This is a genomic window from Streptomyces diacarni (assembly GCF_003323715.1).
GTDB lineage: Bacteria > Actinomycetota > Actinomycetes > Streptomycetales > Streptomycetaceae > Streptomyces > Streptomyces diacarni.
Genome location: NZ_QOIN01000051.1, coordinates 1 through 55,497 on the forward strand (window position 1 = coordinate 1; position 55,497 = coordinate 55,497).

Consider the following 55,497-nt stretch of genomic DNA (forward strand, 5'->3'; position numbering starts at 1 on the left):
AAGCCCTCCTCTGCCTCGCCCGACGACGCGCCGACGTGCTCTTCGCCATGCTCCGCGACGGCACCCTCTACCAACCGCCAACACCTTCAACGGCTTGACCAAACCCATAGAGGCACCCCCCCGGGCCGTCGGCCGCTGAAGAACTCCCCCGGCGCGGGGGAACTTTGCCCGCGCGGGGAACTTTGCCGGCGCTTTACGCGTCTGACTGGGTGCGGGCCGCACGTGTCGAACCGTGCGGCCCGACCAGTCTTCGGGGGAGGGACGTAGCAGGTGCTCCGTTGGAAGGTCGTGGCCGCGGCAGCGGTCCTCGCGCTCGCCGTGCCGGCCGCCGCCGGCTGCTCCGCCGTGGACCGCGCGCTGGACTGCGCCACCACCGCGTCCACCATCGCCCAGTCCGTCGACGACCTCCAGCAGGCGATCTCCGACGCCGGCGAGGACCCCGCCCAGGCCCGGGAGTCCCTCGATTCCATAGACAAGAACCTCACCAAGATCGAGGACGAGACGGACGACGGCGACGTCGGCAAGGCCGTCTCCCAGCTGCGCGGTGCCGTCGACAGCGTGCGCTCGGACGTCGAGGCGGGCCGCGCCCCCGAGGCGAAGCCCGTCACCGACGCGGCCGACGAACTGACGAAGGTCTGCACCCCCGGCTGAGCCAGCCGCCCGGCCCCGGCCGGCACCCGCCCCCACGTCACCGCCCCGCGCGGGCCTTCGCCTACCACGCTCCCCGCCGCCCGTCCGGGCACCGGGCGGCGCGATACTGGAGTCATGAGCACCCAGCGCCTGATCCTGGCCACCCGCAACGCCCACAAGGTCACCGAACTCCAGGCGATCCTCGCCGACGCGGGACTCGACCTGGAGCTGGTGGGCGCCGACGCCTACCCCGAGATCCCGGACGTCAAGGAGACCGGGGTGACGTTCGCCGAGAACGCCCTCCTCAAGGCGCACGCGCTCGCCCAGGCCACCGAACTCCCGGCCGTCGCCGACGACTCGGGCCTGTGCGTGGACGTGCTCGGCGGGGCGCCCGGCATCTTCTCCGCACGCTGGGCGGGCCGCCACGGCGACGACGCCGCCAACCTGGACCTGCTGCTCGCCCAGCTCTCCGACATCGCAGCGCCGCACCGCGCGGCCCACTTCGAGTGCGCCGCCGCGCTCGCCCTGCCAGACGGCACCGAGAAGGTCGTGGCCGGCCGGCTGCGGGGCACCCTGCGGCACACCCCCGCGGGCAACGGCGGCTTCGGATACGACCCGATTCTGGAGCCGGACGGTCAGAGCAGGACGTGCGCGGAGCTCAGCGCCGAGGAGAAGAACGCGATCAGCCACCGCGGCAAGGCGTTCCGGGCACTCGCCCCCCTCGTACGGGAGGCGCTGGCGCTGGGCTGAGCCACCCTTTGCTGAGCCGCCGGGGCCCGATTCGGCCTGAGCTGAGCCGCCAGGGGCGGTGCGGCCCGTGGTGGTGGGGTGCGCGAGGGGGGACTCGAACCCCCACGTCCGAAGACACCGGCACCTAAAGCCGTCCCGTCTACCAATTCCGGCACTCGCGCGCGCACGTATCGTACTGCGCGCGCGGGCGCGGGTACCGGCCGGGTGACGGCGAGGGCCCGTGCCGTCGCCGGCACGGGCCCTCGCGTGTTCGTGTCGTCGTCCTCGATCCCGGGTCGTCGCCCGGGTTGGTCAGAAGGTGGGCTCGTTGGTCTCGGCCCTGGCCAGGGCGCGGGCCTCCTCGTGGGTGCTGACGGAGGGCGGCGAGCCCTCCAGCGGCTTGCGGGCCGTCTCCTTCATGCACAGGACGGCGATGATGCCGATGACGGCCGCACCCGAGGCGTAGTAGGCCGGGGCGAGGTTGTTGCCCGTGCTGTTGACCAGGTACGTCATGACGCCGGGCGCCGTACCGCCGAAGACCGCTGTGGCCACGTTGTAGCCGATGGACAGCGACCCGTAGCGCACGTCGGTGGGGAAGAGCGCGGGCAGTGTCGCCGACATGGTGCCCAGCAGGCAGACCAGGCAGGCGCCCAGTACCAGCAGCCCGATGAGCACGGCTACGAAGCTGCCCTGCTGGAAGAGGGCGAAGGCGGGGATCGTCAGCAGCACGAAACCGACCATGCCCGCCATCAGTACGGGCTTGCGGCCGAACCGGTCGTTGAGGCGCCCGACCCGCTGGATCACCAGCGCCATCGCCACCATCGCGATGATGGCCGCGACCAGTTCCATCGAGTTCTCGTACCCGAGGGCGTCGGTCAGGTAGGCGGGCATGTACGACAGGAGCATGTAGTCGGTGACGTTGTAGGCGGCGACCAGGCCGATGCACAGCAGCAGCGTGCGCCACTGCTGCGCGAAGATCGTCTTGAGCTCCTTCTGCGGCACGTTCTCCGACAGCCTCGGCTCGCTCGTCTCCGTCGTGGAGGCCTCGGGGGAGTGCGACATCTGCGCTGCCTGCTTCTGGAAGGCCGGGGTCTCGTCCAGCTTCATCCGCAGGTACAGACCGACCACGCCGATCGGCCCGCCCACCAGGAACGGGATACGCCAGCCCCACTGGAGCATCGCGTCGTCGCCGAGCGTGGTGTTCAGGATGAGGACCAGGCCGGCCGCGCCGGTGTAGCCGGTGAGCGTGCCCAGTTCCAGGAAGCTGCCGAAGAAGCCGCGCCGCTTGTCGGGCGCGTACTCGGCGATGAAGGTGGCCGCGCCGCCGTACTCGCCGCCCGTGGAGAAGCCCTGCACCAGGCGGCAGATGAGCAGCAGGACGGGCGAGGCGAAGCCGATGGACTCGTAGGACGGGATCAGGCCGATGAAGAAGGTGCCCGCCGCCATCATGACCATCGTCAGGCCGAGCACCTTTTTGCGCCCGATGCGGTCGCCGAGCGGCCCGAAGAACAGGCCGCCCAGTGGCCGCACCAGGAAGGAGGCGGCGAAGGCCGTGAACGAGGCCAGGAGCTGGGTGCTGCCGCCGGGGAAGAAGACCTTGCCGATGGTGACCGCGAGATAGGCGTAGATCCCGAAGTCGAACCACTCCATGGCATTACCGACGGCCGCGGCCTTCGTGGCGCGTTTGACCGTGGCTTCGTCCGTGACCGTGATGTCGCTACGGCGGACTTTCGGCTTCCGGCTGCGTCTGACAGCGCGGAAGAGGTGCCGGTGCCGCCTGAGGGCAGCCGGGTCGGCGGGCTGATCCTCTTCGTGGTTCATCCCTCATGAGTACCGCACCTGGCGTACTCGAACGCAACACGGCCCCCTCGCGCCGGGGGCAATTACTCCGAAACCAGCCCGAGGTCCTTGATCAGCTTCGCCACGTGGCCGGTCGCCTTCACGTTGTAGAGCGCGCGTTCGACCTTGCCCTCCTCGTCCACGACCACCGTGGAGCGGATGACGCCGGTGACGGTCTTGCCGTACAGCTTTTTCTCACCGAAGGCGCCGTACGCCTCCATCGTCTCCTTGCCCGGGTCGCCGACCAGCGTGACCTGCAACGACTCCTTCTCCCTGAACTTCGCCAGCTTCTCCGGCTTGTCCGGGGAGACGCCGATGACGTCGTACCCCTGACCCGCCAGCAGCTCCAGGTTGTCGGTGAAGTCGCAGGCCTGCTTCGTGCAGCCGGGAGTCATGGCCGCCGGGTAGAAGTAGACGATCACCTTGCGGCCCCTGCGGTCGGCCAGCGAGACGTCCTTGCCGTCGGCGTCGGGCAGCGTGAAGTCGGGGGCGATGTCGCCGGGCTCGAGTCGCTGACTCATCGAAAGCTCCTTCACTGCGGTACGTGCACTCGTGGTTTCCCCTGCCTCCCGCGGCGGTACTCACCAGTAGTGCGGTACCTCTCAGCGGGTCGGCGGCGGCCTCGGCCTGCCTCAGCGGGCCTGCCCGAGCGTAGCCCGAAGCCGACGTTCGGGGGTGCCGTGGGGCATCGGCCCCGCTGAGCTGACAGGATGGCCGCTGACACGGTAGGACGCAGGACTGACAGCGACGGAGGCAACTCGGTGCCGGAAGCCAGGACCCCCGCGGACATCGAGGCGGACATCGTCCGCAGGCGGCAGGACCTCGCCGCAGCGCTCGACGAGATCGCCGTGCGCGTTCACCCCAAGACGATCATGGGCGACGTCAAGGCGAAGGCCGCGGCCGCGGTGGACCGCACGGCGGGACGCGCCTACGTCGTCGCCAACCGCACGGTCACCGACGTGCGCTCCCAGTTCGTCACCGAGGAGGGCAACCTCCGCATCGAACGGGTCGTGCCCGTCGCCGTGCTGGCCGTCGCCGCGATCGGCGGCACCTACGCGCTCACCTCCCGCCGCAAGCCCGCAGGCCGGGGGAAGGCTCGCCGCCGACACCGCTGAGACGCTGAGATACGGTCTCCCGGTGAGCCCAAAGACCCCTGCCCCCGCCCACGATGACAAGCTGCCGATCCGCATGCTGCACGACCGCGTGCTGGTGCGGACCGACACCAGCGAGGGCGAACGCCGCTCCTCCGGCGGCATCGTGATCCCCGCGACGGCGGCCGTCGGACGCAAGCTCGACTGGGCCGAGGTCGTCGCCGTCGGCCAGAACGTGCGCACGGTCGAGCCCGGGGACCGGGTGCTGTACGACCCCGAAGACCGGGCCGAGGTCGAGGTGCGCGGGGTCGCGTACGTCCTGATGCGCGAACGCGACCTGCACGCCGTGGCCGCCGAACGCCTCCAGGACAGCGACGGCTCGACGGGCCTCTACCTCTGAGCCCCCCGGTCCCCGGCTCGCCCGAGCACCCCATGGCCCCCGGCCCGAGGGGACACCGGTCAGTGGCCTGAGGTCAGTTTCAGCCCCACCACCGCCACCAGCAGCAAAGCGATGCTGTGTCTTCCGGGGGGCGACCCCCGTGCCCCCGGCCGGTCAGTGGCCTGAGGTCAGTTTCAGTCCCACCACCGCCACCAGCAGCAAAGCGATGCTGTGTCTTCCGGGGGGCGACCCCCGTGCCCCCGGCCGGTCAGTGGCCTGAGGTCAGTTTCAGTCCCACCACCGCCACCAGCAGCAAAGCGATGCTGTGTCTTCCGGGGGGCGACCCCCGTGCCCCCGGCCGGTCAGTGGCCTGAGGTCAGTTTCAGTCCCACCACCGCCACCAGCAGCAAAGCGATGCTGTGTCTTCCGGGGGGCGACCCCCGTGCCCCCGGCCGGTCAGTGGCCTGAGGTCAGTTTCAGTCCCACCACCGCCACCAGCAGCAAAGCGATGAAGAAGATGCGGCCCGCGGTCACGGGTTCGCCCAGCATCAGCATGCCGACCACCGCGGCTCCGGCCGCGCCGATGCCGACCCACACGCCGTAGGCGGTTCCGATGGGCAGGCTCTTGGCGGCCAGCGCCAGCAGGATCATGCTGGTGGCGAAGCCCGCGACGGTGAAGACGCTGGGCCACAGTTTGGTGAAGCCCTCGGTGAACTTGAGGCCGATCGCCCAGGTGACCTCGACGAGACCGGCGACGACAAGCATGATCCAGGCCATGACGGCACCTCCGTAAAAACGCTTGCGGGGGTGCGTCGTCTTGTCGGGCCCGGTACGGCGCGTCTCGTCGGGACCGGCCCCACCTATGCGGGGGCCGGTCCCTGGACCGTAGCAAAGAGCACGGTCGGGCGGGGTGGCTCAGGTCACCAGGCCCCGGTCACCACTCGCGGACCCCCGGGGCGCCGCCCCCGGGATCGCCGTCGCCGCCGACGGCGCCGTCACCGCCGGGGCCGCCGCCGGGATCGCCGTTGCCCCCGTCGCCCCCCGGGCCGCCGCCCGGATCACCGCCGTCGACCCCGCCGATCTCCGGGATGCTCGGGCCAGGGCTCGTCGGCGGCCCGGTCGTCGGCGGCTCGGGCGTGGAGGGATCGTCCGACGGCTCCTGCGGCTGCGAGGGCTGATCGGAAGGTCCCTGCGAGGTGGGTGGCCCGGACGGCGGCGGAGACGAGCCGGGCGACCGGGTGCTCGGCACGTCCCCGCTGCCCGCGGTGTCCAGGTCGAACTTCTTGGCCGGGCGGCCCTCCAGCGCCTCCTTCGTGTAGGCGCCCCAGATCTCCGCCGGGAAGCCGCCACCGTTGACGCGCGGCTGCCCCCCGGCCCCGTACAACGGTTTCTGCGCGCCGTTGGCCGGGTCCTTGCCCATCACGCCGATGACGGTCGACAGATCGGGGGTGTAGCCCGCGAACCAGGCGGCCTTGTCCTCCTCGGCGGTACCGGTCTTGCCCGCCGCGGGGCGCCCCGCGGCCTGTGCCGCCGTACCGGTGCCGCCCTCGACGACGCTGCGCAGCGAGGCCGTCGTGGTGTCGGCGGCGGCCCGGGAGACGGCCCGCTCGGAGTCGTGATCGGGCAGGTCGACGACCTCCCCGCCACGGGTGATCTTGCTGACCATGCTGTAGTGACCGTGCTTGCCGTGGTTGGCGAGCGTGGCGTACGCCTCGGCCATGTCCAGCGGCGACGCCGTGGCGACACCGAGGGCGATGGACCCGTCCTCGGTGAGGTTCGGCGTGGTCTTGGGCAGCCCCAGATCGATGGCGGTCTGCTTGACCTTCTTGGGGCCGACGTCGATGCCCATCTGCGCGAAGACGCTGTTCACCGACTTGTCCATGGCCGTGGTGACCGGGATCTGCCCGTAGGAGCGGTCGTCCTCGTTGGCGGGCGCGTAGTCGGTGCCCTGCCCGTCGCTGACCACCTCGCGCTTGTTCGTGCCGTCGTAGACCGTGCTCAGCTTGATCGGCCGGCCGTCCTGCGTCGTGGACTTGTTCTGCACCGCAGAGGTGAACACGAACGGCTTGAAGGTCGAACCGACCTGGTACTCACGCGAGGTCGCGGCGTTGGTGTACTGCTCGGTGAACCCGATGCCGCCGTACATGGCGACGACCTTGCCGGTCTTGGGGTCCACGGACGCGCCACCCGCACGGACGTACTTGTCGATCTTCCGGTTCTTCTTGTCGAGCTTCGACATCAGCTTGTCGTCGACGGCGTCCCGCATGGCCTTCTGCTTCTTGGGCTGGAACGTCGTGGTGATCCGGAAGCCCCCGGCCCGCAACCGCTGCTCGTCGATGATGTTGTTGCTGGTGAGGTAGTTCTTGACCGCCTCCACCAGGTAGCCGCGCTCACCGGACATGTTCCGCGGCGGCTTGGGCTCGTCAGGCTCGGGGAACTCCATCCCCTTCCGGTCGCTCTTCTTGAGCCACCCCTCCTCGACCATGCCGTCCAGCACGTACTTCCAGCGCGCCACTGCCCGCTTCTTGTTCTCCGGATGGGCGCGGGTGTCGTACGCGTTGGGCGAGTTGACCAGCGCCGCCAGATAGGCGCTCTCCTCCGTGGTGAGCTCCTTGACCTCCTTGCCGTAGTAGGCGTGCGCCGCAGACTGGATGCCGTAGGCGTTGCGGCCGAAGTAGCTCGTGTTGAGGTAGCCCTGGAGGACCTCGTTCTTGCTGACCTCGTTGTCCAGCTTCAGCGCGATGAAGAACTCCTTGGCCTTGCGTGTGACCGTCTGGTCCTGGCTGAGGTAGTAGTTCTTCACGTACTGCTGGGTGATCGTCGAACCGGACTGGCGACCGCCCCCGGTGAGCATGTTCCAGCCCGCGCGGGCCATGGCCTGCGGGTCCACCGCGGACTCGTGGTAGAAGTCGCGGTCCTCGGCGGCCAGCACCGCGTGCTGCGTCTCCTTGGGGACCTTGCTGAGCGGAACGCTCTCGCGGTTTATGTCGCCGTCGCGGGCGATCTGGCTGCCGTCGGCGTACAGGTAGACGTTGGTCTGTGCCGCGGCCGCCTCGTTCGGGGCCGGAATGCTCACCAGCAGGTAGCCGGCGACCAGCGCGCCGGAGATGAGCAGGACGATCAGCAGGAGACCGCCCAGGACCATCCGCCAGGTCGGCAGAAGCCGCCGCCAGCCCGTGCGGCGACGCTTCTCCCTGCCTTTCTTGCCCTTCTCCTTCTTGCCCTTCTTCTCCATCATTCCCGCCTCGTCGCTCGCGGCGGGCGGCGTCTGCGCGGCGCCCGGGCCGTCCGGACCACCGAAACCGCCCGGGGCACCGGGGCCGCCGGATCCTGCGGCGGCCTGACCCATGATGGCGGTCTCGGCGGGCGAGGCCGGGCCCACGGCGGCCGTCCCGGCGGCCGTGTCGCCACCGGTGGCCGAGTCCCCACCGCCGGCCGGGCCGCCGGTGGCGGCCGATCCGCCCCCGGTGCCCGTCCCGCTGCCGGTCCCCGTGCCGCCTGACCCGGCCGGCGACGGGGTCGCGTGGGTGGCCGCTTCCGCGGCGGCCGCGGCGGCCCCCCAACTGGTCGTCCGTATGGCGCGCGTCGCACCGCTCTCCGCCGCGGCGTTCTCCGCCGCGCCGTCTTCCGGCGTGCTGCCTTCCGGGGCATCGCTTTCCGCCGCGCTGCTCTCCGCCGCGTTGCTTTCCGTGCCGGGCCGCGGTTGTGCTGCCGCGGTGCCCTTCGGGGAACCCGAATGGCCGCTGGGGCCGGGGCCGTCCGTGCCGGTTCCGGGGGTGGTGCCGGGGTCGGCGGAGTGCGCGTCGTCGTCCTCGGTGGCGCCGTCCGAGGGGTCGTCCTCGGCGGGACCGCTCGTGGCGGGGGTGCTGCTGGTGGTGGGGACGCGGCTCTTGCCGGGGGTGCTGCTCGTCATCGGGATGCGGCTCTTACCGGGCGCTTCGTCCGCGCCGGGCCCCTCGCCTTCGGGTACTCCGCTGTCGGACGCCGCGCCGTCAGGGCGTGCGCCGCCGACGGCTCCGCCCTCGCCCGAGGCCGGCTCGTCGCCGGACGTGTCACCACTGCGGGAAGCGCGCGAGCCGGCCGCGCGCGAGCTGGAGGTACCTGAGCCGGAGGTACCCGAGCCGGAGGTACCCGAGCTGGGCGTGCCCTCGTCGGAGGCTTCCCCGTCAGAGGTGCCCTCCGCGGACGCGTCCTCCGCGGAGGCGCCCTCGTCAGGGGTGGGTCTGTCACCGGGGGTGCCGCTGCCGTCGGAGTCCCCCGCGTTCGGGCGGCCGCCCGGCGCGGGCGTGGGCGCGGGGGTCCGGGGGCCGGGCTTCGCGCCGCGGGCGGTCCGCTTCGGGGCGGGGTCCGCCGCGGGGCCGGCCGGCTTGCCAGGATGCTCCCTCTTGGCCGGAGCGTCCCCCTGGGCCGGGCTCTTCTCGGGCGGGCCGTCCGACTCCGGCTCTCGGCCTTCGGCGTCGCTGTTCGGCTCGTCACTCATGTTCGCAGGGACTCCTCGTCCAATGGCGGGCGCTGCGTCGTACGCCCCGTAGAGCACTTTCGCAGCCTCCGTACCGCAGACCGAGCCGAGGGCGTGGTCGGGCCCTGTGGATATTCGATGGCCGTCCACGGGTCCGCCGGGCTAGGCTCCGTCGCTTCGCCCACGCTCGGTTCTCGTACGGAAGTGCTACTGGAAAGACGGTGGAGGAGCTCGAAAGGATGCATCTGCTCCGTCTCAATCTCGCCGTGGCCGCGAGCGGCTTCCGGCGGTACGCCACCTACCGCGTCGCCACGGCGGCCGGCGTCTTCACCAACACCGTCTTCGGCTTCATTCTCGCTTATACGTTCATCGCTCTGTGGTACGAGCGTCCGCAGCTGGGCGGATACGACCAGTCGCAGGCGCTGACCTTCGTGTGGATCGGGCAGGCGATGCTGGCCACCGCCGCGCTGATGGGCGGCGGCTTCCAGGACGAGTTCCACGCACGCGTCAGGAACGGCGACGTCGCCATCGACCTCTACCGGCCCGTCGACCTCCAGCTGTGGTGGTTCGCCTCCGATCTGGGGCGGGCCGCGTTCCAGCTGCTGGGCCGCGGCCTGGTGCCCCTGGCCGTCGGGGCTTTCGCCTTCGAGCTGACGCTGCCGTCCTCTCCCACAGTCTGGCTGCTGTTCCTGTGCGCCGTGTTCCTGGCGGTGGTGGTCAGCTTCGCGCTGCGCTATCTGTTCGCGCTGTGCGGCTTCTGGCTGCTGGACGCGACGGGGCTCAGCGCCCTGTCCACCCTGCTGAGCGTGTTCTTCTCGGGGATGCTGCTGCCGCTGACGGTCTTCCCCGGCGCGTTCGGCGAGGTGGTGCGCCGGCTGCCGTGGGCGGCCACGCTCCAGGTGCCCGCCGACGTCCTGCTGGGGGAGAGCGGGGGCGGCGGTCTGGCGGGTCTCGGTTTCCAGTTGGCGTGGGCGGTGGTGCTGCTGGCCGCGGGGCGGCTGCTCCAGGCGGCCGCGACCCGCAAGGTGGTGGTCCAGGGTGGCTGAACCGGGCGCCGTGGAACGCCGGGCGCCGGGGCGCGGGCTGTCGGCGCGCCGGGCGCTGGGCGGGGTGGCCTGGGGGTTGCGTGCGTACGGCTTCATCGCGGCGATGTGGGTCCGCTCGACGATGGCGTACCGCGCGTCGTTCGCGATGATGCTGGTGGCGAACTTCACGACGACGTTCCTCGACTTCGCCGCAATCATGATCATGTTCTCGCAGGTGGACGCGCTGGGCGGTTTCGCGCTGCCCGAGGTGGCCTTTCTCTACGGCACCTCCTGCGTCGCCTTCGGCCTGGCCGACCTGCTGCTGGGGGAGGCGGAGCGGATCGGCCGCCGGGTGCGCGACGGCACCATGGACATCCTGCTGACCCGGCCCGTGCCCGTCCTCAGCCAGATCGCGGCGGACAGGTTCGCGCTGCGCAGGCTGGGGCGGATCACCCAGGGCGCGCTCGTCCTGGGCTGGTCGCTGACGCGGCTGGAACTGGAGTGGACGGCGGGCAGTGTGCTGCTGACCGTGTCGATGGTGCTGTGCGGAGGCCTCATCTTCGGCTGCCTGTTCGTACTCGGCGGCGCCTTCCAGTTCTGGGCGCAGGACGCCTCCGAGGTGCAGAACGCCTTCACCTACGGCGGCACGACGCTGTTGCAGTACCCGCCCACCGTCTTCGGCAAGGAACTGGTGCGCGGGGCGACGTTCGTGGTGCCGCTGGCCTTCGTCAACTGGCTGCCCGCGCTGCGGGTGCTCGGCCGTGACGATCCGCTGGGACTGCCGGGGTGGGTGGACTTCGCCGCGCCCGCCGTGGCGCTGCTGTGCTGCGCGGGCACGGCGCTGGTGTGGCGGGCGGGGCTGCGCTCCTACCGCAGTACGGGGAGTTGACGGGTGACAAGAAGGGGTGGGAAGCCGTGCAGGAGGACGCGGGCGGGTCCGTGCGGGACACGGACGGCGCTTTCATCGACGTGCGGGATCTGCGGAAGACCTTCCGGGTGCGGCGCAGGAGCGGTCTGCTGCGCCGCACCAGCAGTGACGTGCACGCGGTCGACGGGATCTCCTTCACGCTGCGGCGCGGCGAGATGACCGGGTTCATCGGACCCAACGGGGCCGGCAAGTCGACGACGATCAAGATGCTCACCGGCATCCTCTCGCCCAGCGGCGGGCGGCTGCGGGTCGCCGGGGTGGACCCCGCACGGGACCGCACGCGCCTGGTGCGCCGCATCGGCGTCGTCTTCGGGCAGCGCACCACCTTGTGGTGGGACCTGCCGCTGCGCGACTCCTACGGCCTGGTGCGCCGCATGTACCGCATCCCGCGGGCCCGCTACGAGGAGAACCTGGCGCGCTGCGTGGAACTGCTGGAGCTGGGCGGGCTGCTGGACGTTCCCGTACGGCAGCTGTCGCTGGGGCAGCGGATGCGCGGCGACATCACGGCCGCGCTGCTGCACGACCCTGACGTGCTGTATCTGGACGAGCCGACGATCGGGCTGGACGTCGTCAGCAAGGCGCGGGTGCGGGAGTTCCTGCTGCGCCTCAACGCTGAGCGCCGCACGACCGTGCTGCTGACGACGCACGACCTGAGCGACATCGAGCACCTGTGCGAGCGGGTCGTGGTCATCGACCACGGCCGCCTGATGTACGACGGGGCCCTCGCGGGGCTGCACGAGATCGGCAGCGGCGAGCGCACCCTGGTGGTGGACCTGGAGCGGGAGCTTCCGCCGATCGAGGGCATCGAGGGGGCCCGTACCGTGCGCACCGAGGGCCCGCGCCAGTGGCTCACCTTCCCCGCCACGGCCAGCGCGGCGCCGCTGGTCTCCCGGATCGCGGCCGACTACCCGCTGGTGGACCTGTCCCTGCGCGAGCCGGCCATCGAGGACGTGATCGCCAGAATGTACGCGGCCTGAGGCGCCCCGGCAGGGGGCGCAGCGGGTCGCGGGGGGCCGCAGGGGGGCGTGGGGGCGGAGCCCCGCACCTTGACCGGCCGCCACGGCGATCGCCACGACGGCGAGGGTCCGGCCGCATCACCGACGACTGGCAGCGCCATTGAGGGGCGTCCCGCGCCAACGGCTGCCGCACTCCGACGGCTGCCGCACTCCGACGGTTGTCGCCCCCCGACGGCTGCCGCCCCCCGACGGCTGTCGCACTCTGACAGCCGTCACAGCTTCGCGGGCCGCGACCCCTTCAGCAGCTGCAGGTCGAGTGCCTGGGCCATCGCCCGGTACCCGTTGTCGCTCGGATGCAGGTGATCACCGGAGTCGTACGCCGCGCGCAGCCGCTCGGGGTGTGCGGGGTCCCGCAGCGCCGCGTCGAAGTCGACGACCGCGTCGAACACCTTGCCGGCCCTGATCTCCTCGTTGACCGCCCGGCGCACGGCGTCCATCCGGGGGGTGTAGCCGCGGTGTCCGCCGAACGGCGTCAGCGTGGCGCCCACGACCCGCAGCCCGCGGGTGTGCGCCTGGCGCACGAGGTCCCGCAGCCCGTTCACGATCTTGACCGGATCGCGCTGCCGCGGCGGCTTGATGATGTCGTTGAGCCCCATCTCCACGACGACGACCTTCACGCCCGTACGGGAGAGCACGTCGCGGTTGACACGGGTCAGCCCGCTCGGACCGTTGTTCGGCGAGAACTTGCTGCCGTCTACCAGGACCCGGTTGCCGCTGATGCCCGAGTTCAGCACGCTGAGCCGGGGCGCGCCCCGCTCCGTGCGCAGCCGCTCGGCCAGAAAGTCGGTCCAGCGGTGGTTGGCGCCGGGGCTGGAGGTGATGCCGTCGGTGATCGAGTCCCCCAGCACCGCGACGGCCCCGTCGGTCTCGTTGCTCCACACGTCGACGGCGGTCAGGTACCGCCAGTACGGGCTCTGCTGGTTGAAGGCGGTGCCGGAGGTGTCCTCGGTGCGGTCGCCCCCGGCCACGTAGCTGGTCTGCCGGGCGTAGGGGTGGTAGGTCACCGGGCCCGAGGGGGTGGGCGAGTACGTGGTGACCAGCAGGTCGGCGGCGTGCGGCACGTTGAGCCGCACCGCGTCGCTGGTGACCTCGCCGCCGGCCGGGATGGTGACCGAGGGCTTGTTCCCGAAGCTGAGGCGGCGCATGCTGCCCGCCGCGGCCGTCGGGTTGCTGGGGGCCGCTGCCAGGGCGATCGTCGCGTGGGAGATCGTCAGCGGGCGGTTGCCGAACAGGTTGGAGAGCTGGATGCGCGCCTGGGTGCCGCCCACGGCGGTGTGCACCACGTTCCGTATCGACATGTTCGCGAACCCGTCGCGGCTGCGCGGCTCGGCCGCGGCCGGGGCCGCGGACCAGGTGCCGACCCACTGGCCCGAGGAGGCCGGGGCCGCCGGGTTGCGGGACTGCGGTGAGTCCTCACCCAGGCCCCCTTCGCCGCTGCCCGCCCCGATGAATATCGCGGTCGACACGAGGACCACGATCGCCGCAAGTCCGGCGAGCAGGGCATAGCCCATGTTCCTGGTCACGTGCGCTGGTTCTCCTCGAACTGGACGGAGCCCAGGCTCCGGACGGTCGGCGGTGCCATGATCCCACGAAAGGGGCACGGATCCCTTCCGGGGGCCGTGCGCTCCGGGGTCTGAAATACCTCCCGCCCTGGGGCTGGGGGAGGGTCGTCGCGACGCGGCACCGGGTCGTGGTTGATGTTGTTTCAATGCTGCCGATCAGACAGACGCGACAGAGCCGTCGTCCGTTCCACTCGGTTGCGGGCGAGAGAGAATGACACTCCGCGAACCGGTCCGAGGACCGGAGGCGGGGCGGTGATCAGGGGCGTCCACGGGGACGGTGGGAGCGGATGGAACGGACAAATGAGGGCGAGTTGCTTGGCCATGATGATGCCCACGTGAAAGCCGTCACACGCGGCCGTTCCGCTTCTGGGGGATCCGGGGGATCCGGAGGCGGCGAGTCCCCCGGAGGCCTCGCGGTCCCCGGGGTGAGTGAACACGGCGCGTTGAGCCGATCGGGTGCCCCGGGCTCCTCCGCGGGCGCAGGGGGCGCGGCGGACGGCGCACGCGCGCCCGGTGAGTCCGGCGGGCCCGGTGGCGGGGCGGGCGGCTCCGGCGGTACGTCCGGGGGGTCCGGTCACGGCTCGGGCGGCGGGTCCGATGGCGGATCTGGCGGCGGACTCGGCGGTTCCGGGCGCGGGCCGGCGGGCGCTGGCGGATCCGGGAGCTCGGGGGGCGGGCCCGGGGGGTTCACCGCGGTTGACGAGGAGCGGCGGCGTGGCGTGCGCCGTATGAAGGCGATCGCCACCGGTGCCCTGCTGCTGATGGCCGCGGTCTTCGCGCTGGCCACCTGGGCCGAGCACGCGGGCGCGGGCGCGTGGACCGGTTACGTGGCGGCTGCCGCCGAGGCCGGCATGGTCGGCGCGCTCGCCGACTGGTTCGCCGTCACGGCGCTCTTCCGCCACCCGATGGGGCTGCCCATCCCGCACACCGCCATCATCCCGACGAAGAAGGACCAACTGGGCCGGAGTCTCGGTGACTTCGTCGGCGAGAACTTCCTGTCCTCCGACGTCGTCCGCACCCGGCTGCGCGCCGTCGGTATCGGCAACCGGTTCGGGTCCTGGCTCGCCCAGCCGGAGAACGCCGACCGTGTGACGGCGGAACTGTCCACGGCGCTGCGCGGCGCGCTCACCGTACTGCGGGACGCGGACGTGCAGGCCGTCGTCAGCGAGGCCATCACCCGCCGCGCCACGGCCAAAGAGGTGGCTCCGGGGCTCGGCGCGATGCTGGAGAAGATCGTCGCGGACGGCGGCCACCGCCGCGTCGTCGACCTGGTGTGCACGCGGGCGGCCGAGTGGCTGGACGAGCACGGCGGCTCCGTCATGGACGCGGTCGCCGGCGGGGCGCCCGGCTGGACGCCGCGGTTCGTGGACCGCAGGATCGGCGAGCGGGTCTACCGCGAGCTGCTCCGCTTCGTCACGGAGATGCGGGACATGCCCGACCACCCCGCGCGCGGCGCCGTCGACCGGTTCCTCACCGACTTCGCCGCCGATCTGCGCTCCGACCCCGACACGCGCGCCCGCGTCGAACGGCTCAAGAACGAGACGCTGGCCCGTGACGAGGTGCAGGACCTGATCGCCTCCGTGTGGGGAGCCGTACGGTCGATGCTGGTGGCCGCGGCCGAGGACGAGCGCAGCGCATTGCGGGTGCGTGCCCGTGCCGCCCTGCTGTCGCTGGGGCAGCGACTGGCGTCCGACGGGCGGCTCCAGGGCAAGGTGGACGGCTGGATCGAGGGCGCCGCGGTCCACCTGGTGACCAGCTACCGGGACGAGATCACCTCGCTCATCTCGGAGACCGTCGCCGGCTGGGACGCCGAGCACACGTCCCGCAAGATCGAGGCCCACATCGGCCGCGACCTGCAGTTCATCCGTATCAACGGCACCGTCGTGGGCTCACTGGCCGGTCTGGCGATCCACACGGTGGCCCACGTGCTGGGGGCCTGAGCGGGCGCGGCGGCGCCGGCGGTCTGCGACGCCATGTTCCAACTCGACGGCGGCCTGGCCTTCGCGCACGAGGACACCCCCGAGCCGCTGAAGGACGCCTTCGCCGCCCTGCTGGAAACCCTCGGCGAGGTTGCGGGGGAGGACGTCCACCCGGGGCTGTTCACCGAGGTGTTCTGGGCGGCCCTGCACGGGCTGGCGACCCTGACCCGCGCCGGACGGTTGCCACCGGGGGACGCCGAGCGGCGGGTGGAGCTGCTGGTGGACAGGCTCGCCGTACTCTGACGTGCCGCCGCCGCGACCCGGAGCGGTTGCGGCGCGAGATGAGCGCGCTCCACGCACGCGAGGGCGTCTCGCCGGTGGCCGGATGCCTGCCGACGCTGCTGCAACTGCCGGTGTTCTTCGTGATGTACCACGTCTTCACCACCGATGACGCGCTGCTGGAGCACACCCTGCTCGGGGCTCCGCTGGGCGGCCGCTGGATGGACGCGCTCGGGCACGGCGGTCCCGTGGGTGCGCACGGGCTCGTCTACGTGGGCCTGTTCGCGCTGACGCTCGCGGTGGCGGCCTGGACGTATGCGCGAATGCGGCGCGCGGCGGCGGCCCGGACCGCGGGAACGGCCGGCGCGGCCGGCACGCAGGGCGTGGCGGGCGTGGCGGAGGCGCCCGTACGGCCGGCGGGGCCGGCGCGGCTGTTGCCGCTGCTCTCGTTCGGGACCGTGGTCACGGTCGCGGTGGTGCCGCTGGCCGCCGCGCTGTACGTGGTGACGTCGATGACCTGGACCGCGTGCGAGCGGGCCGCGCTGCGGGCCGGGAGCGTTCCCGGTCGCGAGGGGGGCGAGGGGCACGAGGGACCGGAGAGGAAGCGGAAGCAGAGGCTACGGTCCAGTACGTGAACGTGGTCTTGTGGTTCTGAACGGGCTCTTGGAGGATCAGCTGATTCGCCTGGGAGGGAGAGCGACGTGAAACTGCTGCGCGTCGGATCGGTGGGGACTGAGCGCCCCGCGCTGCTGGACGAGGACAACACCCTGCGCGACCTGTCGGGCATCGTCCCCGACATCGACGCGGGGCTGCTCGCGGACGAGACCGCGTTCACACGGGTCCGCGCAGCCGCTGCCGCCGGACGGCTGCCCGAGCTGGCCGCGGGTACCGAGGCCGGGGCCGCGCGGGTCGGGCCGCCGCTGTCGCGGATCGGCAAGGTGGTCTGCATCGGGCTGAACTTCCACGACCACGCGCGGGAGACGGGCGCCGCGATCCCCGGGGAGCCGATCGTCTTCATGAAGGCGCCCGACACCGTCGTCGGGCCCGACGACACGGTGCTGATCCCGCGCGGCAGCGAGAAGACCGACTGGGAGGTCGAGCTGGCCGTCGTCATCGGCAGGCCCGCGCGCTACCTGGCCTCGCACGAGGAGGCGCTGGCCTGCGTCGCCGGGTACGCGATCGCCAACGACGTGTCCGAGCGCGCCTTTCAGATCGAGCGCGGCGGCCAGTGGGACAAGGGCAAGAACTGCGAGACGTTCAACCCGCTGGGCCCCTGGCTGGTGACCGCGGACGAGGTGCCGGACCCACAGGCGCTGACGATGCGGCTGTGGGTCAACGGCGAGCTGCGCCAGGACGGCACGTCCGCCGACCAGATCTTCCCCGTCGCCGAAGTGGTGCGCTACCTCTCCCACTTCATGACGCTGTACCCGGGCGACGTCATCTCGACCGGCACTCCCGCGGGCGTCGCCATGGGCCAGCCGGAGCCCAAGCCGTACCTGCGCGAGGGCGACGTCGTCGAGCTGGAGATCGCGGGCCTGGGCCGGCAGCGCCAGGTGATGAAGTCGGCGTGAGCGGGCGCGGGCGAGCCCCCGCGGGAGCGAGCGGTCCCGCGGGTCCGACGGCGCCCCCGGGCTCTCAGCTGGTGCGGGCGCGGGTGAAGGAGCGGGCCGTTTCCAGTACCTGGAGGGCGGCCGCCGCCTCGTGCGCCGTCACGGGCGGGGGCGTGCCCTCGCGCAGTGCGGTGGCGATCGCGTCGTAGAAGGCGGGGTAGTCGCCGTCCAGGGTGGGGACCGCGCGGGTGTCCTCCAGCGCGCCCAGCGTGCCCCACGCCCCCTGGGGCTCCACGCCCCAGGGGGCGCCCTCGGCGGGGCGCGCGCCCTCGCGCAGCGCGGTCTCCTGCGGGTCGAGGCCGTACTTGACGTAGCCGGCCCTGCTGCCGAGCACTCGGAAGCGGGGGCCGAGCCGGGAGGCGGTGGCGCTCATCCACAGGTGGGAGTGGACGCCGCTCTCGTGGGTGAGGGCGATGAAGGTGTCGTCGTCCGCCTCGGCGCCCGGGCGGCGCACGTCGGCCTCCGCGTAGACGGAGGCGGCGGGTCCGAAGAGGGTCAGCGCCTGGTCGACGAGGTGGCTGCCCAGGTCGTAGAGGAGGCCGCCCACCTCCTGCGGGTCCCCCGACTCGCGCCAGCCGCCCTTGGGCAGGGGCCGCCAGCGTTCGAACCTGGACTCGAAGCGGTGGACCTCGCCCAGCGCGTCCTCGGCGAGGAGGGAGCGCAGCGTGAGGAAGTCGTTGTCCCAGCGCCGGTTCTGGAACGGGGCCAGCAGCAGCCCCTTCGCCTCGGCTTTCGCCGCCAATTCGCGGGCCTCCGCTGCGGTGGGGGCCAGCGGCTTGTCCACGACGACGGGCAGCCCCGCGTCCAGCGCGTGGTGGGCGAGCCGCACGTGGGTGCGGTTCGGCGTGGCGACGACCACGAGGTCGAGCCCGTCCGGGTCCGCGAACAGGTCGTCGGCCGAGGGCAGCGTCCGCACCTCGTCGCCCGGGGCGCCCGCTTCCCGCGCCCGCTCGCACCGCTCGGGGTCTGAGGTGACGACGGTGTCGAGCGCGAGCCCCGGCGTCGTGGCGATCAGCGGGGCGTGGAAGACCGAGCCGGCCAGGCCGAACCCGAGCAGGCCGACGCGGAGCGGCGAGGGGGAGGTGTCCATGCGGTTCATGCCCCCACCCTTGCAAAGCGGGTGCGGCCGGGCACGCACCGCCCGCCTCCAGGCCCGAGTACGTTCCGTCCGCCGTGACCGCGCGCCCTGCGAGGATGCCGAGGTGGCTACCTCGCGCGAAAGCTCCGCACCCTACGAGATTCCCGCCGACGGGGCCGCGCCCGTGCGGGCCGGTGTTCCCGAGCACGGGCGGGTCCCCAAGTACTACTGGCTCAAGGCGCGGCTGGTTCCGCTGCTGGAGGAGCTGGGCGAGGGCGGCGTGCTGCCCACGGAGCGCGAACTGGCGTCGCGCCACGAGGTGTCCCGTGAGACGGTCCGCCAGGCGCTGCGCGAACTGCTGCTGGAGGGGCGGCTGCGGCGGTCCGGGCGCGGCACGGTGGTGGCCGGGCCGAAGCTGGCGCAGCCGCTCGCGCTGGCCAGTTACACCGAGGGCGTCCGCCGCCAGGGCAGGGTGCCGGGGCGCACGCTGATCGGCCTGGACCGGCATCCCTGTCCGGCCGCGCTCGCCGCCGACCTCGGGATCGCCGAGGGGGAGCCGGTCTGGCATCTGGAACGGTTGCTGTTCGCGGACGACGAGCGGGTCGGTCTGGAGTCGACGTACGTCGCGGTCGAGCGGGTGCCGGAGCTGGAGCGGGACTTCGAGGCCGATTCGTCCTTCTACACGTACCTGCGGGAGGGGTTGGGGATCCGCTTCGGTGCGGCGGAGGAGCGGCTGGAGACGGTGTTGGCGACCCCGCGGGAGGCGCTGCTGGTCGGAACGCCGCCCGGGCTGCCGATGCTGTTGATCCACCGGCGCTCGCGGGATGACGAGGGGGCGCCGCTGGAGCGGGTCCGGCTGCTCTACCGCGGCGACCGCTTCAGCTTCACGGTGCGGCTGGAGGGGTGAGGCTCACGGTGCGGCTGGAGGGCTGAGGCCGCTCGGCGGTCTCCGGCGGCTCCGTCCGTCCCCGCGGAGCCATCCGAGGTGTGGTCACGAGAACATAACGGGTCCGGACCAGAATTGCCGGGCCGTTCACCCGGCCGTCGCTCTTGGGCCATCGGGGCCCGGGAGGGTCGCGGACATGCGAGTCATAGTTGTGGGAGCCGGCGTGCTGGGGACCCTGCACGCCTGGCAGGCGGTGCAGCGCGGTCACGAGGTCGTGCACCTCGAACGGGAGGAGGCGGCCCGCGGCGCCTCCGTGCGGAACTTCGGCCTGGTGTGGGTCGGCGGAAGGGCGGAAGGGCCCGAGCTGGAGGCGGCGCTGCGCGCCCGGGAGCTGTGGGAGCGGATCGGTCAGGAGGTCCCGGCGCTCGGCTTCCGCGCCTGCGGTTCCCTGACGGCCGTCACCACCGAGGCCGAACTGGCCGTAGCGCGGGCCGCCGCCGAGCGCCCCGACGCCGCCCGGCGCGGCTACACGCTGCTGACGCCCGAGGAGGTCAGGGCGCTCAACCCGGCGCTGCGGGGCAGCGCGCTGCGGGGCGGACTGTTCTGCGAGCGGGACGCGGCGCTCGAGCCGCGCCCCGCGCAGCGCGCCCTCCAGGAGGCGCTGCGTGAGCGGGCGCCGGGCCGCTACACGTTCCTGGGCGGGCGCGAGGTCCGCGACCTGCCGCCCGGTGCCACCGCGGCGGTGCGGGACGACCGCGGTGACCTGCACGAGGGGGACGCCGTCGTCCTGTGCACGGGCGCCTGGCTGGGCGGGCTGGTCGGCGCGCTGCTGCCCGAGCAGCCGGTGCGCCGGGTGCGGCTGCAGATGATGCAGACCGAACCGCTGGAGGAGCGGCTGACCACGGCGGTCGCGGACGCGGACAGTTTCCGCTACTACCCGGCCTACGGCGGCGCCGCGCTCGACGCGCTGGCCGCGGCCCAGCCGCAGTCGCCCGTCGCCGCCGAGCACCGGATGCAGCTGCTGATGGTGCAGCGCGCGGACGGCTCGCTGACCATCGGCGACACCCACGAGTACGAGACGCCGTTCGGCTTCGACGTGGACGAGCGGCCCTACCGGCAGCTGACGGCCGTCGCCGAACGGCTGCTGGGGCGGGCGCTGCCCCCGGTGCGCAGGCGCTGGGCCGGGGTGTACGCGCAGTGCACGGAGCCGGGGCGTGTGGTGCTGCGGCAGCCCGTGCCGGAGCGGACGTCGGCGTGGCTGGTGACCGGACCCGGCGGGCGCGGCATGACCTGCGCGCCCGCGATCGCCGAACGCACCGCCGACGAGCTGGGCTGGTGAGGACGTTGACGACAGCGACACCGAAGGACCGCGCGCCGGGCACGCCGGACGTGGCGGGCACCACGCTGGTCGTGCTGGACATGGCGGGCACCACCGTCGCGGACGACGGCCTGGTCGAGCAGGCGTTCGGCGCGGCGGCGACGCGTCTGGGAACCGCGCCCGGCACCCCGCAGTTCGCGGCGATGCTCGACCACGTCCGCGCCACCATGGGCGAGTCCAAGATCTCCGTCTTCCGGCACCTGGCGGGCGGCGACGAGGAGCGGGCGCGGCAGGCCAACACCGCGTTCGAGGACGCCTACGGCCGGCTGGTGGCCGACGGGCACTGCGCCCCCGTACCCGGAGCCCGCGAGGCCATCGAACAGCTGCGCGCCGCCGGGCGCACCGTCGTCCTGACGACCGGCTTCGCGCGGGCCACCCAGGACGCCGTCCTGGCCGCGCTGGGCTGGCGCGACCTGGTCGCCGCCACCCTGTGCCCCGCCGACACCGGCCCGCTGGGACGCGGCCGGCCCCACCCGGACCTGGTGCTCGCCGCGCTGCTGCGCACCGGCGCGGCCGACGACGTGCGCCGCGTCGCCGTGGCCGGTGACACGGCGTACGACATGCGCTCCGGCGTGCGCGCGGGCGCGGGCGTGGTGGCCGGCGTGCTCACCGGGGCGCACGCCACGGAGGCGCTGCGCGAGGCAGGCGCGACGCACGTGCTGGACTCCGTCGCCCGCCTGCCCGGGCTGCTGTCCTCGCTGGAGCGCCCGGATGCCTGAGCACATGATGTCTGAGCACGCGATCTCTGAGCACGCGATGCCTGAGCACGCGACGCCTGAGCACACCGGCGCACGCGGGCCCGTCGGTATCCGCTTCGAGCAGGTGACCGTCGCCTACGACGGCACGGCCGTCCTGGAGGACTTCGACCTGGAGGTCGGGGCCGGCGAGGTCATGGCGCTCCTCGGCCCCTCGGGGTCGGGCAAGACGACCGCCCTGCGCGCCGTCGCGGGATTCGTCCGCCCCGCGCGCGGGCGGGTGCGGATCGGCGACCGCGACGTGACCGACCTGCCGCCCCACGCCCGGGACGTCGGCATGGTCGTCCAGCAGTACGCGCTCTTCCCGCACATGCGCGTCGCCGACAACGTCGCCTTCGGCCTCAAGGCCAGGAGGACACCGCGCGGACAGGTGGCGGAACGCGTCGCCGAAGCGCTGGAGATGGTCGGCATGGGCGGCTACGCGCGCCGCTACCCGCGCGAACTGTCCGGCGGGCAGCAGCAGCGCGTCGCCCTCGCCCGCGCACTGGCCGTACGGCCGGGAGTGCTGCTGCTCGACGAACCGCTCTCGGCGCTGGACGCGCGGCTGCGGTCCGGCATGCTCGCCGAACTGGACAGGCTCCACCGCGAACTGCCCGACGTCTGCGTCCTGTACGTCACCCACGACCAGATGGAGGCGTTGACGCTGGCCGACCGCGTCGCCGTCATGGACCGGGCGCGGCTGCGGGAGGTCGGCACCCCGCGGGCGCTCTACCGGGCGCCGCGGGGGAGTTTCACGGCGTCGTTCGTCGGCTCGGCCAACCTGCTGCCGGTCACCCGGGCGGGCGAGGGGAAGGTCAGGTTCGGCGACACGGAGCTGCGCGTCGCCACCCCGGGCCCGGGGGACGGCGGAGCGGCCGCCACCTTGTGCGTACGCCCGCACCGGATCGTCCTCGGGGACGGCGGTGCCAACGTGCTGCGAGGGGTGGCCAGAGCCGTCCAGTGGCGGGGTGCCACCCACCGCGTGGCCCTTGAGGTCGCCGGGCACGAGGTCGTCGCCGACGTCCCCGAGTCGGCCTCGACGCCCCGCGTCGGCGACCGTGCCGCCGTGTCCTTCGCGGCGGAGGACGGAGTGCTGCTCGATGACTGAGACCATGGCCTCCCGCAGGCCGGCCGGGCCGCGCCTTCGGGTGCGGTCCGGCGCCGGGCGGCGCGGCGGGTCCGCCCGCACCGGGCGCCCCTGGCTGTGGGCCCTGCCGCCGCTGGCCGTGCTGGCCGTCTCCTTCCTCCACCCGCTCGCGCTGGTGGTGCGGGAGAGCTTCTCGGGCGGGACGGCGGCCTACCGGCAGGTGTTCGGCTCCGAGGCGTTCACCGACGCGTTGGCCACGACGGTCGCCCTCGCCGCCGGAGCCACCCTCGGCTGCGTCGTCCTCGGGTTCGCGCTCGCGCTGGTCGTCGCCTTCGTGCCGTTTTCCGGCAGCAGGTCGGTGGCGCGGTTCATCGACGTGTTCCTCTCCTTCCCCTCGTTCCTGATCACGCTCGCGCTGCTCTTCCTGTACGGCACGGTGGGGATGGCGAACGGCCTGTGGACGGGGCTGACGGGGGCCGAGGAGGGGCCGTTCCACTTCCTGACGACGCCGTGGGGCGTGCTGCTGGCGGAGGTCACCTACTTCACCCCGTTCGTGATGCGCCCCCTGCTGGCCGCGTTCGCGCAGCTGGACACCGCCCAGCTGGAGGTGGCCTCGTCCCTGGGGGCGCGTCCCGCACGGATCGTCCGGCAGGTGATCCTGCCCGAGGCGTATCCGGCGCTGATGGCGGGCGGCGCGCTGGTGCTGGTCCTGTGCCTGAACGAGTTCGCCATCGTGCTGTTCACGGGGGCCAAGGACGTGGTGACGCTGCCGATGCTGGTCTACAGCAAGGCGATCCTGGAGTCCGACTACGTCTCCGCCTGCGTGGTCGCCACGGTCGACGTCGTCCTCTCCGTGGGCCTCTACGGCCTCTACCGCTCCCTCACCGGAAGGAGCAGCCGCCGTGCTCGTGCACACGCGTAAGGGGCGCTGGGCGGTGTGGGCCGTCTTCGCGGTGGTGTGCGTCCCGCTGTTCGCACTGCCGCTGCTGGTGATCGCCACGGCGTCGCTGTCCACGAACTGGAGCGGTGTGCTGCCCTCGGGGCCCACGGGCGTGCACTACGCGTCGGCCACCCGAGGCGAGTCGCTCGCGGCGCTGAGCGTCTCCTTGCAGACGGCGCTGCTGGCGAGCGTGCTGGCGCTGGCCGTGGGCACGTGGGCCGCGCTGGCGGCGGCGTCCCTGGGACGGCGTGGCCGCCGCCTGATGGACGCGCTGTTCATGCTGCCGGTGGCGGTGCCCTCCGTGGTGGTGGGACTGGCCGTCCTGGTGGCGTACAGCCGTCCGCCCGTGCTGCTCAACGGCACCCGGTGGATCGTCATGCTGGCGCACACCGTGCTGGTGACCGCGTTCGCCTACCAGTCGGTGTCGGCGGCGCTGGCCAGGCTCGACCCCGCCTACGCGCAGGCCGCCGCCTCGCTGGGAGCGCGCCCCTGGTACGTGCTGTGGCGGGTGAAGCTGCCGCTGCTGCTGCCGTCGCTGACGGCGGCGGCCGGGCTGTGCTTCGCCCTGTCGATGGGGGAGCTGAGCGCCACGATGATGCTCTACCCGCCCGACTGGATGCCGCTGCCCGTGCAGATCTTCGCCGCCACCGACCGGGGCTCCCTCTTCACCGGCTCCGCGCTCGCCGTGGTGCTGATGGCGGCCACCTCGCTGGTGCTCCTCGCCGTCTCCCGTATCCGTACGGAGGCCTCCTACCGCTGAGGCCCCGTAGGTCTCGTCGGCCTCCCGGGCCTCGTCCCGCTGCTTCTCCGCTCTTCGAAAGGTGCGCATGCCCATGTCCTCTCACCTGCGCTCGTCCCGGTACGTCCCGGCGGTGCTCGTGCTGCCGCTGACCGCGCTGACGCTCTCCGGCTGCGGGGGCACGGGGTCGGCCGCCGCGGGCGACGACAAGGTCGTCACCGTCTACAGCGCCGACGGCCTCAAGGGCGAGCGGGGCAACGGCTGGTACGACGAGCAGTTCGAGGCGTTCGAGCGCGAGACCGGTATCACGGTCAAGTACGTCGAGGGCGGCTCCGGCGAGATGGTGCAGCGCACCGAACGGGAGAAGAGCAACACGCAGGCGGACGTCCTGGTCACCCTCCCCCCGTTCATCCAGCAGGCCGACGGCAAGGGCCTGCTGAGCGGGTACGAGCCGGAGGGTGCCGCGCACATCCCCGAGTCGGAGCGCCCTGCCGACGGCCACTTCACGCCCCTGGTCGACAACTACTTCGGGTTCATCCACAACACCGAGAAGCTGCCGAAGCCGCCCGAGACCTGGGACGAGCTGCTGTCGGAAAAATACGAGGGCAAGCTGCAGTACTCGACGCCGGGCGTGGCCGGTGACGGGACGGCGCTGCTCATCAAGGCGATCCACGACTTCGGCGGCCGGAAGCGGGCGATGGACTACCTGGGCGCGCTCCAGAAGAACAACGTCGGCCCCTCCTCCTCGACCAGCAAGCTCGCCCCGAAAGTGGACAAGGGGGAGCTGCTGGTCGCCAACGGCGACGTGCAGATGAACTACGCGCAGGCCGAGACCATGCCGCACCTCGGCATCTTCTTCCCCGCCGCGAAGAAGGGCGCCAAGCCCACCACCTTCGCGTTGCCCTACACGGCGGGCCTGGTCAAGGGCGGCCCGCACACGGAGAACGGCAAGAAACTGCTGGACTTCCTCCTCGGCGAGCGGCCCCAGCGCGAGGTGTCCTCCATCGGCGGCGGCTTCACCGTGCGCGACGACATCGAGGCGCGGGACGACCAGGCCGAGGAGCTGGCAGCGCTGATGAAGGGGGTCGAGGTCTTCCACCCGGACTGGGAGGAGGTGGCAGGCGACCTCGACTCCTACCTCTCCGGCTGGAAGCGGGCCACGGCCGGCGCCGTCCGTCTCGGCTGACCTGCACCGGCCGCTGCGGTTACGCTGAGCGCGGCGGCCGGTTCCCGTACACCGTGGTACGTCCCACACCGCCGCCCTGACCACCACGACCCGGCAGGAGCCCACCCGTGGCAGAGCGCAAGCCCATCGAGTCCTGGCTCACCGACATGGACGGTGTGCTGATGCACGAGGGGATCCCGGTCCCCGGCGCCGACTCCTTCATCAAGCGGCTCAAGGAGTCGGGGCGTCCGTTCCTGGTGCTCACCAACAACTCGATGTACACCCCGAGGGACCTGCACGCGCGGCTGGCCCGCATCGGCCTCGACGTACCGACGGAGAACATCTGGACCTCGGCACTGGCCACCGCGCAGTTCCTCGACGACCAGCGGCCCGGTGGCACCGCCTACGTGATAGGGGAGGCCGGGCTGACCACGGCGCTGCACGACATCGGGTACGTGCTCTCCGACGCCGACCCCGACTACGTGGTGCTGGGGGAGACCCGCACCTACAGCTTCGAGGCCCTCACCCGCGCCATCCGGCTGATCAACGACGGGGCGCGGTTCATCGCCACCAACCCCGACGAGACCGGCCCCTCGGCGGAGGGCGCACTGCCCGCCACCGGATCCGTGGCAGCGCTCATCACCAAGGCGACGGGGGCGCACCCCTACTTCGTCGGCAAGCCCAACCCGCTGATGATGCGGGCCGGGCTCAACGCGATCGGCGCCCACTCCGAGACCAGCGCCATGATCGGCGACCGCATGGACACCGACGTGCGCGCCGGCATGGAGGCGGGCCTGGAGACCTTCCTCGTCCTGACGGGGCTGACCCGGCCCGACGAGATCGAGCGGTACCCGTTCCGGGCCTCCAGCGTCGTCAACTCCATCGCGGACCTGGTCGAGCGGGTCTGAGAACCGGCGGGGCACCACGGGCGAGCGGTGCCCCGCCGGTCCGTCACACGCTGCCCGGGCGCCGCCGGGGCAGCGGGGCCGCGAACAGGGCGCCGAGAACACCCCACAACACCAGGTGCGCGCCCAGCGACAGCACGCGGAAGTCCCACAGCAGGGTGGCCGGCACCGGTACGGCGTCCGGGTTGTCCGGCAGCAGGAAGAGCGCGGCCAAGGTGGCGACCACCGCGGCGGCCGCCGCCGACTGGCGCACGGGCAGCCCCCGTCCCGAGCGGCCGAGCCGCAGGTGCACCTGGTGGGCGAGCACCATGCCGAGCACGCCGATGACGAGCGCGGCCAGCCACAGGGCCTGCCGTTCGGTGACGGTGCCGCCGTCGCCCACCCCCGGCGGGTTGGCCGGGTAGCGGAGCGCGGGCAGCAGGGACAGGGCGAGCAGCCCGGCCCCCGCCACCCCCATGGAGCGCTGCCAGCCGCGGCCGTCGCCCGGGGGCGCGGCCCGGTGGACGAGCGCGTAGGCGACCGTGAAGAACACGCCGATCGCCATCCCCGCCACCACGGCGGTGACCACGAGCCCCAGGTGCTGGGTGCCCCGGCTGAAGAGCTCCTCCGCCTCGGCGGCGTGGGAGTGGGCGTGGCCCGCGTGCCCGGCGGCCTCGGTGGCCGAGCGCTGCTCCTCCAGCCGGATCGCGCGGTCCATCAGCGGTTCGGCCAGCAGGAGGGAGAACAGCCCCGAGGCGAGCCCGGCGAGCCCGCCGGCGGCGAGGCCGCGGCCGAGCAGGGGCAGCAGGGGATAGGGAGTCGTCTGAGCGGAGACGGACATGAGAAGCGGTACCCCCGTCTCGTCAGTGGCAGGGGGCGCCGAACAGATGGCGGCCGTCGTGGGAGAACTCGTGCAGGTACGAGCCGGTGGCCGAGACGAGGTTGCCGTTGTCGACGAAGACGGCGTAGAGCGCGAGCAGCGCCACGATCGCGGCGGCGGCCACGAGGAGCCAGTCCCGGGTCCTGACCGTCGCCGGGTGCGCGGCGGCGGCCTCGGGCGCGCTGGCCGTGCCGACGGTGTGCGGGGACATCCGCATGCCTCCTTCTGGGGTTTCCACGCCCCATCGGTGGTCAGGCGACAGGTCAGTTCCTGACTCCCGTACGGGCGCGCTTCGCCGCGTACGGACACAGTGGCGGGACCGTCCCGGAGTCGCACCGGGTTCCTGCGCACTGTCGCCTCGGTAGTTTTGCCGCTCAGGAGGCTCCCAGCCCGCATGTGCACTGTCAATAAGGGCTCCGTCACACCCCGTGGCAATCGTGTGGACAACCAGCGGTTTCTGCCCGGCTGTTGAGTTATCCACAGGTCGACTGCGGGCGGTGAGCCCTGTGGCACCATGAGGCGACGAACCGGGTGCACCAAGGGGGAGTGGATGTACGGCAGTCACGGTCGCCGGCCGCCGCGTGCGCCACGCGCCCGGCACCGCGCCGCCACCCGGCGCGGTGCGCGGGCAGTGGCCGCGGCGCTCGCCGGCGCCGCGCTGCTGCTGGCGGGCTGCTCCTCGTCCGGCGACGGGAGCGGCGGTTCCGGCTCTCCGAAGCCCTCGCCCACCATCGAGCAGCGCCCCAGGTCCGAGGCACCGTACTGGGTGAATCCGGAGTCGAACGCCGCGCGCCAGGCCGCCGCCTACGCGCGGGACGGGAAGTCGGCCGAGGCCGCCGGGATGCAGAAGATCGCCGCGCAGCCGGTGGCGGAGTGGATCGGCACCGAGGAGCCGCGCCGCCAGACCGAACGGGTCACCAAGGCCGCCGCCGAGGCGGACCGCGGCGCGCTGCTCGTCCTCTACAACGTGCCCCACCGCGACTGCGGGCAGTACAGCAAGGGCGGCGCGCAGGACGCGGCGGCCTACCGCAAGTGGCTGGACGCCGTCGTCGCCGGCATCGGTGACAGGGCCGCCACGGTGATCGTCGAACCGGACGCCCTCGCCCACGTGGTGGCCGAGGGCTGCACTCCGGCCGCGTTCCACGACGAGCGCTACCGGCTGCTGGCCGAGGCCGTCACCGAGCTCAAGCGCCTCCCCGGCACCACGGTCTACCTCGACGCGGGCAACCCCGACTGGATACGCGACGCCGGCGCCCTCGTCGAGCCGCTGAACCGGGCGGGCATCGCCGAGGCCGACGGCTTCTCGCTGAACGTGTCCAACTACCAGACGACGGCCTCGAACATCGCCTACGGCAAGCGGCTGTCGCCCAAGGTCGGCAACAAGCCCTTCGTCATCGACACCAGCCGCAACGGCAACGGACCACTGGAGGGCGCGCACGCGGACGAGGAGGCGTGGTGCAACCCGCCGGGCCGCGCCCTGGGTGAGGCGCCGACGGTCAAGACGGGCCATGAGCTGGTGGACGCCTACCTGTGGATCAAGCGCCCGGGCGAGTCCGACGGCGAGTGCAAGGGAGGGCCCGCGGCCGGCCGGTGGTGGCCGGCCTACGCCCTCCAGTTGGCCCGCGACGCCAAGGACTGACCGCCGGCCCGCGGCGCCGTGGACTGCGGGACGGGCGCCGCCTACTCCGGATCCTGAGCCGTGACCGTGGCGTGCGCGGCGGTCGGGTCCACCTCCACCTTGATCCAGCGCGCCTTGGAGGGGATCCCGTCGTCGTCCACGCCGAAGACCATCCACCACCCCGGGGTGACCAGGGACGGATCGTCGGGGATGGTCGTCGTCACCTTGCCGTCGCCCGACCTGGTCATCTTCAGCGCGACCGACGACTGCTCCACGTTCGTCACATGCGTGAACGACCCGGGCCGCACGAGGCGGAGCTTCTTGAGCGAGTCGGCGTCCTTGCTCCGGAAGGAGACGCGGTCACCGACCTCCACCGTTTTGCGGCTGCCGCCGACGTCCCTGAGGTCGGGCTGCTTCTTGCCCTTGTTCAGGTAGGGGGGCGTGTAGATCTCGATGCGCTGGTCGAACCGGCCCGGCTTCGTGTTGGCCTTGTCGGCGTAGAGCGAGTCGGAACCGAAGGTCATCACGCGGCCGTCCGGCAGCAGCAGTCCCCCCGAGTGGTAGTTGCGGCCGACGAGGGGCGCGGCGGCCTCCTCGTACGCGTTGGCCTTCGGGTCGTAGAGCGCGGCCTTGAGCACGTTGCTGTCGCTCTTGCCGCGGTACTGGCCCGAGCCGTTGGTGGTCAGCACCGTGTCGTCGGGCAGGATGACGCTGCTGGGGTAGCGGACCTTGTCGTAGAGGTCGGGGCCGTCACGGAAGCGGGGCTTCTCGTCCTTGAGGTCGACGATGCGCGTCTTGGAAGACGACGTGGGGGACTCGCCGACGCCGCCACCACCCTGCACCATGAACTTCCGCGACTGGGTGGGCGGCAGCGGCACGGACATCGCCGTCTCCAGCACGTCGGGGTCGCTCATGCCGGGGATCTCGGTGAACTCGTTGGTCTCGATGTTCCAGATGCCGGGCTTGCGGCCCTTGTTCGCGGGCCCGTAGCCGGCCGTCGTACCGCTGTAGAAGAGGCGGTTCTCGCCGATCAGGTGCAGCCCCGGGTAGGTGGGGAAGAAGCGGGTGTCGGGCAGGTAGTGCCACTTCTTCGTCTTCGGGTCGAAGACCTCGTTCTTGCCGGGGACGACCTGCCCGATGTCGTCGAGTCCTGAGACGGTCAGTACCCGGCCGTCCTGGAGCGTGACCTGGGTGGGGTACCAGCGGGCCTCGTGCATCGGGTCGACGGTCAGGTAGCGCTCGGCCACCGGGTCGAACTCGTAGGCGTCCTTGATGCCCTGGAAGTCCTTCTTGTCGAAGGACATCTTCTGCGCGATGCCGTACACGTTCTGCTTCCAGGAGCCCGTCAGGCCGCTGACCGTGTACTTGTCCTGCGTGCCCGTCTGGTACTCGCGGCCCTCCTTCGCGGCCTCGGCGTAGACGCGGGTGACGCTGGCCTCGGTGCCGACCTCGCCGGTGTCCTGGTCCTTCACCTTCTTCGCGGGCGGCAGGTTGACGGCCTTCTGCGAGATGAAGGTCTTGCCGTTCCCGCGGCCGGTGAAGCGGGTGCCCTTCTTGATCATCTTGGCGCGGTCGGGGTTCTCGTTGTAGAGGAGCATCAGCCCGCCGGCCTTCTTCACATCGCCCTTGAGTGTCTCGTACCGCTGGGTGCCGCCCGCGACCAGAAGTTTGCCGTCCGGAAGCTGGTTGTGCCCCGAGCAGAACAGGTCGTTGGGGGTGGGGATGTTCTTGAAGGTGTTCTTGGCCGGGTCCCACAGCACGGTGCGGAAGCTCTTGGCGGCGAAGTTCTTCGCGTCGTTGCCCGAGCCCGCCACCAGCAGCACCTTGCCGGTGTTCAGCAGCGCGGCGTGGATGGTGTTGATGCGGTACTTCTCGGGAACGTCGACGATCTGCCAGTGGCCCTTGGCCGCCTTGTACTCGGGACGGTTGATCTCGTAGTCGTGGTACTTCGCCGACGCGAAGCCGTACAGCGCGGGGCCGTTGAATCCGGCGATGGCGACGACGACCGCGGTACCGATCGCGATGCGCTTGACGCGGCGGTTCTTGGAACGGCGTCTGGCCTGGCGGCGGGTCGAGCGGGAGGTCATGGTTCGGGTCCCCTAAGGGCGATCGGCGCGTGCTGTTCGGACGAGAGCGGCGGGCTCGCTCACCTGTGCGGTCCGCCGTGGGGCGGTGCGCCCCACGGCGGGGGCGGGGACACGGGCGACGGCGCCGCCGGGGCGGGCCCGCTGCGCGCGCCCGCCCCGCCGCTCGGCGAGGCGCCGTCGGCCCAGCCCTCGCCCGTACCGGGATACGCCCGGGCCGCGGCCCTGTGCCCGCCCGGCCCGTGGCCCCCGTGGGCGTCGGCCCGGTGTGCGTCGGTGTCCGTGGGGTGCCCGTTCGAGCCGGTGAGGCGTCCGCGCGGTCCCGGGTCGCCGTGGGCGGCGGCCCGGCGGGTGTCCCGGTCCGGGAGGTGTCCGTGCGAAGGCGTCGTGGCGGCGTCCGCCGCGGGGCGGCCGACCGGCGCGGTGCGGTCCGGGCCCGGGTGGCCCGGCGCGGGGCTCCACGCGCCGGACTGCGGTGCGGGGGCGGGCGCGACGCCCCGGGGCTCGGTGGCCTCGGGGGCCGTCGGCTGTCGCCGCCTGCGGCCCGTTCCCGGGGCCCACTGGCCGGGGCCTGCCGGCGCCGCCTCGGTGGCGGGCGCGGCGGGCTGCGGAAGGCCGCGGCGGCCCGTGCCGGGGAGGCCCTCACCTCCGCCGTGCCCGGCGAGGGACCCGTGCGGGGCGCCGGTCGGTACCGCTGCGGCGGGGGCCGGCGCGGCCTCGCGCAGCACGCCCGCATCGGGCGCACCCAGGGCGTCCGCGTACCCGGTGGCGTCGTCCTGCCGGCCGCCCGCAGGGCGGCTCCGCGCTCTCCGGCGCGCCCTGCGGCGCTTCTCGGCGCGGACGGTGACGCGCCAGCCGATGATCGGGGCCGCCGTGATGAGCAGCGCGAGCCCGGCCCAGGTGAGCATCGCGGGGTGGTCGTGGCCCAGGAAGAGGGAGCCGACGAGGGAGCCGCCGAAGACGGCGATGAAGAACAGGTGGATGCGGAACGTGCCGAAGAGGGTGTCGGGGCTGGCGGAGTTGCCCTTGGGGGTGACGACGAACTTGCTCTTGCGGCGGAGCACCGTATCGAAGAGGGAGCGCGCGTAGATGGGCGCCGAGAGCGCGGACATCAGCATGCCGGCCAGTCCGCCGGAGCCCTCGGGTTCGTGCGGGGAGACGTTGTGCCGCCGGTTCCAGATGTAGAGGCCGATCTGGAGCGCGGTCGCGTTGCCGTACAGCGCCATCCACACCGTCGGGTCGATCTGTACGCCGGAGGCGCCCATGCCGAGGAAGAGGGCGCAGGAGAGGGCGGCGAGGATCCAGTTGAGCGCCGAGATCGGGTAGAAGATCATCAGCATCGTGTAGTTGAACAGCTTGCCCAGCGGCATGGAGCCGAAGCCGCGCCAGTACTGGCCCAGGATCGTCTCGTAGGTGCCTCGGGACCACCTCAGTTGCTGGGTGAAGAAGTCCGTCCAGGCGTTGGGGCCCTCACCGACGGCCAGGACGTCGGGGGTGTAGACGGAGCGCCACTTGTTGCCGGTGGCGGGGTTGCGGTGGCGGTGCATCTCGAAGCCGGTGGCCATGTCCTCGGTGATGGAGTCGTAGAGGCCGCCGATGGACTTGAGCGCCGAGATGCGTACCGCGTTGCTGGTGCCGACGAACATGGGCGCGTCGTAGGCGTTGCCGGCGCGCTGGATGAGGGCGTGGAAGAGGAACTGCTGGGACTCGGCAGCCTTGGTGACGAAGTTGTCGTAGTTGCCGTAGACCTGGGGGCCGATGACGAAGCCGACGTCCGGGTCGCGGAAGTAGCCGAGCATCCGCTCCAGGTAGTTGGCCAGCGGCACGTGGTCGGTGTCGACGCCGGCGAAGTAGTCGTAGGAGTCGCCGTGCGCGTCGAGCCACGCGTTGTAGTTGCCGTGCTTGGTCTTGGCGCGGAAGGCGCCCTTTTGGGTGTTCCACTGGGCGACGCCCTTGCGGGAGAAGTGGTGGACCCCCAGGCGGCGGCAGACCTCCTTGACCTCGGGGTCGTCGCCCTCGTCGAGCAGCCACACGTGCACGGTGCCGCGGTGCCGTACTCGTACGGCCGCCTCCAGGGTCTTGGTGACCATCCCGATCGGCTCCTTGCCGGGCACGAACGAGGTGAGGAAGGCGACGCGGGTGCCGGCCTCGGGCACCACGGGTATCGGGTCGCGGGCCACCAGGGTGGCGTGCGCGTTGGAGATGACGTTCAGCGTGCGGAACAGCTCGATCAGCCCGATGGAGACGAGCATGACGACGTCGAGCTTGAGCACCAGGTCGGAGACCTCGCCGGCGTCGCGCTCCGTCCAGTGCGCGGGCTGCATCAGCCACACCAGCAGCCCGGCGGACAGCAGCGGGGCCAGGCACAGCAGGAAGCCGGCGCGCAGCCGGTGCGGTTCGTCCGCGAGCAGGCCGCGGTAGGCGACGCGGTAGGGCGTGCCGGGCTCGGGGCGGGTGAGCGGACCCGCGAGCCGGCTGTAGTGCTCGTAGTCGTAGCGGGGCGCGGCGCGGTCCCAGGGATGCGGCGAGGGGGTTCTGGGGGGTCTCGGTATGCGCAGCTTCGCCGTCCGGGTCGGGTCCTGGTTCTCCTGCGGGTTCGAGACCGGCTGCCGGGCACCCGTCGGCGGCGTCGTCATTGAGACCTTCCCCCCGCACGCAGTGCGCTGCGTGCCTCGTGCTGGCCCGTGTCCTGCCCCCTCGGCCCGGGCGCGGCGGACTTCGGCCGCCGTGCGCGGGAGACGGGCGCGGGCCGGTTCGCGGTTCCCCTGCGGTCGTTCGCTCGTGTGTGCCAGCCGTTTCGCGCTCCCCCAAGCACGGCAGGACTGATCGGTAACCGCCCGTCAGGTTGTCGGACTCGTCACATGAACGCAAGGCCGGTAGGGGCGGTTCAGCCCTGTTGTGGCGTTATGGCGGCGACAGATGTGACGGATGAGTCATCGAATCGTGGCTGCCGCGTGGTGGGTTCCGGCTAGGACGCGCGGAGCCGTTCACGAATGTTGCCGAAGTGGTCGCGCACGGCCTCTTCCGCGCGCCGCATGTCGCCGGAGCGGACCGCCGCCAGGATCTCCGCGTGCTGCCGCCAGGTCTCCACCGGATCGGCGCGCGGCTCCGCCAGATCCGTGCGCACGCGGTGGAACGCGTCCCAGAACGCGTCCAGCACCTCGCTCAGCAGCGCGTTGCCGAGCCCCGCGTACAGCGCCGAGTGGAAGGCGCGGTCCGTCTCGGCGCGCACAGCGCCCGCGCGCGCCTCCTCGCGCATCCGTGCGACGAGCGCCTCCAACGCGGCCAGCCGCTCCTCGCCCGCGCCGGACGCGCCCCCGTACTCGGCGACCAGCCGGGCCATCAGCCCCGTCTCCACCGCCTCGCGCAGCTCCAGCAGTTGCAGCAGGCTGCTCTCACCGCGGTAGTGCCCTGCGACGGTGCGGAAGGAGAGCTGTTCGGTCATCGGCGCCATGGACATCGCGCCGACGTACGTGCCGAAACCGTGCCGGATCTCCACGATGCCCATCGCCTGGAGCGCCTTGAGCGCCTCCCGCACGGAGTTGCGGCTCACATCGAGCCGTTCCATCAGCTCCGACTCCGTCGGCATCGCCGCGCCCGGCGGCATCCGCTCCTCGATGATCAGTCTCTTGATCCGCTCCTGGATCCGGCCGAGCCTTCCCCCGCTGCGCACCTTCCGGCCTCCTTCACCCGCCTGGCGAAAGCCTACGCGGGCGGCGTCAGCCTCCGCGGGGCGCGGCGGACGAGGGCGCGGCGGACGAGGGCGCGGCGAACGTCACCTGGCGAGGCCCTTCCCGTCCGTTCGCCGCGAACTCCAGCAGGCGCTCGCCCTCCTCGGCCAGCGCCTGCTCCGCCTCGTTGGCCAACCGCTCGAACGGCGTCAGGGTCAGGCGCGCAGGCCCGCGCCCCGTGTCCGCCTTCCACGTGCCGCGCACCCGGCCGTCCACCAAAAAGGTGCCGGGTACCTGCCCGTTGCGGGTGGCCAGCGCACGGCGCACCGGCTCGTCCATCAGGCGGGAGCGGTCGGCGTGCGAGAGGACGAGATTGTCGTACTCGGCCAGGAAGCGCACGGGCAGCGGCAGTTCGGTGTGCGGGCGCGGCGCCTCGGGCAGGTCGAACAGCTCGCGTCCCGCCTCGTCGGCGAAGACCCGCAGCTGCGGGCGCAGCCGCTCCACCACCTCGCCCAGCCGGGTGAGCCCCGACCAGGTCTGGACGTCCCGCACCGAGGCGGGACCGAAGGCGCCCAGATAGCGCAGCACCATCGTCTCCACGCACGGTTCGGCCGGCACGGGGCGGCCCAGCCAGGTCTCCACCGTCTCCAGCAGCGGCTGCCCCGAGCGCCCCCACAGCCCGCGCGGAGGCACCTGCACGAGCGGCAGCAGGCAGCGGGCCGCCATCGACAGCGCCCGCGCCTCCACGCCGGGCCACCGCTCCCTCAGGCGCTCGCCCAGCGCGCTGCCCGTCATCGGACCCTCGGCGAGCAGGTCGCGGGCGGCCTGCGCGACCTGCCACGTGTCCGTCTCGCCCAGCGCCCTGGCGTAGTTGGCGCGCAGGGCCCGTTCCGTCACGACCCGGGTCAGCGCCCGCAGCTGGAGGGCGTCGCGGGCGGAGACGAGGTGGATGGTGCCGCGCATCACGGTCATCCTGACCGCCTCGCGATCCGTGAGCATCCCGGCGAGCCCGCCGGGATCGAACCCCGCCAGCCTGCTCCAGAGCGCGAAGTACGGCGGCATCGGCGCCTGGGCCTGGAGACCCACCAGGTGTTCGAGGGCGTCCAGGACGGGCATCCGGGTGCGCTCGATCAGGAACTGGCGGGCGAGCAGGGCGCGGCTGAGCGCCGGGCGCGTCAGGACTGCGGGCATGGCAGGAGTCTCGCCCATGGCCGGGGACTTCGCCACGTGCCACCGCCGCACGGCGCGCCCGGGAGGCCAACAGGCGGTAAGGAAGCGGGCGATGCGGTATGGATGGGAAATCACTCGCAGTGATACCGAAAACGGAAGCCTCCAAGGAAACGGGTCCATGCACAACGCCACTTCCGGCGCCGGAGCCCGCGGCGCGCTCACTCCCGGCACGCTCGCGCTCGTCGTCGGCGTGTTCCTCGTCCAACTGGGCTTCCTGCTCTCCTACATCGGGTCCTTCCACCACCCGGACCCGCAGGGCATCCCGGTCGCCGTCGTGGCGCCGCAGCAGGCCGCCGACCGGCTCGACGGCCTGCCGGGACACCCCCTGGAGCCCACGGTCGCCGAGGACGAGCAGGCGGCGCGGGAGCGCATCGAGCAGCGGGACGCCGAGGGCGCCTACGTCATGGATCCGCGCGGCGGCCAGGACACCCTGCTGATCGCCTCCGCCGCGGGCGGCCCGCAGGCCCAGGCGCTGCGTCGCGTCGGGGAGAAGGTGGCCGCCGAACAGGACCGGCGGCTGAAGGTCGTCGACATCGCACCTTCGGGTGACCGCGACTACGAGAGCCTGACCGCCTTCTATCTGATCGTCGGCTGGCTGGTGGGCGGCTACCTGCTGGCCTCGCTGCTGGGCGTGGTCGCCGGCACCCGTCCGGCCCGGCCGGAAGCGGGCGCGCTGCGGCTCGCGGGGGTGGCCGTCTACTCCGTGCTGTCCGGGCTCGGGGGCGCGATCATCGTCGACCCGGTGCTGCACGCGCTGCCGCACCACTTCGTGGCGCTGTGGTGGCTGGGGGCGCTGCTGGTCTTCGCCACGGCGGCCTGCACGATGGCGCTGGAGGCCTTCTGCGGGATCGTCGGCATCGGCCTCGCCGTGCTCATCTTCGTCGTCCTGGGCAACCCCAGCGCGGGCGGCGCCTTCCAAAAGCACCTCGTGCCCACGTTCTGGCGGGCCATCGGCGACTGGATCCCCACCGGCGCCGGCACCACGGCCGTGCGCAACATCGTCTACTTTTCGGGGAACGCGCTGGGTACCCCGCTGCTGGTGCTGGCCGTCTGGGCGCTGGCGGGCACGGTACTGCTGCTGGCGGGATCCGTGCGCCGCCGGGAGCCGGGGCTGACGCTGCCGATCTGATACCGGCCAAGGCTGTTCCGACCGTGCGTGACGTAGTGGTCGCGCAGCGCGGCGGCTCGCCGTCGTGGTCACGGGCACCCCCGTGAAGGGGGTAGTATTTCCGTCGTCGGCCGGGAACGGCCCGACAGGCGCCGTTAGCTCAGTTGGTTAGAGCAGCTGACTCTTAATCAGCGGGTCCGGGGTTCGAGTCCCTGACGGCGCACCTCACAGACTGTGGCCCCCTTGCTCACCAAGGGGGCCACAGTCTTTCGCGTGCGGGGCGAGCAGGTGTGGCGTGGGAGCGAGCCGGCCGGCTCTTTCCAGCAGGAGAGGCGCTTGGGTCGGGCGGCAGGAGCCGTGCCTCACAGTGCCAGCGACAGCATCACCGGGGCGGCCCGCTCGCTCAGCAGCTCGGCCGCCCTGCGTAGTCGGTGCGCTTCGGTGACGGGCAGTGACAGCGCCAGACAGCTCACCGCGGAGCCCGCCGTCACGGGAACCGCCGCGCAGACGGTGCCCACCGCGTACTCCTGGAGATCGAGGACCGGGACCGTCGGCGGCTGCCTGTCCAGGCTGTCCAGCAGCCGGCGCTTGTCGGTGATCGTCCGGGAGGTGAGCCGGGGCGTCCTGTGGCGGGCCAGGTGGTCGGCGCGCCGGTCGTGGTCGAGCTGGCTGAGCAGGCACTTGCCGAGCGCGGTCGCGTGCGCGGCCGAGCGGAAGTCCACCCACTGGTTGACCGCGGGTGTCGTGGGGCCGTCGGCGACCTGGGCGCTCTCCAGCTCGCCGTCCTGGTACCGGCCGAAGTAGACGGCCGCGCCCACCGTGTCCCGCAGCTCGTCCAGCGTGCTCTGCAGGCGCTCGCGCAGGGCCCTGGCGCGCTCCACCCCCGAGCCGAGCAGGACCAGCGCCTCGCCGACGATGTAGCTGCCGTCCTCCAGCCGGGACAGATAACCCTCGCGGCACAGCATCCGCAGCAGGTGGCCCAGGCGGACGTGGGGCAGCCCGGCCTCCTGCGAGAGCGTCTCCTCGCACACCCCGTCCCGGTGCCGGGCGGCCGACTCCAGCACCCGGAGTGCGTAGCGCACCGAGCCGAAGGGCGTGACCGGCTCCCGCTCCGGCTCCTCGGAGGGGCCTGAGGACGGTCGGAGTAGCGCCACGGTGTCCCCCTGGGGTTGTGGACCGTCCGCACCGTCACCGGTCCGTGGGGCACGGCGGTACGGCAGTACGGCTGTACGGCTGTACGTCCAACGGTAGCGGTCAACCCCGCCGGAAGACGGGGGTGTTGCTGCTATCGGCATATGCCAGAAGGCTGGATGCGCCCCTGAACGCGCCCCCCTGTGCGCCCCTCGGCGCACAGGGGGAGAGCGACAGCCGACCCGTGCCGATCACAGGACGGCGCTGAGGAACTCCCTGGTCCGCTCGTGCTCCGGGTCGCTGAAGATCTTCTCCGGCGACCCGGACTCGATGACCCGGCCCGCGTCGAACATCAACACGTCGTCGGAGATGTCCCGCGCGAAGTTCATCTCGTGCGTGACGCAGAGCATGGTGATGTCCGTGGAGTGCGCGATGTCCCGCAGCACGTCCAGCACCCCGGCCACCAGCTCCGGGTCGAGCGCCGAGGTGACCTCGTCCAGCAGAAGCACCTGCGGCCGCATCGCCAGCGCCCGCGCGATCGCCACCCGCTGCTGCTGACCGCCGGAGAGCTGGGTGGGGTACTTGTCGAGATGGTCGGTCAGACCGACCATCTCCAGCAGCTCGCGCGCCCGCTGCTCGGCCTCGTCCTTGCCCAGGCCCAGCACGTGCACCGGCGCCTCGGTGATGTTGCGCAGCACCTTCATGTTGGGGAAGAGGTTGAACTGCTGGAAGACCATGCCGATCTTCTTGCGCACCTCGCGGGAGTGCTTCTCCCCCGCGGGCACCAGCTTGCCGTTCCGCTCCTCGTGCGACAGGTACTCGCCCGCCACCTTGATGGTGCCCTCCTCGGGCTTCACCAGGGTCATCAGCAGCCGCAGGATCGTCGTCTTGCCGGAACCCGACGGGCCGATGAGCGTGACGTGCTTGCCGGACGCCACGTCGAAGCAGAGGTTGTCCAGCACCACGTTGCTGCCGTAGCGCTTGGTGACGTTGTCGAATCTGATCAGCTCGCTGCCGTCGACGGCCGGGTTCGAGGCGTCGTTCGCAGCGGTGCTCGGGGTTTTCTCAACGGACAAGACGACGCTCCAGAGCTCGCGTAAGCAGGGATGCCGGATAGGCGATGACGATGAAGGCGATACCGATGACCGTGATCGGCTCGGTCGGCTGGAAGCTGGTCGCGGTGAACTGCCGCGCCTGGCCGAGCATCTCCAGCGCACCGATCGCCGCGATCTGCGGCGAGTCCTTCAACATCGCGATGACGTAGTTGCCCAGCGCGGGCACCACGCGGCGGATCGCCTGAGGCAGGATGACGGCGCTCCACGTACGGCCGCGCGGCATGCTCAGCGCCGTGCACGCCTCCCACTGCCCCTCGGGCACACCGTCGATGCCGGCGCGGTACACCTCGGCCGTGTACGTCGAGTAGTGCAGGCCGAGACCGATGATGCCGGTAGTCAGCGCCGAGAGCGTGACGCTCCACTCGGGCAGCACGTAGAAGAGGAAGAACAGCTGCACCAGCAGCGGGGTGTTGCGGATGAACTCGGTGACGGCCGTCACCGGCCAGCGCACCGCCTTCAGCGGCGAACGCTGCGCCATGGCCCACACCAGGCCGAGCGCGAAAGCGATCAGGGAGCCGAGCACCAGCGCTTCGAGGGTGACGAGCACGCCGTCCCAGAAGCGCGGCATGAAATCACCGACAGCGGACCAGTCCCACTGCATCAGGCCGCACCTCCCTGGCTGGAGCGGGAAATCGCCGTCGCCTGCTCGATGTCCGGCTTCCGCATGCCTTCGCTCTTCGTCGGAGCCTGGCCGATGCCCGCCTTCGCCTTCCGCTCCACCGCGCGCATCACACGCGTCAGCAAGAACGCCAGGATGAAGTACATGACCAGGATGATCGTGTAGACCGGAGCGCTCTCACCGAGCGCGTTGCGCACCAGCGAAGCCCCGAAGGTGATGTCGCCGACGCCCAGGACGGACACCAGCGCGGTGCCCTTGAGCAGCTCGATCAGCAGGTTGTTGGCGGGCGGGATCATCTCCGGCCACGCCTGCGGCAGCGAGATCTTCATCAGCCGCTGCCAGGGCGAGAAGCTGAGCGCGATGCCCGCCTCCTGCTGGGCCGGCGCGACGGCGGCCAGCGCCCCGCGCACGATCTCCGACCCGTACGCGCCGTAACTCAGGCCGAGCGCGAGCACCGCGGCCCACATCGGCACCAGCTGCCAGCCGAAGGCGACGGGCAGCACGAAGAACATCCAGAACATCAAGACCAGGGCCGAGGTGCCCCGGAATATCTCCATGTACAGGCCGGAGACGAACCGGACGATCCACAGCCTGTTCGTCCTGGCCACACCCACCACGAAGGCGACGAAGGCGGCCAGCGCCGCGCTGAAGACCGTCAGCTGGACGGTCACCCACACGCCCTGGAGAAGCAGCTCCCACAAACCCGAGGTCAGGTCCGTCATGCGCAGCGCTCCTTCGCGGTCATCGTGGTCATCTCCTCCTTCACGAAGCCGAAAGGCTTCATGATGCGGAAGAGTTCGCCGCTCTCCTTCATCTTGTGCAGCTCGCGATTGAAGGCGTCCCGCAGCGTCGTCTCGTTCTGCCGGAAGGCGAACGCGCCGGTACCCAGGTCCGGCTTGCCGTCCAGCTTCGGCGTGAACGCCTCGGTGTACTCGGCCTTGCGGCTCTTGGTCTGCCTGACCACGTTGCGGACGGTCACCGCCGTCCCCGAGAAGACGTCCGCGCGGCCCTGCTCGACAGCCAGCAACCCCGCCAACTGGTCGGGCAGCAGAAGCATGTCCGACTCCTTGAGTCCCGCCTCCTCCGCGTAGGCGATCTCGGCGTAGCCGGTACCGGTCGCCATCTTGGCGCCGGCCTTCGCGATGTCCTCGTAGCTGTTGAGGTTCTTCGGGTTGCCCTTGCGCACGATGAACGCGTCCCGCATCTCGTACTCGGGATCCGCGAACAGCACCTGCTCGCACCGCGTGGGCGTGATGTACATGCCGGCCGCGACGACGTCGAACTGCTGCGAGTTGAGCCCCGGGATCAGCGAGTTGAACTCCGTCGGGAACGGCTGGACCTTCGCGACGCCCAACCGCTCGAAGATGATCCGCGCGATCGCGGGCGAGGTCCCCGTCAGTTTGCCGTGCTTGTCGATGTAGCTGTAGGGCTGTTCACCGGCGAGGCCCAGCTTCACCGTGCCCTGGGCCTTCAGCCGTTCCAGCAGATCCCCCCCGTTCTTGGCGTCCGCACTGGACACCCGACTGCATGCGGTTGTCGCCCCGAGCGCACTCACCGCACCCAAGGACGCCGCTCCTGCGAGCAGCGACCGACGGCTCAAACGTCTCCCGGCACGAGTGGTGTTGTTCCTCTGTGGTGGAGCCATGGGCGCGCGGCTACCCAACCGGGATGAAGATATGCGGATCATTTCCAGCCTGTGATGGGGTCGCGACATGCCCGATGTCTGGGCCACCATTGACCCGTCATTGCGCAACACGCTCACCTGGTGCGGAGGCACGATGCCTGATCGCTTCATCGAAGTGTCGTTGGACAAGCGGGGAGTCAGCTGCACGGCAAAGCTGCTCGACGACCGCGCACCGATCACCTGCGCCGCCGTGTGGGACGCGCTGCCGCTCGGCGGCGACGTCTACCACGCGAAATACGCGCGCAACGAGATCTACGCGCTCATCCCCCCGTTCGCTCCGCAGGAGCCGCCGCTGGAGAACCCCACCATCACCCCCATCCCGGGTGATCTGTGTTATTTCACCTTTTCCGATACCCAGCTGGCCACCTCGTCCTACGGCTACGAGGCCGCCGCCGAGCAGCGCGGGAACGAGGCCGCGCACGCCGGACGCAACACCGTCATCGACCTCGCACTGTTCTACGAGCGCAACAACCTGCTGATCAACGGCGATGCGGGGTGGGTGCCCGGCATCGTATGGGGGCAGATCGTGGAAGGCCTCGATGAGATGGCAGAGGCGTGCCAGGATCTTTGGCGCGCGGGGGCCCTCGGCGAAAGTCTGAACTTTCGCCGAGCCTGATTTTCTCTGGGGCTCGCCCCATGCCCCCCTCTGGGGCGGGCCCCCCAGACCTCCCCCTCCACCAGTGGGGCCAGCCCACCCCCGATGTTGCCGATCTCTATCCGGGGGGCTCCGCCCCCCAGACCCCCGGCCCCTCGCCGGGGAGGCTTTGGGGCGGCTCCGCCCCCCAAAGGCCCCCCGCTACGGGGGCTCCGCCCCCCTAGAAACCCCCGCCAAGGGGCTCCGCCCCCTGGACCCCCACCCCAACGCCCGGCCGGCGAGGCCAAGGGGGTGTGGGGGCGGAGCCCCCACCGCGGCCGAGGGCACCTCAGAGAAAGAAGGGGAAGACCATGGGGGGCCAGGGGCGAAGCCCCGAGGAGAAGGGGGTCACAGGGCTGAGGGGACCTCGGAGGGGAGGCCGGTCTCGAAGAGGGCGTGCGCCGCACTCAGGACGAGGGCATCCGCGTGTCGGGCACCGACAATCTGCACTCCCACAGGCAACCCCCGCTCATCCGCACCGCACGGCACAGACGCCGCGGGCTGCTGCGTCATGTTGAACGGGTAGGAGAACGGCGTCCATTCCGTCCACCGCCGCATTCCGGAGCCCTCCGGCACCTCGACGCCCGCCGCGAAGGCGGTCAGCGGCATGGTGGGCGTCACCAGCAGGTCGTACCGCTCGTGGAAGGCGCCCATGCGTGCGCCGAGCGCCATGCGTTCGTCGACGGCGGCCAGGTAGTCGAGCGCGCTGCGTGCCGCGCCGTCCTCGCAGATGTCCCGAAGGCCCGGATCCAGCCCCGCCCGCTGATCTTGGCTGAAATGTTGCGTCACGCGGGCGGCGCCGCTGAACCACAGGGTGTGGAAGGACTCGATGGGGTCGGCGAAGGAGGGGTCGGTCTCCTCCACGACCGCGCCGAGCTCTTCGAGCAGGGCCACGGCCCTGCGCACGGCGGACGCGACGTCGGGGGCCACCCGGACGCGGCCGCCGAAGTCGGGCGAGTAGGCGACGCGCAGGCCTCGTACGCCCTCGGCGCCGGCCGCGAGGGCGCCGCGGAAGCTGTGGGGCACAGGGCCCAGATGGGACCAGTCGCGCGGGTCCGGGGCGCTGATGATGTCCATCAGCAGCGCGGCATCCTCGGCGTCCCGCGTCATGGGGCCGACGTGCGCGAGGGTGCCGAAGGCGCTCGCCGGGTAGATCGGCACCCGCCCGTAGGTGGGTTTCAGCGCGAAGATGCCGCAGAAGGAGGCGGGGATGCGGACGGATCCGCCGCCGTCCGTGCCGAGCGAGAGCGGTCCGGCGCCGGCCGCCACGGCGGCCGCGCTGCCTCCGCTGGAGCCGCCCGCCGTGCGGTCGGGTGCGTGCGGGTTGCCGGTCGCTCCGTGGCGGGGGCTGTCGGTGACGCCCTTCCAGCCGAACTCGGGGGTCGTCGTCTTGCCGAGGAAGACGGCGCCGTTCTCGCGCAGCCGGGCGACCGAGGGCGCGTCCTCGTCCCAGGGGCCTTCGCCGGACACGGTCTGTGATCCCTTCCAGGTGGGGCCGCCCCGCTGGAGCAGGATGTCCTTGACGGTCACGGGCACCCCGTCGACGGGGCCCAGCGGCTCGCCGCGGCGCCACCGGTCCGTCGACTCCTCGGCCTGGCGCAGCGCGGCTTCCTGGTCGATGCGGACGAAGGCGTTGACCCGCTCCTGCGTTTCCGCCGCGCTCTCCAGCGCCGCCCGGGTGACCTCGACGGGGGAGAAGTCCCCCGTTTCGTAGCCCGCCGCGAGCTGGGTCGCGGTCAGGGCGGTGAGATCGGACATGACGAAACCTCCCGAGTGACCGGGCGGCCCCCGACGGGCCGCCCGAACCGAGGGGCCCCGCCCTGGCGGGGCCCCGACAACGCCGATGCCGGGGCCCCGCCGGGCCCGTGGAGGGGTCCTGGCGGGGCGCCCGCAGGGGCTCAGGGCTGCGGTGCTGCCGGTCCGGCAGGCGCAGCGGCGGCCGCGGGGGCCGTGGGGACGTAGCCGAGGCGCTTGTCGACGACGTTGTGCAGCGGTTGGCCCTTCTCCCAGCGGTCGTAGTTGTCCAGGAACTGTTCGGCCAGGTCGTCGCGCCAGCCGAGGGTGTCGCCGCACATGTGGGGGGAGATGAGGAGTCCGGGGACGTCCCACAGCCTGCTGTCGGCGGGGAGGGGCTCCTCCGCGAACACGTCCAGGGCCGCTCCGCTGATCCGGTGCTCCAGGAGGGCGTCGACCAGGTCGTCCTCGACGACGTGCTGCCCCCTGCCGACGTTCACGAAGTGCGCTTCGGGCTTCATGCGCGCAAACATCGCCGCGTCGAACATGCCCGCGGACTCGGGGGTCAGGGGTGCCACGCATACGACCCAGTCGGAGTCGGCGACGAGGTGGGGGAGGGAGGCGGTGGCGTGGACGCGCCCGAATTCGGGGTCGGTGTCCCGTGCGGTCCGGCCGACGAGGTCTACTTTGACACCGAGTGCCAGGAGTGCGCGGCCGATTTCCCGGCCGATCGGCCCCGAACCGACGACCGTCGCGCGACTTCCGCCGACGCGGAATGTCTCCCGGTGCCGCCAACGCCTCTGTCGTTGCAATTCCCAAGTGCCACGGAAATCCTTGGCCATGGCTAGTACGAGGCCCAGGACGTATTCGGCAATCGGCCGGTCGAAGACGCCTCTGGCATTCGTGATGACGGTGTCGCGCGCGTCGGCCAGTTCCGGAAGCAACCGGTCCACTCCGGCGCTGGGGGTGTGCACCCAGCGTGGCCGCGGGCCGTCGCCCGGCCACGCGTGGCGGACCGCGTCGGAGAGGAAGTCCCAGACCAACAGGACGTCGGCGGAGGGAAGTTGCTCGGCGAGCGTCTTCTCGTCGGCGTGGACGACGCGTGCGCGCCCCGCCAGCCGGTCGAGGCGCGGCAGCGGCTCGGCATCGAGGACAAGAACGCAGGTTTCGGACATAGGCAGGAAACCGTTTCGAAACGCAGGGATGGTTGGCTGAACGTGTGAGCCGACGAGGGACGGGAACCAGCCTCTGATGGCGGGATTGACCACGGTAGGGAGCGGAAACTACCTTCGTCAACAAAGACATCTGCCCCGGCGTCCCGGCTTCTGACCGGCTTTGCAGTTCTTGTGGTTCCTTGACTTCCCTTGACTCAGGGGCCTTCTGGCCATGAGCCATTCCCCTCCGTTCTTTTGGGGCCCAAAAATGGACGTCTCCTTCCTCGGCGGACCGCTGCCGCAGCGCGGCGTGGGAATCGTCGCTCCCTTCGACTTCGCACTGGACCGCGAACTCTGGCGCTGGGTGCCGGACGACGTGTCCCTGCATCTGACCCGCACGCCGTTCGTCCCCGTCGAGGTCAGCCTGGACCTCGCTCGCCTGGTCAGCGAGCACGAGACACTCCGTGAGGCGGTACGGGCGCTCAGCGCCGTGGCCCCCGAAGTGGTGGCCTACGCCTGTACGTCCGGGAGTTTCGTGGGGGGCACGGCCGGTGAGCGGGCCATGACCTCGGCCATGGCCGACGCCGGCGAGATCCCCTCGCTCACCACCTCCGGCGCCCTGCTGGAGGCGCTGCGGGAGATCGACGCCCGGCGGATCGCCCTGGTCACCCCCTACACCAAGTCGGTGACCGACTCGCTGGAGGACTACCTGGACGAGGCCGGCATCGGCATCAGCGGCCGCTGCTACCTGGGCCTGACCCGGCACATCTGGCGGGTGCCGTACCGGGACGTGGTCGACATGGCGCGGGAGGCGGTGGTGGACGCACCGGACGCGCTGTTCATCTCCTGCACCAACCTGCCCACGTACGACGTGATCCCGCAGCTGGAGGCGGAGCTGCGGATGCCGGTCCTGTCCGCCAACCAGGTCACCATGTGGGCGGCGCTGCGCGCCGTCGGCAAGGAGGCGGTCGGCCCCTACCAGGCGCTGCTCGACCCGGTCGCCCGGCGCGGCCCCGCCGCCATGACCTCCTCGATCGCCACCCAGCCGTTCGCGCACGAGACGGACGGCCTGGTGGAGCCGGAGGAGGCGCCGGTGGAGCACGAGCCGGAGGCGGCGCTCGCGGGCGCCGGCACCGAGCCGGCCGAGCCTCTGGAAGGGCCGGCCGACCTCGGGTACGGCCAGCCCCTTCACCCGGACGAGTGGGGCGGCGGCGCCCAGCCTCCGGCCTGACCGGATCGGGGGCCCGACCGGCCCCGCGATCTGACCGGACCCGGGCCTCACGGGGGCCGTGGTCCGGCGAGGCCCGGGCCCGTCGGTGCCCGGGCAGTCACCCCCAGCACCCACACCACAGCGGCGACAGCTGCGAACTCTCACAGGAGGCGTAGATGGCACAGGCGGCATCGGCCCCGGCGGTCGGATTCCTCTACCCCGGCTATTCGGCCGAGGACGACTATCCGAGGCTGGAGCGGATCCTCGCCGAGGCGGGCACCGAGGTGCGGCTGCCGCTGGTGCACACCGACATCGGCGAGGACGCGCACCGGGTGGACGCCCTGCTGGAGATGGGCTCGGCCGCCCGGCTCGCCGCGAAGGTTCAGGAGGCCAAGGGACACGGCATCCAGGCGGTGGTGTGGGCGTGCACCAGCGCGAGCTTCGTCTTCGGCTGGGACGGCGCGCACGAGCAGGTGCGGGAGCTGGGGGAGACGGCGTCGCTGCCGGCCTCCAGCACGTCCTTCGCCTTCGCCCACGCCGTCCGCGATCTCGCCCTCGAGCGGGTCAGTATCGCGGCGACCTATCCGGAGGACGTGGCCGACCTGTTCCGTGGCTTCCTGCGGGCGGCCGGGGCGGAGGTCGTCGCCATGCGCGGCAGCGGCATCATCACCGCGGCCGAGGTGGGTACCTGGGGTGAGGAGGAGGTGCTGGCCCTGGCCAGGGGCGGCGACCATCCGGAGGCGGAGGCGGTGCTGCTGCCGGACACCGCGCTGCACACGGCCGCCTACATCCCGGCGCTGGAGGCCGAGCTGGGCAAGCCCGTGCTGACGGCCAACCAGGTGACGGCCAAGGAGGGCATGCGCCTGCTGGACGTCAAGGCGCGCTGCCCGGCGCTGGGCGCCCTCTTCGCCTGACCGGCGGCCCAGACGGGCGTCCTTCGTCCGCCAGGGCCTTCGGTCCTGGCGGACGGGCCGGGAAGACAGTCGCCTCTCGGCGCGTTGTACCGGTTCGTGAGTCGCACACCCGTACCCCGTGCGGGCAGGTGGGACCACGTTTCCGTACGCGCGAGGAAGGCGAGCCACCGTGAGCCGGTCAGGCGAGGACGCACAGGGCAGTGGGCACCGGGGAGCCGGGATCCGGGGTGAGGCACGGGGCTCGGCCCCGGTGCCCCTCTCCGTTCTCGACCTGGTCAACGTGGGTGAGGGCTACACGGCGAGCGACGCGCTGGCGGCCTCGACCCGGCAGGCGGCGCTGGCCGACGCCCGCGGCTTCACCCGCTACTGGATCGCCGAGCACCACTCGATGCCGGGCGTGGCCAGCTCCTCGCCTGCCGTCATCCTGGCCCACCTGGCCTCGCACACGAACCGCGTGCGCCTGGGCTCCGGCGGGGTGATGCTGCCCAACCACGCGCCGCTGGTCATCGCCGAGCAGTTCGGCACGCTGGAGGCGCTGGCCCCGGGCCGGATCGACCTGGGTCTGGGCCGTGCGCCGGGCACCGACGGGGCCACGGCCGCCGCGCTGCGCCGCACCGAGCGGCTGCGTGAGGGCGCCGAGGACTTTCCGCAGCAGCTCGCCGAGCTGATCCGCTTCCTGGACGACGACTTCCCCCAAGGGCACCGCTACGCCCGCATCCACGCCGTACCCGGGCCCGTGCAGGCCCAGGGCGCCGAGGCGCGGGCGGCGGCGCACCGGCCGCCGGTCTGGCTGCTGGGCTCCTCCGGTTTCAGCGCGCAGCTGGCCGGGCAGCTCGGGCTGCCGTTCGCGTTCGCGCACCACTTCTCGGCCGCCAACACGCTGCCGGCGCTGGACCTGTACCGCGAGGCCTTCCGGCCCTCCGCCGTGCTGGACGAACCGTACGCGCTGATCGGTGCGGCGGCGCTGGCGGCCGACGACGAGAAGGAGGCCTACCGCCAGGTGCTGACGGGGGCGCTGTCGATGGTGCGGCTGCGCACCGGGCGCCCCGGTCTGATCCCCACCCCCGAGGAGGCGGAGGCTCACCCGTTCAGCCCCGTGGAGCGGGACTTCGTCGACAGCTGGCTGGGCAACGTCACCTACGGCACGCCCGACGCCGTGCGCGAGGGGCTGGACGCGCTGGTGAAGCGGACCGGCGCCGACGAGCTGATGCTCACCGCGAACGCGCACGCGCCCGAGGCGCGGGTCCGCTCCCTGGAGCTGATCGCCGACGCCTACGCGCTGCCCGCCGCCTGAGCCGACCACGCCAGCAGCTCGGCGATCCGGTCGGCCTCCATCGGTTTGGCGTAGTGCCAGCCCTGGCCGGTGTCGCAGCCGATCCTGCGCAGCCGCTCGGCCTGCGCGGGACCCTCCACGCACTCGGCGGTGACGGTCAGGCCCAGCTTGTGCGCCAGCTGCACCAGGGCCGTCACGATCGTCTCGTCCGCCGGGTTCTGGTGCCGGGCGGTACGGAAGCCGCGGACGAACATGCCGTCCAGCTTGAGGGCGCGCACCGGGAGGCGGCTGAGGTAGGCCAGGTTGGAGTAGCCGGTACCGAAGTCGTCGATGGCGATGTGGACGCCCATCTCCGAGAGCGCCTGGAGCGCTTGGAGAGGGCGTCCGGCCGAGCCCATCACCGCCGACTCGGTCAGCTCCAGCTGGAGCAGGTGGGCGGGCAGCCCGGTCTCCTGGAGGATCTCGGCGACGTCCCGTACCAGGTCCGAGTCCCACACCTGGCGCACCGCCACGTTGACGCTCACGTACGGCGGCGGTCCGGGGTGGGTGAGCATCCAGCGCCGTGCCTGGCGGCAGGACTCCTGGAGCACCCACCTGCCGAGCGGCACGATGGCGCCGTTCTCCTCGGCCAGCCCGATGAAGCGGTCGGGGCCGAGCATGCCGAACTGCGGGTGCCGCCAGCGCACGAGGGCCTCGACGCCGCGCAGCACGTCGTCGCAGAAGCCGACGATGGGCTGGTACTCCAGCACGAACTCGCCGCGTTCCACGGCGCGGCGCAGCGTGGAGGAGAGGGCCTGGCGGGTCATGCGGTGCGCGTTGCGCTCGGGGTCGAACAGGGTCCAGCGCGCCTTGCCGTCGGCCTTGGCCCAGTACAGCGTGGTGTCGGCCGCCTGCATCAGTTCGGTGGGGGTGGTGCCGGCCGTCTCGCGTTCGACGACGCCGATGCTGGCGGAGACCGCGAGGCGCTGCCCGGCCAGGTCGAAGGGGCGCTGGAGCGCGGCGAGCACCGACTGGGCGAGCGCGGTCACCTGCTCGGTCCCGGTGGACGACTCGACGAGCAGCGCGAACTCGTCGCCGCCGAGCCGTGCCACCAGGTGTCCGCCGTCGTCGCCGCCGCGGGACTCGGCGCACTGGGTGAGCCGCTGCGCGACCGCGTCCAGCAGGCTGTCGCCCACGCGGTGCCCGAGGGTGTCGTTGACGGCCTTGAAGCCGTCCAGGTCGAGGTAGCACAGGCCGGTTCTGCCGGTCGCCGAGTCGGCCAGTGCTCCGGCCAGCCGCTCGAAGAACAGGGTGCGGTTGGGCAGCCTGGTGACGGGGTCGTGCATCTGGAGGTGGCGCAGCCGCTCCTGCAGGTCGCGGCGCTCGCTGATGTCCGCGATCGAGAGCAGGGCCTCGCCGCCGTGCACGGTGGGCGTCACGGTGATCTCCGCCCAGAGGGTGTGGCCGTCGGCGTGCTTGAGCCTGCGCGTGCACGACATGCGGTCGGCGCGCCCCTGGAGCGCCTCGTGGTAGGCGCTGCGCACCCGCCCGTCCAGCCCGAGGCCCGCCAGCTCGGCGAGGGGACGCCCGGTCAGGCGCTGCGGGTCGGCGCCGAGCAGGGTGCCCAGCGCGCGGTTGGCCGTCAGCACGCGGCCGTGGGGGTCGACGATGGCCATCGGCAGCTGTGCCGCGTGGAAGGCGGCCCGGAAGTCGCTCTCGCTGTGCCCGTGGTGTGCGCGCCGCCGCCAGCGCTTGTGGCTACTTTCCGTGATGGTCTGGGGTTGCGTTACGAGGGCTTCGCCGGAGTCTTTGCCCGGTCCTTCGAGGGGTCCGTTCACCGATCGCTCCGCGGGGGGCTCGTCTCGTGCGGATCGGTCGGCCGGCTGCCCGTAGGCCGCCCAGGGGAGGATCCGCGCTGGAAATGTGCCGATCATAGAGGTTGGTGCGAGAGCGGAGCCAGTGTCTCCGCTGCCGTTGCCGGTCGCGGGAGCGGCCGGGGAGGGGTGTGCGCGCGAGGCTGACCGTTTCGGCGCCAGTGCTGCCAGTCCCCTGACCACTAACGACCGAGCGTTACGAAGAGTAGTCATACTGCGGTTGACTCGACTGGACTACCGAAACGGGGCAGAGCCGGACATACGACGGGAGGGTGGGGAGGGTCCGCCGTTCCTTTTCCGGTGAGGTCTCCACGTGGCGCCTGCGTCGGTACCCGGGGGTGTTGACAGCTCGGCCCGCGGCCGTCCGGCACGCGGGCCCGGACGGCTGGGCCCCGGCGCGCGGCACCGGGTGGGAGCGATCGTCATGGCGTTGACCGCCTTCATGGGTGTGGGGCTCTTCGCCGGGCCCGTGCGATCCGTTGCGGCGGGCATGCCGTGCGCTCTGCCGCGCACCGAAGCACACCACTCGTTGGGTTTGGACACCTGGAACGCCTCCTATCCGCGCCCCGAAGGGACGCTCGATGCCGCCCTTCTCTTTCTCTCTTTCCCCGATGCGACCCCTATGGCCACCCCTCGAGAGCTTGTGAACGACCATTTCCCGGCCACATCCGACTTCTTCTCGCGGGCGAGTTACGGAAAATTCCGGTTGCGGCCGCGTCCGGTGAACCGGTGGATCGAGATGCCCAAGCCGGCCTCGGCCTACGGCATCCAGCGCGACTGGGACGCTGACCTGCGTCGTTCCTATCTGCACGACGCTGTGCGGGCCGTCGATCCGCACGTCGACCTGGCCCGCTACGACGTCGTCTACCTCATCGCCGACCCGGACGCCCCCGGTGTGGACTCCGATGCGACAAAAGTGGTCAATCTCGATGAGCCGATCACCGCAGACGGAACCGAGCTGAACCGTCTCGTCACGGTGTTCGAACAGAGCCCGCCCGACCGCCACGTCCTCGCCCACGAGACCGGCCACCTCTTCGACCTGCCCGACCTCTACCAACGCCCCGCCGACGGCAAGGCCGACTGGGACACCCGCGTCGGGGACTGGGACCTGATGGGCAGCCAGTTCGGACTGGCGCCCGAGCCCTTCGGCTGGCACAAGTGGAAGCTCGGCTGGCTGGAACGAGCCAATGTCAGATGCGTCCCCGTCACCGGCGGGGCACCTCCGCAGGCCCGCTACACCCTGCGGGCGCTGGCGGCACCCTCCCGGCGCGCCAAGGGGCCCGACGGCGTCCGGCTCGTCGTCCTGCGCACCGGCGAGAACCGCGCCCTGGCCATGGAGGTCCGCGAACGCACCGGCAACGACAGCGACGCCTGTACCCAGGGCCTGCTCCTCTACCGGGTCCGCAGCGACACCCCCTCCACCCACGGCCCGATCGAGGTGGTCGACGGGCACCCCGGCACCTCCGCCTGCCGCCAGACCTCCGTGCACAGCACACTCGCCGACGCCACCCTGGGGGTGGGGGAGAGCTGGTCGGACCCCGGCGAGGCCGTCCGCGTCGAGGTCACCGGGCGCACGGCGGACGGCGACTGGGAGATCCGCGTCGTCCGCGGCTGAGCGCGGACCGGTGCCGGGGCCGCGCGCACGGCGAAGGCCCCCCGCTTCCGCGGAGGGCCTTCGTCTGTCTGTGCGCCGCCAGGGACTCGAACCCCGGACCCGCTGATTAAGAGTCAGCTGCTCTAACCAACTGAGCTAGCGGCGCCTGCTGACGTCGTAGACCTTAACACCCCGATCCGGTGAACCGGAAATCGATAATTCCCGGCGGACACCCTCCCCACCTGCACCGTCGCGCCCACCGGCGCACGCGGCCAGGACCGGTGGCCAGGGCCGGCGCACGCGGCCCGGACCGGCGGCTCAGCCCTGCGGCGGCGGCTGCGTGCCGGGCACCCGGTTCCTGAGCAGGTCGTGGCCGAACTCGATCATCTTGCGCGCGTACTCCTCGGTCCACCCGCCGCGGTCCGCGATGGCGGCGTCGGGCAGCTTGTCGAACCGCTGCGGGTCGGCGAGCTGCGCCGCGGCCGAGGCCTGGTACTCCTGGGCGCGGTCGGCGGCCGCCCGGAACGCGTGCACCAGCTCCGTCGAGCGGTCCAGCAGCTCCGTGGGGTCGGTGAGCGACTCCAGGCCGAAGAAGTGCTCGTCGTCAGGGGCCGCATCGGCCGGCTCGAACAGCAGGGGCGCGGGGCGGCGGTACTGCGGGCCGCCGCCGCTCCCCCCGGCGGAGCGCGAAGGGTCCGGAGCCGAGTGCGGCTCAGACATGTACATACCTCCAAGGTCGTGGGCCGCCCCCCATTGTGCGCCCGGCGCCCCCGCCCCCGCACGGGTCCACGACAAGCCGCCCGGACCCGGCAGCCGAGACCCCGGGCCCGAGACGCCCCGGGGCCCGGGGACATCAGGCGAGCGGGACCCGGTGCTCGGCCAGCTGGGAGAGCACCGCCTGGTGGGCCTCCCAGCCGTCCGGCGCCCAGGAGGCGGGACCCAGCTGGACCGGCTCGGTCGCCGGATGGTCGTCCAGCAGCTCGGCGACGCCCGCGCGGCACACCACCACGCACGCGTGCCGGTGCCGGGAGGCCAGCACACACAGCCGCCCGGTCTCCAGGTGGAACTCGGTCGCGTCCGGCCGCCCCGACAGCGGGTGCAGGACGACCGTGACGTCGAACTCCCGGCCCTGCAACCGGTTGGCCGTGTCCACGGTGACCCGGGCGGCGCGCCCGTCACCCTCGGCCGACGCGTACCCGGCCAGGGCCGCGCGGACCGCCGCCGCCTGGTCGCGGTGCGCCGTGCCCACGGCGATCCGCTCGGGGCCCAGGACCGCGCCGCCGCCGCTCCCGTCCCGCTCGCCGTGCGTGCGCCCCTCCCGCTCCAGCATCCGGTGCACGAGGCGGGCCACCGCCGCCACGGCCTCCGGGTCGGTGCGCGGCGTACGCGCCGCGGGCAGCTCCAGGAGACCCCAGCCCGCGTCCGCCGCCTCGTCCAGCACCGCGTCCCAAGGCGATCCGTCGGCGGGCGCGCCGAAGGCGAGCCTGCGGTCGCCGGGCCCCGTACCGCTGCGGAACGGCGTGTACGGGTAGAACGCCTCGGAGACCAGCGCGGCCGCCGAGTGCGGCAGCCGCCAGGAGACCGGCAGCCGGTGCTGGGGCAGCTGCGGGTTGTGCGCCAGCAGGGTGCTCACGGCACTCGCCGACGGGTCGTGCGCCTGGCCCGCCCACTGCTCGGCACCCACCTGGCTGAAGGGGTCCAGCTGCCCGGGGTCCCCCACGAACAGGGCCCGCTCGAAGAGCCCGGCCACGGCCAGCAGCGCGTCCGAGCGCATCTGGTACGCCTCGTCCACGATCGCGTGCCGCCACCGCTCCTCGCTGCTCACCCACGCCCACTTCGCGGCCGTGGAGACGACCACGTCCAGCCCGGCGAGGTCGGCGGGCTTCGCGGAGGTGCGCACCGAAGGGTGGCGGTCCAGCACCGGGTCGTACGGCTTCGGCTCGCTGCTGTGCAGCCGTCCGACCGGCAGCTCGGCCTCGGCCGTCGCCAGCCGGTCGACCAGGTCGTCGACCTGCGCGTTCGTCTGCGCGATGACCATGAGCGGGTGGCCGGCGGCGGCCAGCTCGAGCGCCGCGCGCACCACGAGGGTCGACTTGCCGGCGCCGGGCGGCGAGTTCACCACCACGCCACGGTGCGTGCCGTCCACGGCCGCGGACAGGATCGCCTCGGTGGCCGCCGCGGCGGCCTGCGCCGGGGACGCGGCGGCCCCGGGCTGCTCCACGAGCGTCGTCACAGCACATCCTCCGAGGTCACCGGGTCGGGTCGCTCCGCGCCCCGCTCACCGGGCGGGCCGCCGTGGGTCCAGGGGGTCTCCTCGGGCTCCGGCAGCCCGGGCCCGCCGCGCGGCGCGTGCTCGAACAGCGTCCAGCACACCAGATCGCCCTTCCGCGGCACGGTGCCCGGCGCGGGCTCCTTCGCCCGCCCCATCCCGTTCACCAGCCGCAGCACCAGCTCGCCCGGCCCCGCCAGCTCCACCAGCTCGGCCCGCTGCTGCCCGCCCTCGGGCAGCCTGCGGTGCAGCTTGTCCCCGTCGCTCAGCAGGGGCGCGTCCTGGGTGTGCACCGTCACCAGGGGGCGGGGTGAGGGACGCTTACCCTCCGAGTAGGCCATCTCCACCTCCAGCACCTCCGCCGAGAACGCCTCGCCCGCCAGCCGCCGCACGGCCATCACCAGCGGATCGTCCAGCGCCTCCTGCGCCTCCAGCTCGGCCTGGCGCTGCTCCCGCATGGCCAGCTTGCGGGCCGCGGTGACCGCGTCGTCCTTGCGCGGCTGGGGCGGCTCCGCGGCCCGCAGCCGGTCCCTGTGGTGGGTGTAGGACTGCCGGTCGCGCCGCCACCTGTCGGGCACGTGCGCGGCCTCCGGCAGCGTGCGCAGCATCCCGACGCCCTCCCACACGGCCTCCCAGGTGGGACGCAGCTGCGTCGCCACCAGCTCGTGCACCTCCTCCTCGGCGCCGGGCACGCCCCGGTCGTAGCGGCTGAGCGCCGGAGCCAGCAGCTCGTTGTCGAACGCCGGGTCGGTAGCGGGCCCCGCGGGCGGCACCAGCAGCTGGCCCCGCCCGTCCCGGCCCAGCTCCGCGCGGAGCGCCGCCTCGGCCCCGCTCGCCCCGTCCGGTGGCGCCAGCCATGCCAGCAGCGCCCCCAGGTGCTGGTCCTCCAACTGGCTCTGGCCCGTCGCCCAGTGCCGCGTCAGCAGCCCCGTCACAGGCAGCAGCAGCGAGGAGCCCGGCACCCTGGCGCGCTCGCCGTAGTGGCTCAGCCAGCGGCCGAGCAGCGGCAGCCGGGGCGGTGCCGGGTGCTCGGACTCCGGGTCCTCCTCGGCGGTCCGCCGGAACCGCGTCGAGCGCCCCAGCAGCCGCACGAAGTCCACACCGGGACCGGTGGGCACCAGCAGCTGCGGCGCGTCGGTGCACAGCTCGGCCTCGACCGCGACCCGCTTGCCCGACTCCGGATCGGTCTCCTTGCGCTCGACGAGCTCCACCTCGTCCTGGCACGACTCCAGGTGCGGCAGCACCGCCTCGGCCAGCCGGTCCAGGAACGCGAACCGCAGATCGCGGTCGCGCGGCTGAGCGACGGTGAGGATCCTCGGCGCCGAGCGCTCGGTCCCCAGCATGACGCCCAGCGGTGCACCGTTC

47 protein-coding genes, 3 tRNA genes, 2 pseudogenes and 2 riboswitches (1 of these 54 only partly in view) are annotated in these 55,497 nt (G+C 72.2%); of the genes and pseudogenes, 27 read left to right on the forward strand and 25 right to left on the reverse strand.

The annotated features are described in order from the left end of the window. The first annotated feature begins 270 nt into the window (after positions 1-270). Together DTL70_RS26120 and rdgB are read left to right on the forward strand one after the other, a co-directional pair. On the forward strand, positions 271-651 hold the full coding sequence (locus tag DTL70_RS26120; protein WP_114024471.1) for a hypothetical protein: 381 nt from the start codon (positions 271-273) through the stop codon (positions 649-651). 114 nt (positions 652-765) lie between these two features. Continuing rightward, entirely contained in the window at positions 766-1,380 is a 615-nt protein-coding gene (gene rdgB / locus DTL70_RS26125; RefSeq protein WP_114024472.1) for an RdgB/HAM1 family non-canonical purine NTP pyrophosphatase, read from the forward strand. A 79-nt stretch (positions 1,381-1,459) separates the two neighbouring features. On the opposite strand, the gene DTL70_RS26130 is transcribed toward rdgB, so the two are convergent. From DTL70_RS26130 to bcp, 3 genes are all read right to left on the reverse strand, one after another. Next, a tRNA-Leu gene (locus tag DTL70_RS26130) sits at positions 1,460-1,541 on the reverse strand. 130 nt (positions 1,542-1,671) lie between these two features. Next, positions 1,672-3,180: an MFS transporter gene (locus tag DTL70_RS26135; protein ID WP_114024473.1), complete on the reverse strand. Its 1,509-nt coding sequence runs from the start codon at positions 3,178-3,180 to the stop codon at positions 1,672-1,674. A gap of 62 nt (positions 3,181-3,242) precedes the next feature. Further along, entirely contained in the window at positions 3,243-3,719 is a 477-nt protein-coding gene (gene bcp, locus DTL70_RS26140; RefSeq protein ID WP_114024474.1) for a thioredoxin-dependent thiol peroxidase, read from the reverse strand. A gap of 240 nt (positions 3,720-3,959) precedes the next feature. Here bcp and DTL70_RS26145 point away from each other — a divergent pair, with 240 nt between their 5' ends. Both DTL70_RS26145 and DTL70_RS26150 read left to right on the forward strand, forming a co-directional pair. After that, entirely contained in the window at positions 3,960-4,313 is a 354-nt protein-coding gene (locus DTL70_RS26145) for a DUF3618 domain-containing protein (protein ID WP_114024475.1), read from the forward strand. 73 nt (positions 4,314-4,386) lie between these two features. Further along, on the forward strand, positions 4,387-4,689 hold the full coding sequence (locus tag DTL70_RS26150; protein WP_114013724.1) for a GroES family chaperonin: 303 nt from the start codon (positions 4,387-4,389) through the stop codon (positions 4,687-4,689). Positions 4,690-5,124: 435 nt separating this feature from the next. Here the strand turns inward: DTL70_RS26150 and DTL70_RS26155 are convergent, their stop codons facing one another. After that, a complete protein-coding gene (locus DTL70_RS26155) occupies positions 5,125-5,445 on the reverse strand; it encodes a DMT family transporter (protein ID WP_114024476.1) in 321 nt (106 codons plus the stop codon). A 29-nt stretch (positions 5,446-5,474) separates the two neighbouring features. Further along, positions 5,475-5,545: riboswitch (guanidine-III (ykkC-III) riboswitch) on the reverse strand. Positions 5,546-5,602: 57 nt separating this feature from the next. Then, positions 5,603-9,148 carry a transglycosylase domain-containing protein gene (locus tag DTL70_RS26160; protein WP_245979766.1) on the reverse strand — a complete coding sequence of 1,182 codons (3,546 nt, stop codon included), beginning with the start codon at positions 9,146-9,148 and terminating at the stop codon, positions 5,603-5,605. 218 nt (positions 9,149-9,366) lie between these two features. Between DTL70_RS26160 and DTL70_RS26165 the strand changes: the two genes are divergently transcribed. The 3 genes from DTL70_RS26165 (at position 9,367) to DTL70_RS26175 (ending at position 12,057) form a co-directional block, all read left to right on the forward strand. Further along, positions 9,367-10,173 carry an ABC transporter permease gene (locus DTL70_RS26165; RefSeq protein WP_114024477.1) on the forward strand — a complete coding sequence of 269 codons (807 nt, stop codon included), beginning with the start codon at positions 9,367-9,369 and terminating at the stop codon, positions 10,171-10,173. Between the two features lie 103 nt (positions 10,174-10,276). Continuing rightward, positions 10,277-11,041: an ABC transporter permease gene (locus DTL70_RS26170; RefSeq protein ID WP_114024514.1), complete on the forward strand. Its 765-nt coding sequence runs from the start codon at positions 10,277-10,279 to the stop codon at positions 11,039-11,041. Positions 11,042-11,091: 50 nt separating this feature from the next. After that, a complete protein-coding gene (locus DTL70_RS26175) occupies positions 11,092-12,057 on the forward strand; it encodes an ABC transporter ATP-binding protein (protein WP_114024513.1) in 966 nt (321 codons plus the stop codon). A 251-nt stretch (positions 12,058-12,308) separates the two neighbouring features. On the opposite strand, the gene DTL70_RS26180 is transcribed toward DTL70_RS26175, so the two are convergent. Next, positions 12,309-13,607 (reverse strand): SGNH/GDSL hydrolase family protein, encoded by a 1,299-nt coding sequence (locus DTL70_RS26180; RefSeq protein WP_114024478.1) that lies wholly within the window; start codon positions 13,605-13,607, stop codon positions 12,309-12,311. 338 nt (positions 13,608-13,945) lie between these two features. Here DTL70_RS26180 and DTL70_RS26185 point away from each other — a divergent pair, with 338 nt between their 5' ends. The 4 genes and pseudogenes from DTL70_RS26185 to DTL70_RS26200 all read left to right on the forward strand — a co-directional run bounded on the left by DTL70_RS26185 (position 13,946) and on the right by DTL70_RS26200 (position 17,427). Next, on the forward strand, positions 13,946-15,598 hold the full coding sequence (locus tag DTL70_RS26185) for a DUF445 domain-containing protein (RefSeq protein ID WP_425470410.1): 1,653 nt from the start codon (positions 13,946-13,948) through the stop codon (positions 15,596-15,598). A 6-nt stretch (positions 15,599-15,604) separates the two neighbouring features. Continuing rightward, positions 15,605-15,880, forward strand: a pseudogene (locus tag DTL70_RS26190) (TetR-like C-terminal domain-containing protein); the annotation flags it as partial. A gap of 38 nt (positions 15,881-15,918) precedes the next feature. Continuing rightward, on the forward strand, positions 15,919-16,491 hold the full coding sequence (locus DTL70_RS26195) for a YidC/Oxa1 family membrane protein insertase (protein ID WP_114024479.1): 573 nt from the start codon (positions 15,919-15,921) through the stop codon (positions 16,489-16,491). 66 nt (positions 16,492-16,557) lie between these two features. Continuing rightward, on the forward strand, positions 16,558-17,427 hold the full coding sequence (locus DTL70_RS26200; RefSeq protein ID WP_114024480.1) for a fumarylacetoacetate hydrolase family protein: 870 nt from the start codon (positions 16,558-16,560) through the stop codon (positions 17,425-17,427). Between the two features lie 64 nt (positions 17,428-17,491). Here DTL70_RS26200 and DTL70_RS26205 read toward each other — a convergent pair whose 3' ends face one another. After that, positions 17,492-18,565: a Gfo/Idh/MocA family protein gene (locus tag DTL70_RS26205; RefSeq protein WP_114024481.1), complete on the reverse strand. Its 1,074-nt coding sequence runs from the start codon at positions 18,563-18,565 to the stop codon at positions 17,492-17,494. Between the two features lie 103 nt (positions 18,566-18,668). On the opposite strand from DTL70_RS26205, the gene DTL70_RS26210 reads away from it, so the two are divergent. From DTL70_RS26210 to DTL70_RS26245, 8 genes are all read left to right on the forward strand, one after another. After that, the gene (locus tag DTL70_RS26210; RefSeq protein WP_245979767.1) at positions 18,669-19,451 is read left to right on the forward strand and encodes a GntR family transcriptional regulator; all 783 of its coding nucleotides are present in this window, start codon (positions 18,669-18,671) and stop codon (positions 19,449-19,451) included. A 175-nt stretch (positions 19,452-19,626) separates the two neighbouring features. Beyond that, complete coding sequence (locus DTL70_RS26215; RefSeq protein WP_114024483.1) at positions 19,627-20,769, forward strand: TIGR03364 family FAD-dependent oxidoreductase; 1,143 nt, start codon at positions 19,627-19,629, stop codon at positions 20,767-20,769. A 5-nt stretch (positions 20,770-20,774) separates the two neighbouring features. After that, the gene (locus tag DTL70_RS26220; RefSeq protein ID WP_281278727.1) at positions 20,775-21,527 is read left to right on the forward strand and encodes a phosphonatase-like hydrolase; all 753 of its coding nucleotides are present in this window, start codon (positions 20,775-20,777) and stop codon (positions 21,525-21,527) included. Positions 21,528-21,564: 37 nt separating this feature from the next. Then, on the forward strand, positions 21,565-22,650 hold the full coding sequence (locus DTL70_RS26225) for an ABC transporter ATP-binding protein (RefSeq protein WP_114024517.1): 1,086 nt from the start codon (positions 21,565-21,567) through the stop codon (positions 22,648-22,650). Continuing rightward, the gene (locus tag DTL70_RS26230; RefSeq protein ID WP_220183654.1) at positions 22,643-23,551 is read left to right on the forward strand and encodes a 2-aminoethylphosphonate ABC transporter permease subunit; all 909 of its coding nucleotides are present in this window, start codon (positions 22,643-22,645) and stop codon (positions 23,549-23,551) included. Before DTL70_RS26225 ends, DTL70_RS26230 begins: the two co-directional genes overlap by 8 nt. Next, positions 23,532-24,329: an ABC transporter permease subunit gene (locus DTL70_RS26235; RefSeq protein WP_114024484.1), complete on the forward strand. Its 798-nt coding sequence runs from the start codon at positions 23,532-23,534 to the stop codon at positions 24,327-24,329. Before DTL70_RS26230 ends, DTL70_RS26235 begins: the two co-directional genes overlap by 20 nt. A 73-nt stretch (positions 24,330-24,402) precedes the next feature. After that, positions 24,403-25,494 (forward strand): 2-aminoethylphosphonate ABC transporter substrate-binding protein, encoded by a 1,092-nt coding sequence (locus DTL70_RS26240; protein ID WP_114024485.1) that lies wholly within the window; start codon positions 24,403-24,405, stop codon positions 25,492-25,494. A gap of 107 nt (positions 25,495-25,601) precedes the next feature. Continuing rightward, positions 25,602-26,381 (forward strand): HAD-IIA family hydrolase, encoded by a 780-nt coding sequence (locus DTL70_RS26245; protein WP_114024486.1) that lies wholly within the window; start codon positions 25,602-25,604, stop codon positions 26,379-26,381. 43 nt (positions 26,382-26,424) lie between these two features. On the opposite strand, the gene DTL70_RS26250 is transcribed toward DTL70_RS26245, so the two are convergent. Then, positions 26,425-27,198: a CbtA family protein gene (locus DTL70_RS26250; protein ID WP_114024487.1), complete on the reverse strand. Its 774-nt coding sequence runs from the start codon at positions 27,196-27,198 to the stop codon at positions 26,425-26,427. Between the two features lie 22 nt (positions 27,199-27,220). Continuing rightward, a complete protein-coding gene (locus tag DTL70_RS26255) occupies positions 27,221-27,448 on the reverse strand; it encodes a CbtB domain-containing protein (protein WP_114024488.1) in 228 nt (75 codons plus the stop codon). A gap of 33 nt (positions 27,449-27,481) precedes the next feature. Next, a riboswitch (cobalamin riboswitch) is annotated at positions 27,482-27,606 on the reverse strand. 181 nt (positions 27,607-27,787) lie between these two features. On the opposite strand from DTL70_RS26255, the gene DTL70_RS26260 reads away from it, so the two are divergent. Then, the gene (locus DTL70_RS26260; RefSeq protein WP_114024489.1) at positions 27,788-28,876 is read left to right on the forward strand and encodes a glycoside hydrolase family 6 protein; all 1,089 of its coding nucleotides are present in this window, start codon (positions 27,788-27,790) and stop codon (positions 28,874-28,876) included. Between the two features lie 41 nt (positions 28,877-28,917). Here DTL70_RS26260 and glxA read toward each other — a convergent pair whose 3' ends face one another. The 4 genes and pseudogenes from glxA to DTL70_RS26280 all read right to left on the reverse strand — a co-directional run bounded on the left by glxA (position 28,918) and on the right by DTL70_RS26280 (position 35,801). Further along, positions 28,918-30,942: a radical copper oxidase GlxA gene (gene glxA / locus DTL70_RS26265; protein WP_114024490.1), complete on the reverse strand. Its 2,025-nt coding sequence runs from the start codon at positions 30,940-30,942 to the stop codon at positions 28,918-28,920. Between the two features lie 770 nt (positions 30,943-31,712). Beyond that, positions 31,713-33,575: pseudogene (locus DTL70_RS26270) on the reverse strand (glycosyltransferase family 2 protein); the annotation flags it as partial. Positions 33,576-33,907: 332 nt separating this feature from the next. Continuing rightward, complete coding sequence (locus DTL70_RS26275) at positions 33,908-34,546, reverse strand: FadR/GntR family transcriptional regulator (protein ID WP_114024519.1); 639 nt, start codon at positions 34,544-34,546, stop codon at positions 33,908-33,910. A gap of 112 nt (positions 34,547-34,658) precedes the next feature. Beyond that, positions 34,659-35,801 carry a winged helix DNA-binding domain-containing protein gene (locus tag DTL70_RS26280; RefSeq protein WP_114024491.1) on the reverse strand — a complete coding sequence of 381 codons (1,143 nt, stop codon included), beginning with the start codon at positions 35,799-35,801 and terminating at the stop codon, positions 34,659-34,661. 157 nt (positions 35,802-35,958) lie between these two features. Between DTL70_RS26280 and DTL70_RS26285 the strand changes: the two genes are divergently transcribed. Together DTL70_RS26285 and DTL70_RS26290 are read left to right on the forward strand one after the other, a co-directional pair. Then, positions 35,959-36,969 (forward strand): ABC-2 transporter permease, encoded by a 1,011-nt coding sequence (locus DTL70_RS26285; protein WP_114024492.1) that lies wholly within the window; start codon positions 35,959-35,961, stop codon positions 36,967-36,969. A gap of 128 nt (positions 36,970-37,097) precedes the next feature. Then, positions 37,098-37,171: transfer RNA gene (locus DTL70_RS26290), tRNA-Lys, on the forward strand. 139 nt (positions 37,172-37,310) lie between these two features. Here the strand turns inward: DTL70_RS26290 and DTL70_RS26295 are convergent. From DTL70_RS26295 to ehuB, 5 genes are all read right to left on the reverse strand, one after another. Beyond that, entirely contained in the window at positions 37,311-38,102 is a 792-nt protein-coding gene (locus tag DTL70_RS26295) for an IclR family transcriptional regulator (protein ID WP_114024493.1), read from the reverse strand. Positions 38,103-38,330: 228 nt separating this feature from the next. Then, positions 38,331-39,155, reverse strand: coding sequence for an ectoine/hydroxyectoine ABC transporter ATP-binding protein EhuA (gene ehuA, locus DTL70_RS26300; protein ID WP_114024494.1), 825 nt, complete (start codon positions 39,153-39,155; stop codon positions 38,331-38,333). Continuing rightward, positions 39,145-39,795: an ectoine/hydroxyectoine ABC transporter permease subunit EhuD gene (gene ehuD, locus DTL70_RS26305; protein ID WP_114024495.1), complete on the reverse strand. Its 651-nt coding sequence runs from the start codon at positions 39,793-39,795 to the stop codon at positions 39,145-39,147. The genes ehuA and ehuD overlap by 11 nt, the downstream gene beginning before the upstream one ends. Continuing rightward, positions 39,795-40,535 carry an ectoine/hydroxyectoine ABC transporter permease subunit EhuC gene (gene ehuC / locus DTL70_RS26310; RefSeq protein WP_114024496.1) on the reverse strand — a complete coding sequence of 247 codons (741 nt, stop codon included), beginning with the start codon at positions 40,533-40,535 and terminating at the stop codon, positions 39,795-39,797. Before ehuC ends, ehuD begins: the two co-directional genes overlap by 1 nt. Then, entirely contained in the window at positions 40,532-41,458 is a 927-nt protein-coding gene (gene ehuB / locus DTL70_RS26315; RefSeq protein WP_245979769.1) for an ectoine/hydroxyectoine ABC transporter substrate-binding protein EhuB, read from the reverse strand. Before ehuB ends, ehuC begins: the two co-directional genes overlap by 4 nt. Positions 41,459-41,591: 133 nt before the next feature. On the opposite strand from ehuB, the gene DTL70_RS26320 reads away from it, so the two are divergent. Then, positions 41,592-42,113 carry a DUF3830 family protein gene (locus DTL70_RS26320; protein WP_114024497.1) on the forward strand — a complete coding sequence of 174 codons (522 nt, stop codon included), beginning with the start codon at positions 41,592-41,594 and terminating at the stop codon, positions 42,111-42,113. 366 nt (positions 42,114-42,479) lie between these two features. On the opposite strand, the gene DTL70_RS26325 is transcribed toward DTL70_RS26320, so the two are convergent. Continuing rightward, the gene (locus tag DTL70_RS26325; protein WP_114024498.1) at positions 42,480-43,889 is read right to left on the reverse strand and encodes an amidase; all 1,410 of its coding nucleotides are present in this window, start codon (positions 43,887-43,889) and stop codon (positions 42,480-42,482) included. Between the two features lie 140 nt (positions 43,890-44,029). Then, a complete protein-coding gene (locus tag DTL70_RS26330; RefSeq protein WP_114024499.1) occupies positions 44,030-45,040 on the reverse strand; it encodes a D-2-hydroxyacid dehydrogenase in 1,011 nt (336 codons plus the stop codon). 247 nt (positions 45,041-45,287) lie between these two features. Here DTL70_RS26330 and DTL70_RS26335 point away from each other — a divergent pair, with 247 nt between their 5' ends. From DTL70_RS26335 to DTL70_RS26345, 3 genes are all read left to right on the forward strand, one after another. After that, positions 45,288-46,250 (forward strand): maleate cis-trans isomerase family protein, encoded by a 963-nt coding sequence (locus tag DTL70_RS26335; protein WP_114024500.1) that lies wholly within the window; start codon positions 45,288-45,290, stop codon positions 46,248-46,250. 155 nt (positions 46,251-46,405) lie between these two features. Then, the gene (locus tag DTL70_RS26340; RefSeq protein ID WP_114024501.1) at positions 46,406-47,143 is read left to right on the forward strand and encodes a maleate cis-trans isomerase family protein; all 738 of its coding nucleotides are present in this window, start codon (positions 46,406-46,408) and stop codon (positions 47,141-47,143) included. 169 nt (positions 47,144-47,312) lie between these two features. Further along, the gene (locus tag DTL70_RS26345; protein WP_114024502.1) at positions 47,313-48,437 is read left to right on the forward strand and encodes an LLM class flavin-dependent oxidoreductase; all 1,125 of its coding nucleotides are present in this window, start codon (positions 47,313-47,315) and stop codon (positions 48,435-48,437) included. On the opposite strand, the gene DTL70_RS26350 is transcribed toward DTL70_RS26345, so the two are convergent. After that, positions 48,416-50,233 carry a putative bifunctional diguanylate cyclase/phosphodiesterase gene (locus tag DTL70_RS26350; RefSeq protein ID WP_181861091.1) on the reverse strand — a complete coding sequence of 606 codons (1,818 nt, stop codon included), beginning with the start codon at positions 50,231-50,233 and terminating at the stop codon, positions 48,416-48,418. The genes DTL70_RS26345 and DTL70_RS26350 overlap by 22 nt on opposite strands. 460 nt (positions 50,234-50,693) lie before the next feature. Between DTL70_RS26350 and DTL70_RS26355 the strand changes: the two genes are divergently transcribed. Further along, positions 50,694-51,884, forward strand: coding sequence for a M6 family metalloprotease domain-containing protein (locus DTL70_RS26355; protein WP_114024503.1), 1,191 nt, complete (start codon positions 50,694-50,696; stop codon positions 51,882-51,884). Positions 51,885-51,955: 71 nt separating this feature from the next. Here DTL70_RS26355 and DTL70_RS26360 read toward each other — a convergent pair. The 4 genes from DTL70_RS26360 to DTL70_RS26375 form a co-directional block, all read right to left on the reverse strand. Further along, positions 51,956-52,029: transfer RNA gene (locus DTL70_RS26360), tRNA-Lys, on the reverse strand. 152 nt (positions 52,030-52,181) lie between these two features. Then, on the reverse strand, positions 52,182-52,583 hold the full coding sequence (locus DTL70_RS26365; RefSeq protein WP_114024504.1) for a hypothetical protein: 402 nt from the start codon (positions 52,581-52,583) through the stop codon (positions 52,182-52,184). A gap of 133 nt (positions 52,584-52,716) precedes the next feature. Next, positions 52,717-54,096, reverse strand: coding sequence for an AAA domain-containing protein (locus DTL70_RS26370; protein ID WP_114024505.1), 1,380 nt, complete (start codon positions 54,094-54,096; stop codon positions 52,717-52,719). Beyond that, a protein-coding gene (locus DTL70_RS26375; protein WP_114024506.1) for a hypothetical protein crosses the window boundary here: on the reverse strand, positions 54,093-55,497 show its 3' portion. Its footprint extends 131 nt past the window's final position; the window shows 1,405 of its 1,536 coding nt (coding positions 132-1,536); its start codon lies off the right edge, out of view; the stop codon is at positions 54,093-54,095. The genes DTL70_RS26370 and DTL70_RS26375 overlap by 4 nt, the downstream gene beginning before the upstream one ends.

Excerpts from the sequence above, each read along its gene's own strand:
- rdgB (WP_114024472.1), top strand. The coding sequence starts at position 766 with ATGAGCACCCAGCGCCTGATCCTGGCCACCCGCAACGCCCACAAGGTC.
- DTL70_RS26135 (WP_114024473.1), bottom strand. The coding sequence starts at position 3,180 with ATGAACCACGAAGAGGATCAGCCCGCCGACCCGGCTGCCCTCAGGCGG.
- bcp (WP_114024474.1), bottom strand. The coding sequence starts at position 3,719 with ATGAGTCAGCGACTCGAGCCCGGCGACATCGCCCCCGACTTCACGCTG.
- DTL70_RS26150 (WP_114013724.1), top strand. The coding sequence starts at position 4,387 with ATGCTGCACGACCGCGTGCTGGTGCGGACCGACACCAGCGAGGGCGAA.
- DTL70_RS26155 (WP_114024476.1), bottom strand. The coding sequence starts at position 5,445 with ATGGCCTGGATCATGCTTGTCGTCGCCGGTCTCGTCGAGGTCACCTGG.
- DTL70_RS26160 (WP_245979766.1), bottom strand. The coding sequence starts at position 9,148 with ATGAGTGACGAGCCGAACAGCGACGCCGAAGGCCGAGAGCCGGAGTCG.
- DTL70_RS26165 (WP_114024477.1), top strand. The coding sequence starts at position 9,367 with ATGCATCTGCTCCGTCTCAATCTCGCCGTGGCCGCGAGCGGCTTCCGG.
- DTL70_RS26170 (WP_114024514.1), top strand. The coding sequence starts at position 10,277 with ATGTGGGTCCGCTCGACGATGGCGTACCGCGCGTCGTTCGCGATGATG.
- DTL70_RS26180 (WP_114024478.1), bottom strand. The coding sequence starts at position 13,607 with ATGGGCTATGCCCTGCTCGCCGGACTTGCGGCGATCGTGGTCCTCGTG.
- DTL70_RS26185 (WP_425470410.1), top strand. The coding sequence starts at position 13,946 with ATGGAACGGACAAATGAGGGCGAGTTGCTTGGCCATGATGATGCCCAC.
- DTL70_RS26195 (WP_114024479.1), top strand. The coding sequence starts at position 15,919 with ATGAGCGCGCTCCACGCACGCGAGGGCGTCTCGCCGGTGGCCGGATGC.
- DTL70_RS26205 (WP_114024481.1), bottom strand. The coding sequence starts at position 18,565 with ATGAACCGCATGGACACCTCCCCCTCGCCGCTCCGCGTCGGCCTGCTC.
- DTL70_RS26215 (WP_114024483.1), top strand. The coding sequence starts at position 19,627 with ATGCGAGTCATAGTTGTGGGAGCCGGCGTGCTGGGGACCCTGCACGCC.
- DTL70_RS26225 (WP_114024517.1), top strand. The coding sequence starts at position 21,565 with ATGCCTGAGCACGCGACGCCTGAGCACACCGGCGCACGCGGGCCCGTC.
- DTL70_RS26230 (WP_220183654.1), top strand. The coding sequence starts at position 22,643 with ATGACTGAGACCATGGCCTCCCGCAGGCCGGCCGGGCCGCGCCTTCGG.
- DTL70_RS26240 (WP_114024485.1), top strand. The coding sequence starts at position 24,403 with ATGTCCTCTCACCTGCGCTCGTCCCGGTACGTCCCGGCGGTGCTCGTG.
- DTL70_RS26250 (WP_114024487.1), bottom strand. The coding sequence starts at position 27,198 with ATGTCCGTCTCCGCTCAGACGACTCCCTATCCCCTGCTGCCCCTGCTC.
- DTL70_RS26255 (WP_114024488.1), bottom strand. The coding sequence starts at position 27,448 with ATGTCCCCGCACACCGTCGGCACGGCCAGCGCGCCCGAGGCCGCCGCC.
- DTL70_RS26260 (WP_114024489.1), top strand. The coding sequence starts at position 27,788 with ATGTACGGCAGTCACGGTCGCCGGCCGCCGCGTGCGCCACGCGCCCGG.
- glxA (WP_114024490.1), bottom strand. The coding sequence starts at position 30,942 with ATGACCTCCCGCTCGACCCGCCGCCAGGCCAGACGCCGTTCCAAGAAC.
- DTL70_RS26275 (WP_114024519.1), bottom strand. The coding sequence starts at position 34,546 with ATGCCGCCGGGCGCGGCGATGCCGACGGAGTCGGAGCTGATGGAACGG.
- DTL70_RS26280 (WP_114024491.1), bottom strand. The coding sequence starts at position 35,801 with ATGCCCGCAGTCCTGACGCGCCCGGCGCTCAGCCGCGCCCTGCTCGCC.
- DTL70_RS26285 (WP_114024492.1), top strand. The coding sequence starts at position 35,959 with ATGCACAACGCCACTTCCGGCGCCGGAGCCCGCGGCGCGCTCACTCCC.
- ehuD (WP_114024495.1), bottom strand. The coding sequence starts at position 39,795 with ATGCAGTGGGACTGGTCCGCTGTCGGTGATTTCATGCCGCGCTTCTGG.
- ehuC (WP_114024496.1), bottom strand. The coding sequence starts at position 40,535 with ATGACGGACCTGACCTCGGGTTTGTGGGAGCTGCTTCTCCAGGGCGTG.
- ehuB (WP_245979769.1), bottom strand. The coding sequence starts at position 41,458 with ATGGCTCCACCACAGAGGAACAACACCACTCGTGCCGGGAGACGTTTG.
- DTL70_RS26320 (WP_114024497.1), top strand. The coding sequence starts at position 41,592 with ATGCCTGATCGCTTCATCGAAGTGTCGTTGGACAAGCGGGGAGTCAGC.
- DTL70_RS26325 (WP_114024498.1), bottom strand. The coding sequence starts at position 43,889 with ATGTCCGATCTCACCGCCCTGACCGCGACCCAGCTCGCGGCGGGCTAC.
- DTL70_RS26330 (WP_114024499.1), bottom strand. The coding sequence starts at position 45,040 with ATGTCCGAAACCTGCGTTCTTGTCCTCGATGCCGAGCCGCTGCCGCGC.
- DTL70_RS26335 (WP_114024500.1), top strand. The coding sequence starts at position 45,288 with ATGGACGTCTCCTTCCTCGGCGGACCGCTGCCGCAGCGCGGCGTGGGA.
- DTL70_RS26340 (WP_114024501.1), top strand. The coding sequence starts at position 46,406 with ATGGCACAGGCGGCATCGGCCCCGGCGGTCGGATTCCTCTACCCCGGC.
- DTL70_RS26355 (WP_114024503.1), top strand. The coding sequence starts at position 50,694 with ATGGCGTTGACCGCCTTCATGGGTGTGGGGCTCTTCGCCGGGCCCGTG.
- DTL70_RS26365 (WP_114024504.1), bottom strand. The coding sequence starts at position 52,583 with ATGTCTGAGCCGCACTCGGCTCCGGACCCTTCGCGCTCCGCCGGGGGG.